The 55,945-nt window shown below is 68.3% G+C and carries 55 protein-coding genes (1 of these 55 cut by a window edge); 20 read left to right on the top strand and 35 right to left on the bottom strand.

Annotation, left to right across the window (positions count from 1 at the left end; genetic code table 11):
• The 3 genes from C5E06_RS04785 to C5E06_RS04775 form a co-directional block, all read right to left on the bottom strand.
• Nucleotides 1-115, bottom strand: the 5' end (the start) of a protein-coding gene (locus tag C5E06_RS04785) for an ABC transporter ATP-binding protein (protein ID WP_104240556.1). 710 nt of this gene lie to the left of the window's left edge; the window shows 115 of its 825 coding nt (coding positions 1-115); it begins with the start codon at nt 113-115; its stop codon lies off the left edge, out of view.
• On the bottom strand, nt 112-1,161 hold the full coding sequence (locus tag C5E06_RS04780; protein ID WP_104240555.1) for an ABC transporter substrate-binding protein: 1,050 nt from the start codon (nt 1,159-1,161) through the stop codon (nt 112-114). Before C5E06_RS04780 ends, C5E06_RS04785 begins: the two co-directional genes overlap by 4 nt.
• Before the next feature lie 62 nt (nt 1,162-1,223).
• Nucleotides 1,224-2,072, bottom strand: a complete 849-nt coding sequence (locus C5E06_RS04775) for an ABC transporter permease (protein ID WP_104240554.1) — start codon at nt 2,070-2,072, stop codon at nt 1,224-1,226.
• Nucleotides 2,073-2,310: 238 nt separating this feature from the next.
• On the opposite strand from C5E06_RS04775, the gene C5E06_RS04770 reads away from it, so the two are divergent.
• Nucleotides 2,311-3,612: an NAD(P)/FAD-dependent oxidoreductase gene (locus C5E06_RS04770; protein WP_104306165.1), complete on the top strand. Its 1,302-nt coding sequence runs from the start codon at nt 2,311-2,313 to the stop codon at nt 3,610-3,612.
• Between the two features lie 99 nt (nt 3,613-3,711).
• Here C5E06_RS04770 and C5E06_RS04765 read toward each other — a convergent pair whose 3' ends face one another.
• The 3 genes from C5E06_RS04765 to C5E06_RS04755 form a co-directional block, all read right to left on the bottom strand.
• Nucleotides 3,712-3,894, bottom strand: coding sequence for an antitoxin (locus C5E06_RS04765; RefSeq protein WP_104240552.1), 183 nt, complete (start codon nt 3,892-3,894; stop codon nt 3,712-3,714).
• 96 nt (nt 3,895-3,990) lie between these two features.
• The gene (locus tag C5E06_RS04760) at nt 3,991-4,761 is read right to left on the bottom strand and encodes an NADPH-dependent F420 reductase (protein ID WP_104306164.1); all 771 of its coding nucleotides are present in this window, start codon (nt 4,759-4,761) and stop codon (nt 3,991-3,993) included.
• On the bottom strand, nt 4,754-5,842 hold the full coding sequence (locus tag C5E06_RS04755) for an LLM class flavin-dependent oxidoreductase (protein ID WP_181062896.1): 1,089 nt from the start codon (nt 5,840-5,842) through the stop codon (nt 4,754-4,756). Before C5E06_RS04755 ends, C5E06_RS04760 begins: the two co-directional genes overlap by 8 nt.
• A gap of 98 nt (nt 5,843-5,940) precedes the next feature.
• On the opposite strand from C5E06_RS04755, the gene C5E06_RS04750 reads away from it, so the two are divergent.
• Genes C5E06_RS04750 through C5E06_RS04730 form a run of 5 tightly spaced genes read left to right on the top strand, consistent with a single transcriptional unit; the run spans nt 5,941 to nt 8,761 of the window.
• A complete protein-coding gene (locus tag C5E06_RS04750) occupies nt 5,941-6,432 on the top strand; it encodes a MarR family winged helix-turn-helix transcriptional regulator (RefSeq protein WP_104306163.1) in 492 nt (163 codons plus the stop codon).
• Nucleotides 6,425-7,567: an NAD(P)-binding domain-containing protein gene (locus C5E06_RS04745; RefSeq protein WP_104306162.1), complete on the top strand. Its 1,143-nt coding sequence runs from the start codon at nt 6,425-6,427 to the stop codon at nt 7,565-7,567. The genes C5E06_RS04750 and C5E06_RS04745 overlap by 8 nt, the downstream gene beginning before the upstream one ends.
• A 37-nt stretch (nt 7,568-7,604) precedes the next feature.
• Nucleotides 7,605-7,793, top strand: coding sequence for a hypothetical protein (locus C5E06_RS04740; protein ID WP_146081068.1), 189 nt, complete (start codon nt 7,605-7,607; stop codon nt 7,791-7,793).
• Nucleotides 7,794-7,833: 40 nt separating this feature from the next.
• A complete protein-coding gene (locus tag C5E06_RS04735; RefSeq protein WP_104306160.1) occupies nt 7,834-8,136 on the top strand; it encodes a cupin in 303 nt (100 codons plus the stop codon).
• 22 nt (nt 8,137-8,158) lie between these two features.
• Complete coding sequence (locus C5E06_RS04730) at nt 8,159-8,761, top strand: LppP/LprE family lipoprotein (RefSeq protein WP_104240545.1); 603 nt, start codon at nt 8,159-8,161, stop codon at nt 8,759-8,761.
• Here the strand turns inward: C5E06_RS04730 and C5E06_RS04725 are convergent.
• The 3 genes from C5E06_RS04725 to C5E06_RS04715 all read right to left on the bottom strand — a co-directional run bounded on the left by C5E06_RS04725 (nt 8,758) and on the right by C5E06_RS04715 (nt 10,875).
• Nucleotides 8,758-9,153, bottom strand: coding sequence for an SdpI family protein (locus tag C5E06_RS04725; protein ID WP_104306159.1), 396 nt, complete (start codon nt 9,151-9,153; stop codon nt 8,758-8,760). The genes C5E06_RS04730 and C5E06_RS04725 overlap by 4 nt on opposite strands.
• 346 nt (nt 9,154-9,499) lie before the next feature.
• Entirely contained in the window at nt 9,500-10,285 is a 786-nt protein-coding gene (locus C5E06_RS04720) for an SDR family oxidoreductase (protein ID WP_104306158.1), read from the bottom strand.
• Nucleotides 10,282-10,875 (bottom strand): TetR/AcrR family transcriptional regulator, encoded by a 594-nt coding sequence (locus C5E06_RS04715; RefSeq protein ID WP_104240542.1) that lies wholly within the window; start codon nt 10,873-10,875, stop codon nt 10,282-10,284. The genes C5E06_RS04720 and C5E06_RS04715 overlap by 4 nt, the downstream gene beginning before the upstream one ends.
• Before the next feature lie 149 nt (nt 10,876-11,024).
• Between C5E06_RS04715 and C5E06_RS04710 the strand changes: the two genes are divergently transcribed.
• Nucleotides 11,025-11,396, top strand: a complete 372-nt coding sequence (locus C5E06_RS04710) for a zinc ribbon domain-containing protein YjdM (protein ID WP_104306157.1) — start codon at nt 11,025-11,027, stop codon at nt 11,394-11,396.
• A 15-nt stretch (nt 11,397-11,411) separates the two neighbouring features.
• On the opposite strand, the gene C5E06_RS04705 is transcribed toward C5E06_RS04710, so the two are convergent.
• From C5E06_RS04705 to C5E06_RS04690, 4 genes are all read right to left on the bottom strand, one after another.
• On the bottom strand, nt 11,412-12,494 hold the full coding sequence (locus tag C5E06_RS04705) for a PLP-dependent cysteine synthase family protein (protein ID WP_104240540.1): 1,083 nt from the start codon (nt 12,492-12,494) through the stop codon (nt 11,412-11,414).
• Nucleotides 12,495-12,525: 31 nt separating this feature from the next.
• Nucleotides 12,526-13,296: an ABC transporter ATP-binding protein gene (locus C5E06_RS04700; protein WP_104240539.1), complete on the bottom strand. Its 771-nt coding sequence runs from the start codon at nt 13,294-13,296 to the stop codon at nt 12,526-12,528.
• Nucleotides 13,296-14,135 carry an ABC transporter permease gene (locus tag C5E06_RS04695; RefSeq protein ID WP_104306156.1) on the bottom strand — a complete coding sequence of 280 codons (840 nt, stop codon included), beginning with the start codon at nt 14,133-14,135 and terminating at the stop codon, nt 13,296-13,298. Before C5E06_RS04695 ends, C5E06_RS04700 begins: the two co-directional genes overlap by 1 nt.
• An 85-nt stretch (nt 14,136-14,220) precedes the next feature.
• Nucleotides 14,221-15,225: an ABC transporter substrate-binding protein gene (locus C5E06_RS04690; RefSeq protein WP_104306155.1), complete on the bottom strand. Its 1,005-nt coding sequence runs from the start codon at nt 15,223-15,225 to the stop codon at nt 14,221-14,223.
• 207 nt (nt 15,226-15,432) lie between these two features.
• Between C5E06_RS04690 and C5E06_RS04685 the strand changes: the two genes are divergently transcribed.
• On the top strand, nt 15,433-17,061 hold the full coding sequence (locus C5E06_RS04685) for an amidohydrolase (RefSeq protein ID WP_181062895.1): 1,629 nt from the start codon (nt 15,433-15,435) through the stop codon (nt 17,059-17,061).
• On the opposite strand, the gene C5E06_RS04680 is transcribed toward C5E06_RS04685, so the two are convergent.
• From C5E06_RS04680 to C5E06_RS04610, 16 genes are all read right to left on the bottom strand, one after another.
• Complete coding sequence (locus C5E06_RS04680) at nt 17,046-17,987, bottom strand: LysR family transcriptional regulator (RefSeq protein WP_104240535.1); 942 nt, start codon at nt 17,985-17,987, stop codon at nt 17,046-17,048. The two genes, C5E06_RS04685 and C5E06_RS04680, sit on opposite strands and share 16 nt — an antisense overlap.
• Before the next feature lie 56 nt (nt 17,988-18,043).
• A complete protein-coding gene (locus C5E06_RS04675; RefSeq protein WP_104306153.1) occupies nt 18,044-18,988 on the bottom strand; it encodes an ADP-ribosylglycohydrolase family protein in 945 nt (314 codons plus the stop codon).
• A gap of 79 nt (nt 18,989-19,067) precedes the next feature.
• The gene (deoC, locus tag C5E06_RS04670) at nt 19,068-19,751 is read right to left on the bottom strand and encodes a deoxyribose-phosphate aldolase (RefSeq protein ID WP_104306152.1); all 684 of its coding nucleotides are present in this window, start codon (nt 19,749-19,751) and stop codon (nt 19,068-19,070) included.
• Nucleotides 19,752-19,783: 32 nt separating this feature from the next.
• Nucleotides 19,784-20,797, bottom strand: coding sequence for an ABC transporter permease (locus C5E06_RS04665; protein WP_104240532.1), 1,014 nt, complete (start codon nt 20,795-20,797; stop codon nt 19,784-19,786).
• On the bottom strand, nt 20,794-22,305 hold the full coding sequence (locus tag C5E06_RS04660) for a sugar ABC transporter ATP-binding protein (protein WP_104306151.1): 1,512 nt from the start codon (nt 22,303-22,305) through the stop codon (nt 20,794-20,796). Before C5E06_RS04660 ends, C5E06_RS04665 begins: the two co-directional genes overlap by 4 nt.
• Nucleotides 22,302-23,249, bottom strand: coding sequence for a sugar-binding transcriptional regulator (locus tag C5E06_RS04655; protein ID WP_104306150.1), 948 nt, complete (start codon nt 23,247-23,249; stop codon nt 22,302-22,304). The genes C5E06_RS04660 and C5E06_RS04655 overlap by 4 nt, the downstream gene beginning before the upstream one ends.
• Complete coding sequence (locus tag C5E06_RS04650; protein WP_104306149.1) at nt 23,246-24,769, bottom strand: ribulokinase; 1,524 nt, start codon at nt 24,767-24,769, stop codon at nt 23,246-23,248. Before C5E06_RS04650 ends, C5E06_RS04655 begins: the two co-directional genes overlap by 4 nt.
• A gap of 41 nt (nt 24,770-24,810) precedes the next feature.
• Entirely contained in the window at nt 24,811-25,854 is a 1,044-nt protein-coding gene (locus C5E06_RS04645) for a galactitol-1-phosphate 5-dehydrogenase (RefSeq protein WP_219820182.1), read from the bottom strand.
• A gap of 55 nt (nt 25,855-25,909) precedes the next feature.
• Nucleotides 25,910-26,881 carry a substrate-binding domain-containing protein gene (locus tag C5E06_RS04640; RefSeq protein WP_219820181.1) on the bottom strand — a complete coding sequence of 324 codons (972 nt, stop codon included), beginning with the start codon at nt 26,879-26,881 and terminating at the stop codon, nt 25,910-25,912.
• A gap of 238 nt (nt 26,882-27,119) precedes the next feature.
• A complete protein-coding gene (locus tag C5E06_RS04635) occupies nt 27,120-28,211 on the bottom strand; it encodes a zinc-binding dehydrogenase (protein WP_104306148.1) in 1,092 nt (363 codons plus the stop codon).
• Nucleotides 28,212-28,235: 24 nt separating this feature from the next.
• Nucleotides 28,236-28,853 (bottom strand): TetR/AcrR family transcriptional regulator, encoded by a 618-nt coding sequence (locus C5E06_RS04630; protein WP_104306147.1) that lies wholly within the window; start codon nt 28,851-28,853, stop codon nt 28,236-28,238.
• A 116-nt stretch (nt 28,854-28,969) separates the two neighbouring features.
• On the bottom strand, nt 28,970-30,403 hold the full coding sequence (locus C5E06_RS04625) for an APC family permease (RefSeq protein WP_258067496.1): 1,434 nt from the start codon (nt 30,401-30,403) through the stop codon (nt 28,970-28,972).
• A 713-nt stretch (nt 30,404-31,116) separates the two neighbouring features.
• Entirely contained in the window at nt 31,117-31,929 is an 813-nt protein-coding gene (locus C5E06_RS18925) for a hypothetical protein (RefSeq protein WP_146081307.1), read from the bottom strand.
• A gap of 283 nt (nt 31,930-32,212) precedes the next feature.
• Entirely contained in the window at nt 32,213-35,572 is a 3,360-nt protein-coding gene (locus C5E06_RS04620; RefSeq protein ID WP_104306146.1) for a helicase-related protein, read from the bottom strand.
• On the bottom strand, nt 35,569-37,437 hold the full coding sequence (locus tag C5E06_RS04615; RefSeq protein ID WP_104306145.1) for a phospholipase D family protein: 1,869 nt from the start codon (nt 37,435-37,437) through the stop codon (nt 35,569-35,571). The genes C5E06_RS04620 and C5E06_RS04615 overlap by 4 nt, the downstream gene beginning before the upstream one ends.
• Nucleotides 37,430-38,644: a DUF6361 family protein gene (locus C5E06_RS04610; RefSeq protein WP_104306144.1), complete on the bottom strand. Its 1,215-nt coding sequence runs from the start codon at nt 38,642-38,644 to the stop codon at nt 37,430-37,432. Before C5E06_RS04610 ends, C5E06_RS04615 begins: the two co-directional genes overlap by 8 nt.
• Nucleotides 38,645-38,714: 70 nt before the next feature.
• Here C5E06_RS04610 and C5E06_RS04605 point away from each other — a divergent pair, with 70 nt between their 5' ends.
• On the top strand, nt 38,715-39,626 hold the full coding sequence (locus C5E06_RS04605) for a restriction endonuclease (protein ID WP_104306185.1): 912 nt from the start codon (nt 38,715-38,717) through the stop codon (nt 39,624-39,626).
• Nucleotides 39,627-40,510: 884 nt separating this feature from the next.
• Here the strand turns inward: C5E06_RS04605 and C5E06_RS18920 are convergent.
• Both C5E06_RS18920 and C5E06_RS04595 read right to left on the bottom strand, forming a co-directional pair.
• Nucleotides 40,511-41,179 carry a hypothetical protein gene (locus tag C5E06_RS18920; RefSeq protein ID WP_146081306.1) on the bottom strand — a complete coding sequence of 223 codons (669 nt, stop codon included), beginning with the start codon at nt 41,177-41,179 and terminating at the stop codon, nt 40,511-40,513.
• Nucleotides 41,180-41,368: 189 nt separating this feature from the next.
• Nucleotides 41,369-42,817 carry a hypothetical protein gene (locus C5E06_RS04595; protein ID WP_146081305.1) on the bottom strand — a complete coding sequence of 483 codons (1,449 nt, stop codon included), beginning with the start codon at nt 42,815-42,817 and terminating at the stop codon, nt 41,369-41,371.
• 585 nt (nt 42,818-43,402) lie between these two features.
• Between C5E06_RS04595 and phnD the strand changes: the two genes are divergently transcribed.
• The 8 genes from phnD to C5E06_RS04555 all read left to right on the top strand — a co-directional run bounded on the left by phnD (nt 43,403) and on the right by C5E06_RS04555 (nt 50,411).
• The gene (gene phnD, locus C5E06_RS04590; RefSeq protein ID WP_104306141.1) at nt 43,403-44,296 is read left to right on the top strand and encodes a phosphate/phosphite/phosphonate ABC transporter substrate-binding protein; all 894 of its coding nucleotides are present in this window, start codon (nt 43,403-43,405) and stop codon (nt 44,294-44,296) included.
• Complete coding sequence (gene phnC, locus C5E06_RS04585) at nt 44,293-45,141, top strand: phosphonate ABC transporter ATP-binding protein (RefSeq protein WP_104306140.1); 849 nt, start codon at nt 44,293-44,295, stop codon at nt 45,139-45,141. The genes phnD and phnC overlap by 4 nt, the downstream gene beginning before the upstream one ends.
• Nucleotides 45,122-45,964, top strand: coding sequence for a phosphonate ABC transporter, permease protein PhnE (phnE, locus tag C5E06_RS04580; RefSeq protein WP_104306139.1), 843 nt, complete (start codon nt 45,122-45,124; stop codon nt 45,962-45,964). The genes phnC and phnE overlap by 20 nt, the downstream gene beginning before the upstream one ends.
• Nucleotides 45,961-46,734 carry a tyrosine-protein phosphatase gene (locus C5E06_RS04575; RefSeq protein WP_104306138.1) on the top strand — a complete coding sequence of 258 codons (774 nt, stop codon included), beginning with the start codon at nt 45,961-45,963 and terminating at the stop codon, nt 46,732-46,734. Before phnE ends, C5E06_RS04575 begins: the two co-directional genes overlap by 4 nt.
• Complete coding sequence (locus C5E06_RS04570; RefSeq protein ID WP_258067494.1) at nt 46,731-47,465, top strand: TetR/AcrR family transcriptional regulator; 735 nt, start codon at nt 46,731-46,733, stop codon at nt 47,463-47,465. Before C5E06_RS04575 ends, C5E06_RS04570 begins: the two co-directional genes overlap by 4 nt.
• Nucleotides 47,466-48,057: 592 nt before the next feature.
• Nucleotides 48,058-48,222 carry a hypothetical protein gene (locus tag C5E06_RS19185; protein ID WP_181062894.1) on the top strand — a complete coding sequence of 55 codons (165 nt, stop codon included), beginning with the start codon at nt 48,058-48,060 and terminating at the stop codon, nt 48,220-48,222.
• A 171-nt stretch (nt 48,223-48,393) separates the two neighbouring features.
• Complete coding sequence (locus C5E06_RS04560) at nt 48,394-49,638, top strand: MFS transporter (protein WP_104306136.1); 1,245 nt, start codon at nt 48,394-48,396, stop codon at nt 49,636-49,638.
• On the top strand, nt 49,635-50,411 hold the full coding sequence (locus C5E06_RS04555; protein WP_181062893.1) for a MerR family transcriptional regulator: 777 nt from the start codon (nt 49,635-49,637) through the stop codon (nt 50,409-50,411). The genes C5E06_RS04560 and C5E06_RS04555 overlap by 4 nt, the downstream gene beginning before the upstream one ends.
• 4 nt (nt 50,412-50,415) lie before the next feature.
• Here the strand turns inward: C5E06_RS04555 and C5E06_RS04550 are convergent, their stop codons facing one another.
• Complete coding sequence (locus C5E06_RS04550; RefSeq protein ID WP_146081304.1) at nt 50,416-50,946, bottom strand: hypothetical protein; 531 nt, start codon at nt 50,944-50,946, stop codon at nt 50,416-50,418.
• 127 nt (nt 50,947-51,073) lie between these two features.
• The gene (locus tag C5E06_RS04545; RefSeq protein ID WP_258067505.1) at nt 51,074-51,709 is read right to left on the bottom strand and encodes an RNA polymerase sigma factor; all 636 of its coding nucleotides are present in this window, start codon (nt 51,707-51,709) and stop codon (nt 51,074-51,076) included.
• A gap of 247 nt (nt 51,710-51,956) precedes the next feature.
• On the opposite strand from C5E06_RS04545, the gene C5E06_RS19180 reads away from it, so the two are divergent.
• A complete protein-coding gene (locus C5E06_RS19180; protein WP_160074469.1) occupies nt 51,957-52,127 on the top strand; it encodes a hypothetical protein in 171 nt (56 codons plus the stop codon).
• A gap of 129 nt (nt 52,128-52,256) precedes the next feature.
• Here C5E06_RS19180 and C5E06_RS04540 read toward each other — a convergent pair whose 3' ends face one another.
• Together C5E06_RS04540 and C5E06_RS04535 are read right to left on the bottom strand one after the other, a co-directional pair.
• Nucleotides 52,257-52,955 carry a class F sortase gene (locus tag C5E06_RS04540; protein WP_258067493.1) on the bottom strand — a complete coding sequence of 233 codons (699 nt, stop codon included), beginning with the start codon at nt 52,953-52,955 and terminating at the stop codon, nt 52,257-52,259.
• Complete coding sequence (locus C5E06_RS04535; protein WP_104240657.1) at nt 52,952-53,674, bottom strand: CHRD domain-containing protein; 723 nt, start codon at nt 53,672-53,674, stop codon at nt 52,952-52,954. The genes C5E06_RS04540 and C5E06_RS04535 overlap by 4 nt, the downstream gene beginning before the upstream one ends.
• A gap of 211 nt (nt 53,675-53,885) precedes the next feature.
• On the opposite strand from C5E06_RS04535, the gene C5E06_RS04530 reads away from it, so the two are divergent.
• Both C5E06_RS04530 and C5E06_RS04525 read left to right on the top strand, forming a co-directional pair.
• On the top strand, nt 53,886-54,464 hold the full coding sequence (locus C5E06_RS04530) for an RNA polymerase sigma factor (RefSeq protein WP_258067492.1): 579 nt from the start codon (nt 53,886-53,888) through the stop codon (nt 54,462-54,464).
• Nucleotides 54,457-55,239: a hypothetical protein gene (locus C5E06_RS04525; RefSeq protein WP_104306130.1), complete on the top strand. Its 783-nt coding sequence runs from the start codon at nt 54,457-54,459 to the stop codon at nt 55,237-55,239. Before C5E06_RS04530 ends, C5E06_RS04525 begins: the two co-directional genes overlap by 8 nt.
• Nucleotides 55,240-55,945 lie beyond the last annotated feature (706 nt).

Here is a 55,945-nt window from a genome sequence, read left to right as displayed (position 1 = left end):
GCACGCTGCGTCGCTTCGTCTCGAAGCGGATGCCGACGTCGTCGATGCCGAGCAGGTAGTCCTGGTGGCCGCCCGCCGAGGAGGGCGCCGTGCGCTCGTTGACCGTCATGCTCATTCTGCCGCTCCGCTCGGCTCGAAGCTCGCGTCGAAGTAGTCCTCGACGGGCTTCGCCTCCTCGATGAGCCCGGCCGTGGAGAGCACCTCGATGGTCGCTTCCCAGTCTCCGGTCGTGTTCACGCCGGGGGCGTTGCCGTCGCTCTCGGGGGACGTGAGGAGCGGGATGGTGTTGTTCCACTGCTCGATGAGCACTTCGGCCGCGGGCATCTGCGGGTCCTTGCCGTCCATGGCGGCGACGGCATCCTCAGGCGCCTCGGTGGCTGCCGCGTACGCCTCGGAGGTCGCGGCGACCATGTTCTCGACGAGGTCCGGGTTGCTCTCGATGAGATCGGTGTTGGCGATGAGGCCGTTGCTGAAGAAGTTCAGTCCGACGTCGGAGTACTTCAGGTAGGTGACGTCCTTGCCGCTCTGCGCGGCGATCGTCGGGCCCTGGTCGTGGGCGAAGCCGATGAGCCCGTCGACCTGCTCGTTGATCATCGCGGCCATCTTGCCGGCGGCGTCGAGGTTCTGCTGCGTGACATCCCCCTCTTCCAGGCCGGCGGCTTCCAGGTAGAGCGGGAACGTCGTCGTCGGCGCGTCTCCCGCGGACGTCGCGATGGTCTTGCCCTTGAGGTCGGCGGGCGTCGAGATGCCGGAGTCGGTGAAGACCTGCACGGCGGACGGCGTGGTCTGCAGGAAGACCCCGACGCTGCGGATGCTCACGCCCTTGTCGATGTTGGCGAGCACGGCCGGGGTGTCTGCCCAGCCGAAGTCCACCTGCCCTTGGCCGACGGCCTGGGCGGTCTTCGTCGACCCCTGGCCCGCCTGGATCGTGAGGTTGATGCCGTGCTCTTCGAAGATGCCCTGTTCGACCCCGTAGTAGAAGGGGGCGTGCTCGCCGTACGGGTACCAGTTGAGCATGAGCGTCACGTCGGTGAGGCCGGCTTCGCCGTCAGCTCCGGCGGCTCCCGGTTCGGGGGATGCGTTCCCGGAGCACGCGGTGAGGAGGAGCGCGCTGGCGGCGACGGCGGTGACGAGCCCGTTGCGGATTGTCTTCTTTGACATGAGGGGCCTTTCCAGTTGTGGGTCGAGGCGGTGAGGGTCGAGGTGGTGGGAGATGGCTGCTGTCAGCTCTCGAGGTTGCGACGCGACGCGTGCCAGGGCACGAGGAAGCGCTCAGCGACGAGGATGACGGCGAAGAGGAGGATGCCGAGGAGGGACATGATGATGAGGGCGGCGAACAGCATGGCGGTGTCGACGTTGCCGTTGGCCTGCAGGATGACGTAGCCGAGGCCGGCGTTGGCGCCGACGAACTCGCCGACGACGGCTCCCGTGACGGCGAGCGTCGCGGCGACCTTCATGCCGGAGAGCAGCTCCGGCAGCGCGGCGGGGAAGCGCACCTTCACGAACGTCTTCCATCGTGAGGCGCCCATGGTGCTCGTGAGCTCCAGGATCTCGGGGTCGATCGTGCGGAGACCGCTGATGCCGGCGATGACGATGGGGAAGAAGGCCATGAGCACGGCGACGAGGATCTTCGGTTCGGGACCGAACCCCATCCACACGATGAAGAGCGGCGCGATGGCGATCTTCGGGATGACCTGCGCGAACAGGATCAGCGGGTAGAAGGTGCGCTCGAGGGTGCGGGAGTAGACCATGATCACGGCGACCGCGACGCCGAGGACCACGGAGAGGGCGAAGCCGATGACGGTCTCGACGGTGGTCACCCACGTGTTGTCCCACAGGTACTGCGGGTTGTCGGTGAACGCCGCGAGGGTGTCGGCGGGCGAGGGCAGGATGTAGGAGGCGACGGTTCCGGTCTCCGTCACCGCCCACCAGGCCGCGAACGCGACGATGAGGAAGATGGCCGGGTAGGTGTAGCCGGAGAGTCCCTTGGCGATGGAGCGTCGCTTCACGGGTGGGGGCGTTGCGTCAGTCGGCGAGCCGATGACTGGGGTGTTTGTGGTTGCGCTCGTCATGCGGAGCTCCTTACAGCGTTGTAAGAGGGGACTCGGTCGAACGCGGCACCCGGTTGAGCTCTCACAGTGGGTAACCGCTTTCCCGATTGCTCCAACATAACGTGGAATGATCCGCGAGACAACCGTCAGTGATGCAGGGAGCGCTTTCCAATTCGCCGCACGGGCGAGCCCGGGCCGAGGGCAACTCCCCGCCCCCGCTCCCAGGCGCCACCCGAGCTCGGTTCGTAGCCTCGAGCACATGAGCGCTTACGACTACTTGATCATCGGCGGAGGAATGGTCGCGGATGCGGCCGCCCGCGGCATCCGCGAACGAGACGACACGGGCACCATCGGCATCCTGAGCGCCGACGTCGACGAACCCTACGCTCGGCCCGCGCTCTCGAAGAAGCTCTGGGTCGACCCCGACTTCACGTGGGAGCAGACGCCGCTCGGCACGAGCGACGCGACGGGCGCCGAGATCACGCTCGGCACGCTCGTGACGGGCATCGACCGCGAGGCGAAGACCGTCACGACCGACACCGGCGAGACCGTCAGCTACGGCAAGCTGCTGCTCGCGACAGGCTCGAAGCCCGTCGAGATCGACGTGCCCGAGAGCACGCGCATCCTCTTCTTCCGCTCGGCGAGCGATTACCGACGCCTGCGCGAGCTCAGCGAGGGGAACACCCACGCGGTCGTCGTCGGCGGCGGGTACATCGGCACGGAGATCGCGGCGGCCCTCGCGCAGAACCACGTGGAGGTCGACCTGGTCTTCCCCGACGAGGTGCTCGGCGCATCCACGTTCCCGCCGTCGCTCGCCGAACGATTCCAGGCGCTGTTCGTGGAGCACGGCGTGGGGCTCGTGCCCGGGCGCCGCGTCGAGCGCGTGCGCGCCGAGGTGCGGGCACCCTACGACGAGGCGACCGCGGAGGCAGCCGAGACCGCCGAGACCGTGGAGACCGCGACTGGCGCCCCCTCCCCCGCGACCACCCCGGATGGTGTGACCGTCGTGTTCGACAACGGAGCGGAGACGGAGGCCGACTTCGTCGTGTTCGGCCTCGGAGCGAAGCCCGTCGTCGACCTGGCGGAGGACTCCGGCCTCGTGGTCGACGACGGAGGCGTGGTCGTCGACGAGCAGCTCCGCACCATCGACCCGGCCATCTGGGCGGCCGGCGACATCGCCGTCTACCCGGACCCGGTGCTCGGCCAGACGCGCGTCGAGCACGTCGACAACGCCACCGAGATGGGGGCGGCCGCGGGCCGTTCGATGGCGGGCGCCGCCGAGCCCTACTCGCACACCCCGTACTTCTACTCGATGGTGTTCGGCACGCGGTGGGAAGCGGTCGGCACCCTCGACCCGGAGCTCGACGTGCTGGACGTACCGCTCCCCGAGTCCGGTGAGTCCGACCAGAGCCGCGTCACCTACTTCCGCGACGAGTCGGGGGCACCCGTCGGCGTGCTGCTCTGGGACGTCGGCGAGAGCGAAGCGCTCCGCGACGCGGCCCGAGCCGTGATCGACGACGGCGTTACGTCGACCGAGGAGCTGCGCACCCGCATCCGCTGACGCCGTGCCACCAGCGCCAGCGACTGCCCGCCAGCAGACGACGAAGGCCCGCCACCTGGGCGGGCCTTCGTGGTCTGCGGCAGCGCCGCGATGACGGTGCTACTCGGTGCCGACTGCCGCGTCGGCGCCGTCGCGCATCTTCTGGATGTGCTCGTCGTGCTGATTGCCGATCGCGGTGTCCGCGTGGTCTCCGGCCGCGTCGAACGCGTGATCGGTGAACTGCTCGCCCTGCTCGCTGTTCGCCGCCTGCGCTGCCTTGTCGCCGATGTTCTCGAATACCATTCGGTCTCCTTCACTTCGTCGGTTCGACGCGATTGCGCCATGCGATGAGTCCAGCATCCGCACGTGGATGCGCGGTGTGCGGCAGCTTGGCGCAACTCAGGATCGCGGTTGCCCGGCTGGTACCGTGCTCATCCCTTCCGTGCGGAGAGCCTCGAGTTCGAGGCCCCGCTCGGTGCTCGGGAAGCGCGCGGCGGTCGAGCGCACCTCCGCTGCGGCGAAGTTCGCACCGAAGAGCTCGCTGCCCGGCTGCAGGGAGAAGCTGTCGTGCAGGGTGCCGACGAGCACGGGGTCGAAGCCGGCCGCATCCACGAGCAGCGAGGCGTCGGCGATGTCCGCGGGGTCGTCGCCCGCGATGCCGATCCCCCTCCTGCCGACGGCGCCAGCGGGCTTCGGCCCCTCGTCGAGGTCGTGGTAGCCCATGTGGTTGAAGGCCTTGACGACTCGCGACTCGGAGAGCAGCTCCTGGACGAACTCGCTTGTTGCCGTGAACGAGTCGTTGAGGTCATCGCGCACGCCGTCGATCTCCCACCAGTAGTTCATGGCGTCGATGACGAGCTTCCCGCGCAGCTCGTCGCGCGGAATCGCCTCGTGCCCATCGAGCGGCAGGGCCTTCCCGAGCGGCAGCGCGAGGATGACGACGTCGGCCTGCCGGGCCACCTCGGCGCTGGTGCCCGTGGTCGCGCCGGGCACGAGCACGTCGATGATGAGCTCGATCTTGCTCGGGGAGCCGGAACCCGCGATGAGCACCCGGTAGCCGCTCGCGATGAGGAGGCGAGCGAGTACCGTGCCGACCTTGCCGGCCCCCAGGATGCCGATCGTGGGCAGGCTCGCTGCCGTCCGGCCCGGGGTGGGCTGAGCGTCAGACATCGATGGACTCCTTCGCGAGCAGGGCGCGCACGCGGGGTGCGACCTCGGTGCCGAGCAGGGTGATGGTCTGCGAGCGTGCATCCGCCGGCAGGCCGATGACGTCGTACTTGAGGTCGAAGCGGCTGATGCGCAGCGCCTCGACCATGCGCACGATCTTCTTCGCGACCGTGTCCGGGGAGCCGACGAAGAGTGCGCCCGTCTCGAGCTCCTGGAGGTAGCGGTCCTTCGTGGGCGGGGAGAAGCCGCGCTCCCTGCCCATCATCTCGACCATGGGCTTCCACGACTCCCACCAGGTCTCGGCCGCTTCCTCGTCGGTCTCGGCGACGAGGCCGAGCGCGTGCTGGCCGACGCGATTCGCGGGCATCCCGAACTTCTCGAGCGCGCGATGGTAGAGGTCGACGTGGCCGGCGAATCGCTCGGGCTGGCCGCCGATGATGGCGAGCATGAGCGGCAGACCGTAGCGCGCCGCCCGCACGACCGAGTCGGGGCTGCCGCCGACGCCGACCCACGTGGGGATGCCGCCAGGGCGCATCGTCGGGTGCAGGGTCTGGTCGACGAGCGGCGCGCGGACCGTGCCAGACCAGGTCACCGAGGAGTTGCGCTGCAGCTGCATGAAGAGGTCGAGCTTCTCCTCGAAGAGCTGCTCGTAGTCGGCGATGTCGTAGCCGAAGAGCGGGAACGACTGTGTCTGGGATGCGCGCCCCACGACCATCTGCGCGCGCCCGTTCGAGAGCGCGTCCAGGGTCGAGAACTCGGTGTAGAGGCGCACGGGGTCGTTCGTGCTGAGGACGGTGACGGCAGAGCCGAGCCCGATGCGCTCCGTCGCCGCGGCGATGCCAGCGAGGATGACGGGGGTCGCGGAGTCGACGAAGCCCTCCCGGTAGTGCTCGCCGATGCTGAAGACGTCGAGGCCGACTCGCTCGGCGAGGCGCGCCTCGTCGACGAGCAGGCGCACCGTCTCGGCGTCGGACATGGGACGGCCGTCGACGTTCGGCACGTCGCCGAACGAGTTGAGGCCGATCTCGAATCCGAACTGGGCTGCATCCACTCCGCTCATCTGCGTGCCCTTCTGCGTGCTCATGGGTCCTCCAGGTAGTTGACGCGTCAATCATGCATCCGAGTAGTTGATATGTCAACTACGTGGCATGATGGGGGCGACACGAGCGACGGAGGACCCCCATGGGCACGCAGAAGCGAACGCAGATCAGCGCCGAGGAGCTGCGGGTCTGGCGCGGGTTCATCGAGACCACGAGCGTGCTGAACTCGCGCCTCGCGAGCCGCATGCAGAGCGAGTCAGCGCTCTCGACGGGCGACTACAGCGTCCTGCTCGCACTGCGCGAGGCGCCCAGCCGCTCACTGCGCTCGTCGGAGCTCGCGGCGACGATCGGCTGGGAGCGCAGTCGCCTCTCGCATCAGCTCGGCCGCATGGAGAAGCGCGGCCTCCTGCGCCGCGACCCCTGCGCCGACGACACTCGGGGTTCGGTGGTGAGCCTCACCGAGGAGGGCGCCGCCGCGTTCCGGCGCGGCTCGGTGCCCCACCTCAAGGCCATCCAGGAACTCTTCCTCGACGCCCTGTCGCCCGAGCAGCTGACCCAGGTGGCGTCGATCACGGAGGCCCTGCGCGAGCACCTGGGGCTCGACGAGGCGGAGGGCGGCGCCGACCGTGTCTGAGGCACCACGCTCCGCGACGGTCGTCGTCATCGGCGCCGGCCAGGCGGGCCTCTCGGCCGGCTTCCACCTGTCGCGGCGCGGCTTCGCGAGCGCCCTCGACGAGCCGGACGCCGAGCGCACCTTCGTGCTGCTGGATGCGAACCCCAAGCCCGGCGGCGCATGGCAGCACCGCTGGGAGTCCCTGACGATGGCGACCGTGAACGGCATCTTCGACCTGCCCACGTTCGCGCGCACCCCTGGCAGCGAGGACGAGCCGAGTCGCGACGCGGTCCCCCGGTACTTCGCCGAGTTCGAGCGCGCGAAGCCCCTGCCCATCCTGCGCCCCGTTCGGGTGCTCGAGGTGTCGCGCATCGATGACGACCCGCAGGGAGCGCTCCTCGTCGCGACCGACGGCGCCGGAGGGTGGCGCGCCGACGCGATCATCAACGCGACCGGAACGTGGAACAACCCGCTGCTGCCGAGCATCCCGGGCCAGGATTCGTTCCGCGGCACGCAGCTGCACACGCGCGACTACGTGTCGGCGTCGGCCTTCGAAGGCCAGCGGGTCGCGGTCGTCGGCGGCGGCATCTCGGCAGTGCAGCAGCTCGAGGAGATCTCGCGCGGGGCGCAGACGTTCTGGTACACGCGACGCGAGCCGGTCTTCCTCGAGAACGGCTTCAACCCGGAGGTGGAGGGGCGCAGCACCATCGCGAAGGTGACGGCCGACGTCGAGGCGGGCAAGCCGTCGAGCAGCGTCGTCTCGTACACGGGCCTCGGCTGGTCGACCTACGCGGTAGCGGCCCGGGATCGGGGCGCGCTCGAGCGGCGGCCCATGTTCACCGCCATCGAGCCGGACGGCGTGCGCGAGGCCGACGGGTCCTTCACGCCGGTCGACGCGATCCTGTGGGCCACGGGGTTCCGCGCCGACCTCGCGCACCTCGACGGGCTCGGGCTGCGCAACGCCCGAGGCGGCATCACGATGCGCGGCACGCAGGTCGCCGACGAGCCGCGCATCCACCTCATCGGCTTCGGCCCGTCGCAGTCGACGGTCGGCGCGAACCGGGCGGGACGCGACGCGGTGCGGGCGATCGAGAAGCTGGGGCTGCAGCGGAGCGAGCGCCCCGCGGACCCACGGGAGCCCGCAGTCCGGCGGTGATGTGCCGCCGCCCAGCCTCGGTGCGTACGGTCGCGGCATGACCACCTCACAGAACGCGTCCCCCGCATCCGACGACTCGACCGGCGGCGAGAACCTGCGCGACATCATCGAACAGGTCGAGAGCGAGCACGGACGCGAGGGTGCAGCCGCGATGGCCGACAAGCTGCGCGACCGCACCGAGGAGACGAAGCAGGAAGACGAGGACCCGGCAGAGGAGCAGAACTAGGCGCACGCGTGGCACGCACCGCAGCCGCTAGCGTCGAGACATGACCCGCCCCAGCGCCACCCCAACCATCCAGGTCGACGACGATCGCTTCCGCGTGACCGAGTGGCGGTTCGCGCCCGGAGCGGAGACCGGCTGGCACACCCACGAGCTGCCCTACGTGGTGGTGCCGCAGACCACCGGCACCCTGACGGTCGAGACGACGTCGGCGGCCCCGTTCGCAATGGAGTGCACGGCGGGTGTCAGCTACAGCCGAGAGCCCGGAGCCCACCACAACCTCGTCAACGACCGCGACGTACCGTTCACGTTCGTGGAAATCGAAGCAAAAGCCGGGCCATCCGCCTGAGTCCCGGTGCTAGGTTGCGGGCATGGCTCCCCGCTTCCTGACACCATCTGTCGTCGCGTGTGCGGCATTGACGCTGGTCGCACTGACCGGATGCTCGCCGTCGGCGGCCCCCGAATCCGCCGCCCCGACCGTCACGGTCACGCAGACCGTTCCGGCGTCGGCACCGCCGGCCAGTCCGGCGGAGACGGCAACCGCCACGCCGGAGGTGCCTGCGTGCTCCGGACTCACGCAGGAGGAAGCCGTCTCGGCGTCGATCGGCTCCATCGCCCCGTTCCCGGGCCTCGAGTCGAACGAGTGGGTCGCCGCCACGCCAGACGCGGCAACGTACGACGAGTGCGCGGAACTCTCCTACGTCGTGGTGACGCTGTCTGGCGGCACCGTTTCCACGCCGTGCCACATCATGCTCTTCAACCAGGGCCGCTACCTGGGCACCGCGACCGCGGACGCGTACGGCTTCCTGCCCAGCGTCGCCCGCCTGGACGACGCGAGCATCGAGGTGACCTACACGTACACGCTGCCCGGTGAGGCGAACGCCGAATCCAGCGGGCGGGTCCAGGCGACCTTCACGTGGGATGAGGACACGCAGTCGGTGGTCATGGACGGCGACGTGCCACCCACGGACTAGGCGCCAGCCTCGTCTGCAGGCTTGGCGCCGGGAGCTTTCAGCACGGCTTTCGCAGCCTGGACGCCCACGCGACCCCCGTAGAGCACGAATCCGAGCAGCGCCCCGCATCCGCCGAGCATGACCACCGCGATCCCCCACTCCGGCATCGGGATGAGGACAACAAGGCCGGTCGCCAGCGCGAGGTATCCGGCGATCATCGTTGGGCGCTTCGCCCGCACGTGCGCCGCGACCCACGCCACATCGCTCGCCATCGTGCTCGGCGTGCGGATGCCCGCGAGCGAGTTCCGCTGCAGCTGACCGGAGGCTGCCGCGCTCGCCATCCAGACCACGAGGAGTCCGGATCCGATCATCACGAGCGAAAGTACGCTTCTGAGCACCAGGGAGTCGTCCATCCACCCCAGCCTAGCCGGACCGGTCCGCTCGCCCCGCGGCTCTCCCCGCCGCCGCCGCCGCCTCCGCCTCCGCCGATGGGGCACTTTGACCCCACCTGCGCGCTCCACACGGTGCGAAAGTGACCCACACGCGAGGGGGTGGGATGTACCCGCCAACAATGGGGCACTTTCACCCCACCCGAGCGCTGAACACGGCGCGAAAGTGACCTACAGGCGAGACTGTGGGATGTACCCGCCAACAATGGGGCACTTTCACCCCACCCGAGCGCTCCACACGGTGCGAAAGTGACCTATCGGCGACGGTTGCCGACGCCCGCTGACGCCTGCCGACGCGAGCGGCCGCCAGTCAGACGAGCTCGGGTCGGCGGATGCTCTCAGCTCCGCCGTCGATGAAGATGATCTGGCCGGTGACGTAGCCGTTGTCCTCGCTCGTGAGCCAGGCGAGGAGGTTGGACACCTGGCGGGGGTCGGCGGCCGGGCCTCCGTAGGGTGCCGGGGCGCCAGCATCCAGTGCCGCTCGGCCCTCTTCGGTCTCGAGGGCCGCGGCGGTCATCGGCGTGAGGATGACGCCTGGGGCGACGGCGTTGAGCGCGATGCCGGCCTTCGCCCACTCGGCGCTCGGCGCGTTCTTGCGCACCCAGCGCGCGATGGAGAGCTTCGAGGTCGTGTAGAGCACCGACGAGCCGGTCGCGTTGGCGGTCGCACCGAGCGAGTCGGCGTAGGCGAGGGCGGCGGCCTCGTCGCCGGACTCGATGAGATCGAGCAGCTGCCCGTCGACCTCCTCGAGGGCGGCGAGGGACGCGACGACCGCGGCGCGTGGCGCGTCGGACTTCGCGAGCAGCGGCCGCAGCCCCTCCAGGGTCGCGACGGCCCCGAAGTGGTTCACGGCGACGGTGACGGGGGCCGGGATGACGAGGCCCGCGATGGCCAGCACACCGTCGACGACTCCACCGCTGAGCTCGCTCGCGCGGGTGACGAGCGCCTCCCGGCCCTCGGCGGTCGTGAGGTCGGCGTTGATGTCGGCGCCCTTGAGGTCGACGCCGATGACGGTGTGCCCGTCGGCGCGGAGCTTCTCGGCGGTGGCCTTGCCGATTCCGGAGGCGGAGCCGGTGACGACGTAGGTACGGGTCATGAGGTTGGGTCCTTGTCTTCGTTGATGAGCCAGGTCGGGAGGAGCGCGAGCAGCTGCTGCTGCACGCGCTCGGTGGGTTCGGGGGCGTCGCTGAGCAGCCAGGCGGTGAGCACGGCCAGCGTGCCGCCGGCGACGTAGTCGGCCGCGACCTTCGGGTCGAGGCCCTCCGGCACGGTGAGCTGCATGGTGCCGAGGGCCTGGTCGGCGAACGCGGCGCGCACCGTCCGGTGGGCCTCCGTCGTCGTTCGGCTGCCGAGCACCCCTGCGTAGAGGGTGCGCCGCTTCGCGAACTCGGCGACGAGCTGCGACGTGGTCGCCCTCGCCGTCTCGATGGGGGTCGCGGCTGCGCGGAGTCGCAAATCCAGCGCCTCGATCTCGGCGAACACCTCGGTGAGGATGCGCACGGCAAGCGCGTCGAGGTCGCGGAACTGCGTGTAGAACGTCGAGCGACTCACGCCGGCTTCGGCGACGATCGCCGGCACGGTGACCTCCTCGCCGAGAGCCGAGAGGCGCTCGACCGCGTCGATGATCGCGGCCTGGGTGCGGGCTGGACGAGGGTCGGGCGAGCGGGGTGTGGCGGTCGTTGGCACACCACGAGCCTAGCAAGTTTAGGACAGTTGTCCAGAAAATGGACTCGCACGGTTGCGCACGCAACACGGGATCGGCGAGATCGGGCCGCCCGGTGCCCTAACGTGGTCGATGTTCCCTGATCGGCGAGTTCTCCTGGAGGCCACCTTCGATGCCTGAGCAGCTGCCCCCGTGCCCGGAATGCGCAAGCGACCTCGCCTACGAGATGGGTGCGCTGCTGGTCTGCCCGATGTGCGGGCACGAGTGGGCGCCGGGCGACGCTGACGCTGACCGCGACCGCGACAGCGACGCGGCACCGGCGATCAAGGATGCGGTCGGGAACGTGCTCGCCGACGGCGACTCCGTCACGATCGCGAAAGACCTGAAGGTCAAGGGCGCGGGAGGCGGAACCGTGAAGGTCGGCACGAAGGTCAACGGCATCCGCCTCATCTCCGACGGAGTCGGCGACCACGACATCGACGCGAAGGTGCCCGGCTTCGGGCAGATGCAGCTGAAATCGAGCGTCGTCAAGAAGGTCGTCTGACCGGCCGCAGCCAAGTCAGTCGACCCAGGTGCCCGTGTCGAGGAAGCGGTGCATCCGCTCGAGGTGCGGCTCGAGGTCCCACCCCTGGGCCGCAACCCAGGCATCGTCGTAGTACGTGTTCGCGTAGCGCGCTCCCCCGTCGCAGATGAGTGTCACGACGCTGCCCTGCTCCCCCGCGGCGAGCATGCGGGCGATGATCTGGAACGCGCCGACGAGGTTCGTTCCCGTCGATCCGCCCGCCCAGTGCTGCGTCTTCTCACGGAGGACGCGGATCGCCGCGACCGAGGCCGCATCCGGCACCTGGATCATGTCGTCGATGACCGTCTCGATGAACGACGGCTCCACGCGCGGGCGTCCGATGCCCTCGATCTTGGACCCCCGGCCGGTCGCGTGGGTGCGGTCGCCCGTCTTCCAGGCCTCGTAGAACGCCGACCCCTCCGGGTCGACGACCGCGAGGCGGGTGTCGTGCCCGCAGTACCTGGCGTAGCGACCGAAGGTGGCGGAGGTGCCGCCGGTTCCGGCGCTGACGACGATCCAGCTCGGAATGGGGAAACGCTCGAGCGACATCTGCGAGTAGACGCTCTCGGCGATGTTGTTGTTCCCTCGCCAGTCGGTGGCGCGCTCGGCGTTCGTGAACTGGTCGAGGTAGTGCCCGTCGACGTCGGCGGCGAGGCGCTCCGCCTCCGAGTAGACCTGCAGCGGCTCGTCGACCAGGTGGCAGCGGCCGCCGTAGAACTCGATGAGCTCGATCTTCTCCGGACTCGTGGTTCGCGGCACGACGGTCACGAACGGCAGCCCGAGCATCCGGGCGAAGTACGACTCCGACACGGCCGTGGAACCGCTCGACGCCTCGACGAGTGTCGTGCGCGGCCCCACCTGCCCGTTCACGATGGCATACAGGATGAGGGAGCGGGCGAGGCGGTGCTTGAGCGAGCCCGTCGGGTGCACCGACTCGTCCTTCAGGTACAGGTCGATGCCCCACTCGCGCGGCAGCGGGAAGACGTGCAGGTGCGTGTCAGCGCTGCGGTTGGCGTCGGCTTCGAGCATCCGGATCGCGTTCTGCATCCATCGGCGGTCGGCTTCAGCTTCGTGTGACATCTCTTCAGTATGCCGGGCCGCGGCACCGTCATCAGCCGCGGTGGATGAGGTCGAGGATCTCCGTGTAGTAGCCGTGGAACTCGGGGCTGCCGAGCACGTCGACCTCGCGGGGGCGGGGGAGGTCGATCGCGTACTCGGCCGCGACCTTGCCGGGGCGCGGGGTCATCGCGATGACGCGGTCGGAGAGGAAGACGGCCTCCTCGATGTCGTGGGTGATGAGCATGACCGTCATGCGGTGGCGCTCCCAGACCTCGGTGAGCAGCTCCTGCATGGTGCGTCGGGTGAGCGCGTCGAGGGCACCGAAGGGCTCATCCATGAGGAGCACGTCCGGGCCGTAGGCGAGCGAGCGGGCGAGGGCCACGCGCTGCTGCATGCCGCCGGAGAGCTGCGCCGGGTACTTCGACTCGAAGCCGGTCAGGCCGACCTGGTCGAGCACGTCCCGAGCCCGGTCGATGCGCTGCTTCTTCGTCAGGCCCGGCTCGCCGTCGAGGGCGAAGACGACGTTGTCGATGGCGCTGAGCCACGGCAGCAGCGTCGCCTGCTGGAACACGACGCCGCGGTCGCGGCCCGGCCCGAGGATCTCGTGGCCGCTGAGCGACGCGGTGCCGGAGGTGGGCGCCTCGAGGCCGGCGATGACGGAGAGCAGGGTGCTCTTGCCGCATCCGGATGCGCCGACGACGGAGACGAACTCGCGGTCGCCGAGCACGAGGTCGACATCGGCGAGCGCGGTCACCTCGCCGAAGCGCTTCGTGACGTCGGAGACGACGACCTTGGGGTCGCGGAGGGCGGTTTCGACGGTCATCAGACACGTCCCTTCAGGTAGCGGAAGAAGCGCCGGCCGAGCCCGCGCATGACCTGGTCGAAGAGGAGGCCGAGGAGCCCGAGCACGATCACGTAGCCGATGATGAGGTCGGTCTCGAGGAAGCGCTGCGCCTGCGTGATGCGGTAGCCCATGCCCTCGGTCGCGGCGACGAGCTCGGCGACCACGAGCCAGGTCCAGGCCCAGCCGAGGCTGATGCGGAGCGCATCCCAGATCCGCGGGAGCGCGGAGGGGAAGACGATGCGGATGAGGATCTTGGTGCGGCTGAGGCCGAGCGTCGCGCCGAGGTTCTGGTACGACATGGGCACGCGCCGCACGGCGTCGGCGACCATGAGCACCTGCTGGAAGAAGGTGCCGAGGAAGATGATGAGCACCTTCTGCGAGTCGTCGGTGCCGACCCAGAGGATGGTCAGCGGAACGAACGCGACGACCGGCATGTAGCGGATGAAGTCCATGATCGGCTCGATCGCGGCCTCGACCCGCGGGATGGAGCCGCAGAGCACGCCGATCGGCACGGCGATGACGCTGGCCAGGAGGTAGCCGACCATGACGCGGTAGGTGCTGACGGCGATGTCCGACCAGAGCTGGCCGTTGACGCCCTGGTCGATGAGCTTCTCGGTGACCGCGATCGGCGACGGCAGGAAGAGGGGGCGGACGAGGCCGCTGGTCGAGATCGCCGTCCATGCCGCGAGCAGCAGGATGAAGGTGATGACGGACGTGACGAGGTATTGGCGCCTGGTGAGCGGTGCTCTGACCGGCTTCCGGCGCGCCCCGGTCGCGGGCTGCGTGCTCGCGACCGGGGCCGTGCTCTGAACTGCCATGGGGCTCTGGTCTCCTGTGGTTGCTGTGCGCCGGTGGCTACTGGTGCCGGGGTGCTGGGTGCCTGTGCTGCCGCGGTGCCGGTGTCTACTCGGCGCCGCCGACGAAGGTGAGGTCGACGACGGAGGGGAGGTCGGTGCCGCCCGTGAGGATGCCGATGTCGGTGGCGACGCTGTCGACGCTGGGGAGGACGGTCTCGAGGTAGTGGCCGCCGAGCTCGGTGGCGTTCTCCTCGAGGGTGAAGAACTGCACGCCGTCGAAGGCGCTGTCGAGCGACTCGACGTCGCTGCCGATGTTCTCGGCGATGATCGCGCGCGCCGCGTCGGTGTCCGACTCGTAGAAGTCGATGGATGGGCCCCACGCGTCGACGATGCCCTGCACGGTCTCGCCGTTCTCGGCCAGGTAGGTGTTGTCGACGACGAGGACGTCGCTGATGAGGCCGGCGTTCTCGGCCGCCGTGTAGATCTCGGTGATGTCGGGGCTGGAGGACCGGGCCTCGGAGATGTAGGGCTCGTAGGTGACGGCGACGGGGACGCTGCCGCCGATGAGCGCGGTTGCCGCTTCGGAGGGGTCCATGGGGACGGGCTCGATGTCGTCGAGCGAGAGGCTGTTCTCCTGCAGCGCGTAGCCGAGGAGGAGGTTGCTGACGGAGCCTTCCTCGAAGGCGACCTGCTGGCCGGCCAGGTCGGCGACGTCGGTGACGCTGCCGTCGGAGAGGATGGCGTCGGCCGTGAGGGACGCGTCGAGCAGCAGCACGATGCTGACGTCGAGGCCCTGCTCGATGAACTGGAGCGCGCTGTGGCTTGCGACGTTCGCGACCTGGATGCGGTCGGCGGCGAAGGCCGCGGTCATGTCGGCGTCGTTCATGAAGTTCGTGATCTCGACCTCGACGCCGGCGTCGGTGAAGTAGCCGTTCTCCTGCGCGATGTACCAGGGGCCGTAGCCGAGCCAGGGCTGGATGCCCATCCCGACGGCTTCCGCGTCGCCTTCGCTCGAGGCTGCCGAGTCCGCCGTGCAGGCGGTGGTGGCGAGCAGCGCGGCGCTCAACGCGAGGGCGCCCACGGTGCGGAGTGCGTTCTTGGTGGTGGTCATGAGGGTCCTTCCGGGACGGATTCGCCGGGAGCGGCTTGGGTCAAGAATCGGCAGGTCCCGGGCGACAAGCAAATAGCGAGACTCGAAGCTCGAGATCCAAAAGAGAGATGCAATTGACCAGCAATATCGGCGAAATGCATACGAAACATGGGGTGCTCAGTGTGGCGAGGAGCGTCGGTCACCGCGGCCGCGCGAGACGGGAGCCCCATGGACGCCACCCTCTTCACGAACGGCACGCTGTACCTCGGCGCGGGCGCCTTCGAGCGGGCGTCGCTGCTGGTCATCGGCGACCGGATCGTCGACGTGATCCCCGACGGCGGCGAGCTCCAGACCGCCGCGCACCTGGTCGACCTGGCGGGCGGGACGCTGCTCCCGGGGTTCCAGGACGCGCACGTGCATCCGCTGCTCGCGGGGCTGCAATCGCTCGGCATCGACCTCAAGCCCGTGCACGACCGCGGCGAGTACCTGCGGCTCATCGCCGACTACGCGGCCGCGAACCCGACGGCGCCGGTGCTGACGGGCGGCGGCTGGTTCGGCGACGTCTTCGAGGGCGGGTTCCCGACGGCGGCCGAGCTGGAGGGCATCGACGAGCGGCCCATCATGCTGCACAGCCACGACGCGCACGGCATGTGGGTGAACACTGCGGCATTGCGGGCCGCCGGGATCGACAGGGCGACTCCGGATCCGCAGGGCGGCCGCCTCATCCGCGACGGACTGGGCCAGCCGACGGGCATGCTGCTGGAGTCGGCGGTCGCGCTGGTCGAGCACCTCATGCCGGCACCCGACGAGGCGCTTGTCGAGGCGGCCCTCGAGGCCGCGCAGCACGAGCTCCACTCGGTGGGGGTCACGGCGTGGCAGGACGCGGCCGTCGGCGACAGCGACCTCGGCCCGAACCCGCTCCCCGCGTACCTGCGCCTCGCAGCCGACGGCCGCCTGACCGCGCGGGTCGTGCTCGCGCAGTGGTGGGACCGTGCGCGTGGCGTGGAGCAGATCGCCGACTTCGAGCGCGTCCGGGCGGAGGCCGCGGAGGTGGGGGTGGATGCGGGCACCGTGAAGGTCATGATCGACGGCATGGTGGAGAACCACACGGCGTCGATGCTCGAGCCGTTCGAGGGGCACCCGGGAGACGTGGGCATCGCCTTCCTCTCCCCCGAGGCGCTTGTCGAGCTGACGACGGCGCTCGACGCGGCCGACTTCCAGGTGCACTTCCACGCCGTCGGCGACGCGGCGACCCGGCACGCGCTCGACGCGGTGGAGGCGGCGATCCGTCGCAATGGGCGCCGCGGGAATCGCCACCACGTGGCGCACCTTGACCTGATCGACCCGTCCGACATCGCGCGGTTCGCGGAGCTCGACGTGGCGGCGAACGTCACGGCGGTGTGGGCGCGGCGGGACGAGGAGATCGTGCACCGCAAGCTGCCGCTGCTCGGCCCCGAGCGGGAGCTGACGCATTTCCCGTTCGGTGATCTGCATCGTGCGGGGGCGCGCATCGTGGGCGGCAGCGACTGGCCGGTGACCACGCCGAATCCGCTCTGGTCGATTCGCACGGCCGTGACGCGCACTGGGCTGGTCGAGGATCCGCACGCGATCGGCGATGGCGTGCTCACGCATCCGCTGCTCGGCGAGCAGGCCCTGCCGCTCGGGGTCGCCCTGGACGCGTACCTCGCGGAGGCGGCCTGGGTGAACCGGCTCGAGGGTGACACGGGTCGGCTCGAGGCCGGCCGCCTCGCCGACCTGGTGTGGGTGGACGCCGACCTCAGCGACCTCGACGCCTACGGTTCGGCGAGCGTGCGCCGCACGTACCTCGGCGGGGTGGTCGTCTACCAGGCGCCGTGAGGCGCCGTCGCGTCCTGCTCGGCGACTGACTTCCTGCACTGGGCGGCGAAGAGCTCGGCCTTCTTGGTGAGCTGCTTCGAGCCTCCGGAGCGGGCGAGCACGAGCTCGAGGGGCGGCAGGTCATCGGTGATGTGCAGGTGCCGCAGTTCGCCGCCGGAGTAGGTGGAGGCGACACGCGGCTGCTGGTTGAGGAGCGTGAATCCGTGCCCGCTTCCTACCATGGCGCGCACGGCCTCGAAGCTCGCGAACCGGTAGCGCACGTGGGGGCGGAGGCCGGCGCGCGTGAACCACTGGAGGAAGTAGTCGCGGCTGACGGGCATGTCGAGCAGCACCATGGGCAGCTCGGCGAGTTCGGCGAGGCTCACGCTGTCGCGGTCGGCGAGTGGATGGTGCACGCTGACGGCCGCGTAGAGGGGAACTTCGGCGAGCACCTCGCGCTCGACGGCGGCGTCCAAGCCCAGGTCGTAGGTGAGGGCGATCTCGATGGCCTGGCTGGCGAGCGCATCCGGGACCTGCTCGGCGGTCATCTCGGTGACGTCGACGAGGAGTTCGGGATGCTCGTCGGCGAGTCCGCTGATGACGGATGGCAGGTAGAAGGGTGCGAGGGTGCGGAAGCAGCCGACGGTGAGGCGGCCGGCCGTGTTCTCGGGGCGGAGGGCGCCGAGGGCGTCGTCGACGGAGGCGAGGATGCCGCGCGCGCGGACGAGGAAGTCGGCGCCGGTCGCGGTGAGCTGCAGCCCCTTGGCTCGGCGGCGGATGAGGAGTTGCGCGCCGACGGCGGTCTCGAGGTTGGCGATGGCCGTTGAGACGGCGGACTGGGCGACGAACAGCTCGTCGGCTGCCCAGGTCATGCTGCCGTGCTCGGCGGCCGCGACGAAGTAGCGGAGCTGTGTGAGCGAGACGTCGCTGCGGCCTGGTGAGCGCATGGCTCCTCGTTTCGAATATGTTACGGAGATATTGCCAACAGTTTTACATCTCTATTTTAGATGACAACGGCGGAGTCGACGAGCGCTTCGAGGTCGCCGCTGCGGAGGCCAGGCCAGCCGTGCACCGTCTCGACGAGTGCTGCGGGGAGTGCCCGCGAGCCGTGGACCGCGCCGGCGAGGGAACCGGCGATGGCCGCGACGGTGTCGGTGTCGCCTCCTCCCCGCACCGCCCGTTCGAGTGCATCCGTGAGGGAGCTGGCGCCGGCGATGGCCGCGAGGGCGCCCTGGTAGGCGCGGACGACCCAGCCGTTCTGCTGCGAGAAGTCGCGTGGGTGCGCACCGGGTGCGAGGGCCTCCTCGGTGAAGGCGCGCCAGCGGTCTCGACGCTCGGCGGGGATCGCGTCGAGCTGGCCGAGGAGATCGAGTTCGCCGGTGAGGATGGCGTGGCGGATGCCGAGGCACCAGAGCACGCACGCGTCGGCGTTGTCGCTCTCCCAGTGGGTGAGCTCGGCGATGCGGGTCGCGGCTTCGACGAGGGCGCGTTCCTGCCCGTCGGCGAGGTGGCCGAGGGCGACGGGGCCGGTGCGCATGAGGGCGCCGTTGCCGCCGCTGCGGCCGGCTCGCGTGTGCACGTCGTGGGCGGCGGCGCGAGCCCGGTCTTCCGTGACGTCCCCTTCGAGGGCGGAGAGCACGGTCCGCGTCTGGGCGCCGACGTCCTTCGCGTCGCGGGCCCACTCGCGCCAGGCCACGACGACGCTGGCGAGGGCTGCCGGGTCGTTCAGGGATGCTCCGCCCGCGAGCGCCTGGAGGATCGGCATGGCCATGGAGGTGTCGTCGGTCCACTCCCCCGCGCCGTGCCCGAAGACGCCGACCCCGTAGACGACGGGTGTGTCGTCCGAGAGCGGCGGCCCGAACTCGTACTGGGAGCCGAGGGCGTCGCCGACGGCGGAGGCGAGCACGGCGCCGTGGGCACGGTCGAGTTGGGCTGGCGTGAGTGTCATGGCTCCAGTGTCCAACGAACCGCCGACAAAGCGGTGGCCAGCGTCGACTGGCCACCGCTGTCGGGACGGGTCGGGGACGCTAGTACCCGGCAGGCGCCGAGGACTCCGCGTCGTCGTTCAGCAGCGCTCGGCTGCCCGAGACGCCGAGACGGGTCGCTCCGGCCGCGATGAAGGCATCCGCTTCAGCCCGCGTCCTGACACCTCCGGAGGCCTTGACCTCGAGCCGGTCGCCGACCGTGCTCTTCATGAGCTCGACCGCGTGCACGCTGGCGCCGCCGGCGGGGTGGAACCCGGTGGAGGTCTTCACGAAGTCGGCACCGGCGCGCTCGGCCGCGCGGCAGACGGCGACGATGGCGTCGTCCGAGAGCGCCGCCGATTCGATGATCACCTTGAGCACGATCGGAGCAGGCGCTGCGCCACGAACCGCACGGATGTCCTCCTCGACGGAGTCGTAGTCGCCGTCGATCGCCGCCCCGATGTCGATCACCATGTCGATCTCGTCGGCTCCCTGCTCGACGGCGGTCTTCGCTTCGAGCGCCTTGACGTTGCTCTGGTGGCGACCGCTCGGGAACCCGCAGACGACCGTGAGCTTGAGGTCGGAGCCGTTCGGGAGGGTGACGGGCAGCACGGAGGGCGAGAGGCAGACGCTGTAGGCGCCGAGCTCCGCTGCCTCGGCGATGGTGGCCTCGACGTCGGCGCGGGTGGCCTCGGGCTTGAGGAGCGTGTGGTCGAGGTACGTGGCGAGGGGGCGTGCACTGGTCATGGGTTCTGCTGTCCTTTGCTGGTTGGTGGTCGTCACGCCGCGGAAGCCTGCGCGCGGCTGTCGAGGAACTTGTTGAGGATGAGGGCGAGCACGAGGATGATGCCGGTCGCGATCATCTGCACGAAGGACCCGATTCCCATGAGGTTGAAGAGGTTCTTCAGGACGGAGAGGAGCAGGACGGCGATGAACGTGCCGCCCACGCCACCTCGACCGCCGAAGAGGCTCGTGCCGCCGAGGACGACGGCCGCGATCGCATCCAGCTCGGCTCCCTGGAAGGCCGTGGGCTGGCCGATCGTGAGGCGACTCGTGAGGAGCACCCCGGCGAGCGCTGCCGTGAACCCGGAGAAGCCGAAGACCGCGGCCTTGACCCAGTTGACCGGGATGCCCGAGAGGCGTGCTGCCTCCTCGTTGCTGCCGACGGCGTAGATGTACTCGCCGAAGGTCGTGTAGCGGAGGATGACGGCGGTGAGGAGGGTGACGCCGATGAAGATGAGGCCGGTGAGCGGGAGCAGCCCGAGGTAGCCGCCGCCGATGATCGTGAACTCGGCCGGCAGGTTGGTGCCAGCCGGGCGCCCGTCGGTGAGCGTGTAGGCCCAGCCCCGCACGGCGGTGAGTCCGGCGAGCGTCACGATGAAGGCGGGGAGTCGCACCCAGGACGACACCGCGCCCATGAGGAGCCCGATGCCGATGCCGGCGGCCAGGGAGATGAGGATCGCGAGCACCACGGGCATGCGCCCGTCGAGCAGGATCGCCACGGTCATGCCGCTGAAGGCGGCGATCGAGCCGACGGCGAGGTCGATGCCGCTCGTGAGGATCACGAGGGTCATGCCGATGGCGATGATGCCCGTGAGGCTCGACTGCTGCAGCAGGTTGGAGACGTTCCGGACGGTGAGGAACTCGGGGCTGAGGATGGCCGCCAGCGCGCAGATGATGACGAACACGATGAGCAGGTTGCCCTTGATGAGCCAGCTCGAGCTGCGCTGCTTCCAGGTCTTCGCGCTCGCGCGCTCCTCGGTTGGAGCCGGCGTTGTGGTGGTCGCGTTCATGATGCCTTCCCGCTGATGATTGCGTGACTGATGCGTGCTTCGCTCGAGATGAGCGGGTCGAAGTCCGCGACGTTGCGTCCCTCGTGCATGACGACGATGCGGTCGGCATTCGCCATGAGTTCGCCGAGCTCGCTTGATGCGACGAGCACGGCGGCGCCCTGGTCCGCGAGGATGCGGACCTGGCGGTAGAGGTCGGCCTTGGCGCCGATGTCCAGGCCTCGAGTGGGCTCGTCCAGCAGCAGCACTCTCGTGTCGCGAGCGAGCCACTTGGCGAGGACGACCTTCTGCTGGTTGCCGCCCGAGAGCAGACGGATCTCCTGGCCGGGCTTGCCGAACTTGACGGAGAGGCGTTCCAGGATTGGGGCAGACGTCGCCCAGGACCGTTCGCGCGGCAGCACCTGGGAGGAGCCGCGGAGCGAGGCGATGCCGGCGTTTCGGGCCACGGAGAGCCCCAGGAAGAGCCCCTCCGTCTTTCGGCTCTCGGGAACGAGGCCGAAGTGGTGGTTGACCGCGGCTCGCACGGAGGTGAGGGTCGCCTGCTTGCCCAAGACCTGGACGTCCCGCTTGGCCTTGCGTGCTCCGAAGAGCGCGGAGAGGAGCGTGGTGCGCCCCGCCCCGCCGAGGCCGGCGAGCCCGACGATCTCGCCCTTGCGCACGACGATGTCCCGCACATCGATGAGCCCATCGATCGACACGCTCCTGATGTTGAGGGCCTCGACGTCGCTGAATTCCCGCGCATCCCGGTGCTCGGTCAGCTCGGCTTTCTTGTCGCCGATCATGTCGCCGATCCAGCGATCCGCGTCGGTGTCCGCGACGGCGTACTTGGCGGCGTTGTACCCGTCACGGAGCACGGTGATGCGCGTTCCGATGTCTCGGATCTCGTCCATCCGGTGCGAGATGTAGATCACGGCGCGGCCCTCGTCGGTGAGGCGGCGGATGACGTTGAAGACGTTCTCGACGTCGGCCTCGCCGAGCGTTGCGGTCGGCTCGTCCATGACGATGATGCGGGCATCCGTCGTGAGGGCGCGCGCGATGGCGGTGAGCTGCTGGTCGGCGAGCGGCAGGGTGCCGACGACGGCGTCCGGCGAGAACTTCGCCCCGACGCGCTTGAGGTAGTCGGCGGCGAGGCGCCGCCTCGTCGAGCGCTTGACGAGGCCGCCGATGCTCGGCGTGTGGCCGAGGAACAGGTTCTGGGCCACGGTGAGGTCGGCGAAGAGATCGAGCTCCTGGTAGATGACGCTGATGCCGGCGCGGATGCCGTCGAGCGGACCGGAGAACTTCACCTCCGCACCGCCGATGGAGATCACTCCGGCGTCCGGCGTGTAGGAACCGGCGAGGATCTTCATGAGCGTCGACTTGCCTGCCCCGTTCTCGCCGAGGAGGCAGTGCACCTCGCCCGGGTAGACGTCGAGGTCGACCGACTTGAGGGCGAGCGTGCCCGGGAAGCCCTTGCGGATGCCGCGCATCGTGAGGACCGGAGGCGTTCCTTCTCCAATGACAGCAGTCATCGTTTCCTCGCTTCTCTGAGGTAGTTGGCGCACTCGTCGTCCGTGACGAGCACTGAGCAGAATTTGTTGTCGACGACCGCGTGGCAGACGGGCCACTTCTCGCGGCCCGAGATGACCGCGACGGCAGTGCGGGCGCTGCTGAGGGTCTCGAGTTCGAGGCCGAGCGTTCGGGCGTCGAGGCCCGGGTCGACGATGTGTCCGTCGGCGTCGATGTACCGGCCGAGGACGTCGCCGACGGCGCCCTTGCGTTCGAGCGTTCGCACGTCGTCCGCAGTCAGGTAGCCGCTCGAGACGAGCACTGACTTCGTGTCGACGGGGCCCGCGCTGAAGACGACCGTCGACGCCTCCCGCGCCTTGTCGAGGATCGTCGACACGAACCGGTCGCTCTCGATCGCCTCGCGGGTGGCCGCCTGCTCGAGGATCGCGGGGCTCGGGAGCAGCGTGACGGTCCCCCTGCCCTTCGAGGCGATCGTGGTGGCCGTCATCGATGCCATGCCCACGCGGCGGTTGACGGTGACGCCTCCGTTGACCTGCACGACGTCGACCCCGTCTGCCCACCCGTCTGGCAGCGCGTCGGCGACCTGCTGGAGGGTGCGCCCCCAGGAGACGCCGAGCGTTCGCACGCGGGGTCGGAGCGTCGCGAGGTAGTCGGCTGCTGCTTCGGCGACTCGAATGCGCGTCTCGGCGTCGTTGTTCGAGCTCGGGACGACGATCGCGTCGGCGAGCCCGTAGAGCTCCTGCAGTTCGCGCTCGAGTGGCAGCCGCCTGGCTTTGGGGTGCACGATCTCGATGCGCACGAAGCCGCGTTCCTTCGCCTGCGCGAGGAGGCGACCGACCTTCCAGCGCGTCACGCCGAGGCGGGCGGCGATCTCCGACTGGTTCTTGTCGTCCTGGAAGTACAGCTCGGCGGCGCGGATCGCGAGGAGCTCGTCCTCGCCGTTCATGCTGCGCCGACTCTCGCGGTCGTCTGCGTCGATCTCACGAGCTCGTGGCTCATGCCGGTGAGCAGCTGCGTCGACCGCTCGTACCGCTCGTAGGCGTCCGCGAGCGGCTGGGTCGCGGCTGGGTTCGGTTCCACGATGACGTGGTCCGGGGCGAAGCGTCTGGCGACCTCGGCGCGGTCCTCGCCGGTGTCTGCGGCGACCCCCAGGATTCCGAGCGCGAGGGTCGTGAGGTTCTCCCCCGAGACGAGGTTGACGGGGCGGCCGAGTGCATCCGCTGTCGTCTGCAGCCAGAGCGGGTTGTGCCGGATGCCGCCGGTCAAGAAGACGTCGTCGGAGTCGACCCCGACGGCCTCGAAGGATTCGAGCACCTGTCGGGTGCCGAAGGAGACGGCTTCGACCGTGGCCCGGTAGAGCTGGGCCGGGGTCGCGCCGAGCGAGAGGCCGAGCACCGCGCCGCGGAGGCTCGGGTCACGGTGGGGTGTGCGGTTGCCCATGAAGTGGTCGAGCACGAGGATGCCGTGCTCGGCCGCCGGCACCTCGCTCGCGCCGGCGACGAGCTGACCGAGCCTGTCGCGGGGCACCCCGAGGATGCGCTCCGAGAGCCACGAGAGCGCTGACCCGGCAGACACCTGGCCGCCCTCGATGAGCCAGCGGTCGTGCGTGAGCGCGCCGGGGTACGGCCCCCAGATGGTGGGCGAGAAGACGGGCTCGTCGAGTTCCGCGATGAAGGCGTTCGACGTTCCGGCGACGATCGCGACCGGGTTCCTGCTGACGCCGCTGAGGGCGACGAGCGCGAGGTGGGCGTCGATGCCGCCGGCGAAGACGATGGCGCCCGGCTCCACTCCCAGCTCGGCGGCGGCCGCACGGCTGAGCTCGCCGACGATGTCGCCGACCGCCGCGATGTCCTGCGGCAGCTTCTCCGCGAGGTCCGGGATACCGAGCTGCGCGTAGAGGTCGGACGGGAGCGCATCCTCTCGATGGTCGTAGTTCCACTTGCAGGTCGCGTTGAGTCGCGAGCCCACCCAGCGCCCCGTGAGGCGGAGGGTCATGTAGTCGACGGATTCGCCGATGTGCGTCGCTGCCGCGTAGTTCTCCGGCTCGTTGCGGGCGAGCCACATGGCCTTGGGGACCAGCCATTCGGAGCTGTCGGAGCCGCCCGCGAACCGCAGCGACGGGTGGTCGATCTCGGCGGTGCGCTCGGATTCCGCGCCCGCTCTGCTGTCCATCCACAGCAGGGCGGGGCGGATGGGGGCACCGGTGTCGTCGAGGACAACGACGGAGGAGGAGGTCGTGGCGACGCCCACGGCGCGGACGGACCGCACCGAGGCCGCCTCCAGGGCTTCCCTGGCGGCGCGCACGGTGGCGCTCCACCAGTCGCGCGGGTTCTGCTCGGCCCAGCCTGGGTGCGGGTACGCGGTCTGATACGGGGCCGACGCGGTGGAGACTCGTGTCCCCGCCTCGTCGAACACTCCGGCGCGCGCGCCTTCCGTACCGATGTCGATTGCCAAGTAGAACGCCACTGTTCTGTCCTTCGTGTTGTGTTGGGGTGCGCGGGCGGGGGTCAGTCTCGGTTGGGGAGGAAGAGCACCTTCGAGCTGAAGATGGAGCGCTCACCGAGATGCTTCATGGTGAGCGGAAGCTCGTCGAGGCTGAGCTCGTGGGTGATCATGAACTCCCACTTGAGGCTGCCGTCCGCGAAGGCTCGCGCCGACTCGACCCATTCTCGACCCGGGAAGGGCGCCGAGAAGGAGTTCCAGCTGCCGTGGAGCGACACCTCCTTGCGGAGGAAGTGGCTGAAGACCGCCTTCTCGAGCTCCACCGTCTTGTGGGGGATGCCGATGAAGGCCGCCTCGCCGTGGCGTGCCGTGAGCTTCGTCGCGAGGGCGATCGTCGCTGGCACACCCGCGGACTCGATGATGACGTCGAAGCCCTTGCCCGCGTGGGCGATGGCTTCCTCGTCGTTGACGGCCGTGAGGGTGGCCCCGGCTTCGAGCGCCATGTCGGCCTTCTGCTGGTTCACGTCGACCGCGAGCACTTCGCTGGCCCCCATGAGCTTCGCCCACTGGATGGCGAACAGCCCGATGGGGCCGGCCCCGATGACGGCGACTCGGGAGCCCTCGCCGAGCTTCGTCTTGTAGATGGCGTGGAGCGCGATGGCGGACGGATCCATCATGGCCGCCGCCCGCGGGTCGACGCCCTCCGGCATGAGGAAGAGGTTGCCCGCGTTGACGACCACGTACTGCGCGTAGGCCCCGTCCTGGCGGCTGCCGAAGTAGCCGTAGTTCTCGCAGAGGCTGAAGTGCCCGTCGAGGCAGCTCTCGCATTCGTTGCACGGGATGAGCGGTGGCACGGTCGCGAGCTGGCCGATCTCGAGGCCTTCGACGTCAGCGCCGATCTCGACGATGTGGCCCGAGAACTCGTGCCCGCAGATGATGGGCAGCAGATAGGCGCCGGCGAAGTTCATGCGCGGGATGTCGGAGCCGCACACGCCGCACGCGGCGACCTTGAGCAGCACGTCGCCGGTGCCCGGCTTTGGCACGTCCACGCTTTCCACGCGGATGTCGCCTGGCGCGTGCATCACTGCCGCGGTCATCGTCTCGGTCATTGTCGCTTCCTCCAGGAATCGATGGTGGTTGGTGGTGTCGCTCGGGGCGAGAGGGTCACTTGCCGCCCTGCGCGAAGAGGGTGTCTCCGACCAGGTCGCCCGCGTTGTCCTTGGTCACGAGTTCGGTGCCCGCGTCGATCTCGGCTTCCACGTCCTCGCCGGCCGCGGCGCTGAGCGCGGTCTCGGCCGCGACGGTGCCGAGGGCGATCGGGTCGTTGAGCGAGGTCGCGACGTACTGCTCGCCTTCGGCGATCGCGTCGACGGCTTCCATGAGTCCGTCGACTCCGGCGACGAGGACGTCGGTGCGTCCGTTCTCCTGGAGCACCTGGAGGGCGCCGAGCGCCATGTCGTCGTTGTGGGCGTACACGACCTTCACGTCGGAGTTCGACTGGAGGAGGTCCTGCATGGCGGTGACGGCGTTCGAGCGGATGTACTCCGCGTACGGGCCAGCGACGATGTTCACCGACGAGTCGCCCTCGAAGACGCTGTGGAAGCCTTCCGAGCGGTCCATGGCGACGGTTCCGCCGGCGTCGCCCTGGATCTCGATGATCTTGCCGCCTTCGGCGCCGAGCGCCTCCTTGACCTGCTCGCCGACGAGCTTGCCCATCTCGACGTTGTCGCGGCCCACGTGGGCGATGGCGCCTTCCGCGGAGCGGTCGACGGTGACGACGGGGATGCCCGCGGCCTCGGCGGAGGCGATGCTCTGCGCGATGCCCTGGGGGTCGACCGGGTTGATGAGGAGGACGTCCACGCCCTTGGTGATGAGGTCTTCGATGTCGTTGTTCTGCTTGGTGACGTCGCCGTTGGCGTCGACGTACTCGAGTTCAGCGCCTGCCGCGTCTGCGGCTTCCTGCACGCCGACGCCGAGCTCGACGTAGAACGGCGACTGCTGCGTGGCCTGGCTGAAGCCGATGGAGATGGTGCCGTCGTCGGCTCCGCCTGCGCTGGCGCCTTCCCCTCCTGGGGTGGTGGTGACAGAGCAGCCGGTCAGCAGCAACGATGCTGCGGCGACGGTGGTGAGAAACAAGCCCGATTTCTTCATTGAAATGACCTCCTTGGTCCGGATGACTGAGGACAAGGTAGGTCGGCTGAGAGGGTCGCGGCAACAGCTGAGCAGTGCTTTGCTCATGTGAGCACTGGCACTCGCGAAACGTGCTCACATGCGCGCTCAGAAGAGCACTTCAGGGGCCGAGCGAAGTGCTCGGCCCCTGAAGTAAAAGAGGGTGTTGTCGGCTGCTGGCGGTCGCTATCAGCCCGCCGGGCGGTCAGCTGAGGTCGGTGACGACGACGCGCGCGATCTCTGGGTTCTTGAGCGACGCGTAGCCGTCCTGCACGTCGGCGAGTGAGATCTCGCTGGAGACCAGGGCGTCGAGTTCGAACCGTCCCTGCAGGTAGAGGTTCGCGTAGAGAGGGATGTCGCGCTTCGCGCTGGTGCCACCCATGTAGACGCCTTCGACTCGACGTTTCATCGAGAGCAGCTCGACCGGTGAGACGGTGAGCGTGGCGGTGGGGTCGAGCACGCCGATGAGGTAGAGCCCTCCGCCCGGGGCCACCATCTGCAGCGCCTGCTGGGTGACGGGGCCGAGACCGACGAAGTCGAAGACCGAGTCGGCGCCGACCCCCGTGATGCGCAGGACCGCGGCGACGGGGTCTTCCTTGGCTGAGTTGATGACGTGGGTCGCACCGAATTTCTTGGCCCGTTCGAGCTTCTCGTCGGCGATGTCGATGGCGATGATGGTCGCGGCGCCGGCGGTGATGGCTCCGTTGAGGGCGTTGAGTCCGACGCCGCCCGTTCCGATGATGACGACGGCGTCGCTGGGCTGCACGTTGGCGGTGTTGAGGACTGCGCCGGCTCCGGTGACGACGCCGCAGCCAAGGAGGGCCGCCTGCGGCCAGGGGATCTCGTTCGGGACGACGGCGACCTGGTTCTCGTGCACGAGGATCTGCTGCGCGAACCCGCCGAGCGCCATGCCCTGCGCGACCGGCTGCCCGTTCTCCGAGAGGCGGGGCGGCTGGTCGGCGCTGCGTTCCGTGTAGCTCGGGTTGGAGCAGAGGGTGACCTTGCCGGCGAGGCAGCGCTTGCAGGTGCCGCAGTACTGCACGAGGCAACCGACGACGTGGTCGCCGATCTTCACCTCGGAGACGTCGGGGCCAACCCCGATGACGACGCCGGCGACTTCGTGGCCGAGCACCATGGGCGGCTCGTAGCCGAGTGGATGCGTGGCCGCGAGCTCGTCGGAGTGGCAGAGCCCCGAGGCGCGGACGTCGACGAGCACCTCGCGCCCGATCGGGGTGGCGATGTCGATGTCGGCGATCTCGAAGGGTTGTCCGTAGCCGCGGACGATGGATGCTCTCATGAGGGTGCCTTTCTTTGGAGGCCGTCAGCGTTGACGGTGGTTCGTGGGCCCATGCATCCATGGCGGCATGAGCGCGTAGAGATGGTTGGCCATCGTTTCCTCGTCGGCCTCGATCTCGTCGAGGATCCAGGCCGCGAGCAGGTGGGCGGCGGCGCTGGCGATGTAGCGCGAGGCGATGTCCGCGCGGACGCCGCGCGGGGCGCCCACCTCGCTGATGTGGGCGGCGATCGGGGGCTCCATCGCCTCTTGGATGCGATGGGTTGCCGAGACCCCAGGAAGGCGGAGTGCGGCTCTGTAGAGCGCGCGGTGCTGCGCGAAGTGTCCGACGAGGCGGCGCTGGGAGTCGAGCATCGCGGCGTGGGGGTCGGTGGTGCGCGCGATGTTCGCCGTCGCTGCGATGTCCGCGAAGAGCGGCTCCTGCATTCGAAGCGCGAGGTCGCTGACGTCGGCGAAGTGCGTGTAGAAGACGGAGCGGCTGACTCCGAGCTCGCGCGTGATCGCCGAGACGGAGACCTCGCGGTTGGCGGCGCAGAGACGCGCGGCGGCGTCGAAGAGCCCCTGGCGGGTGCGCTCGGCGCGCGGATCGCCGGAGGTCTTGAGGTTCTCGCGGACGACCGCGATGTCGGTGGCTTCGCTGCTCACGATCCGAGGCTAGAGGTTTTCTAGACATGTGTCTAGAAGATGGATGCTCAGAAGAATCCGAACAGGATCAGGCCAGGCCAGGACCGTGCCCCGCGTCGACGCCGCCAACACCGAAATCAGGCGTTCTGCTCGACCCGTTCCTTCGCCGCGACCCGAGCCGGCAGCAACATCCCGATAGCGAAGAACCCGGCGAGTATGACACCCCAGATGATCGCGGCGACGATGCCGCCGACGAGGAACGGGAAGTTCCAGATGGCGATGATCAGCACGAGGACAAGCCCGATGCCGCCGGCCAGCGATGCGACGGTGACCCACGACGAGGCTGTGCCCTCGGCGGCATCCCGCTTGAGGCGCGCGCGGAAGGCGACGACGGCGAAGCTCGCGAGGGTCATCATGACGATGACGCCCACCGCGCCTGCGCCGGAGTACCAGGTGTAGATCTGCAGCACGGGGTCGAGCTGCGCGAGCGCCGAGACGACGACCACGACGGCGGTGATGATCGTCACCCACAGGGATGCGCGCGACGGGGCCGAGTGCTTCGGGTGCACGGCGGCGAGGGTGCGCGGCAGCACGTCGCGCTCCCCCAGCGTGAACAGGTAGCGGGTGACGATGTTGTGGAACGCGAGCATGCACGCGAACATGCTCGTCACGACGAGGACCTGCACGATGTCGGCCATGATCGGCGCGACCACCTCGCCCGCGAGGCCGACGACGACGCCGGCCGGGTCCTCGTTCGAGAGGGCGACCGCGCTGTCGGCGCCGAGGCCCGCGATGACGAGCCAGGACGAGACGAAGTAGAGCGCGCCGACGGCGATCACGGCGATGTAGGTGGCGCGGGGAACGGTGCGCTCGGGGTCGCGGGCCTCGTTGCGGAACACGGCCGTCGCCTCGAACCCGAAGAAGCCGAGGAACGCGAACAGCAGGCCGAGGCCCGGGGTGCCGGAGACGGCTTCGCTGATGCTGAACGGCAGCGTCGTGAGCTCCCGCCCGGACGCGAGCACGCCCACGTCGATGACGACGACGGCGACGACCTCGAGCACGAGGACGACGCCGAGCACCTTCGCGGAGAGGTCGATGTTGCGGTAGCCGAGGAACCCGACGATCGCGATCATGAGGCCCGAGATGAGCCACCAGGGCACCTGCATCCCGGTCCACAGCTCGAAGAGGTTGCCGGCCTGCACGCCGAGGTAGCAGGTCATCGAAACGGTCAACAGCACGTACGAGAGGAGGGCGATAGATGCGGTACCCAGCCCCAGACGTCGCCCGAGTCCGCGGTCGACGTACGAGTAGAAGGCGCCAGCGTCGGGCACGTGCGGGGTCATCCACGCGTAGCCGACGGAGAAGAGCAGCAGGATCGCGGTCGCGACGAGCACCATGAGCGGCGCGCCGACGGAGCCGGAGACACCGAAGATGATCGGGAAGTTCGCGGCGACCACGGTGATGGGCGCGGCGGCCGCGATCACCATGAACACGATTCCGGGCACGCCGAGCTTGCGGGTGAGCGTGGTCTGGGATGCGGGCCGCTGTGTGCGCGGGGGCGTCTGCGTCAAGAGAGATCCTCTGCTCGGGCGAGCCGAAGAAGGGGTGTGGGGCTCGCGCGGGTACCTGAGAACTGTAGTGGGGTTGGGACCCTAGGTGAGCAAGGGCCTGCGGGACTCAATCAGTTGCGGGAGAGACGAGAGATCGCTCACTCCGCCTCTTGCGTCTCGGGAGATTCCGTGCGAGCGCGCAATCGCGGTAAAGCGCGCGCGGAGGTTCGCGTTGCGCCGCTCGATTCCGAACGAACTGTGCTTTCTGTAGCGCGAAGGCTACCCGCGTTTGCGTTTGCGTCCCACTGTGTTTCCTTGCGGAAAGGCCGCCCTCGTTGCTGGAACCCAGAGCGACATAAGGTATCGAGGTTCACGGACGTCGAGATTCGACGCAGCCCATGCTCTCACTCACGAGCCAGGGCGTTACGGGCCACAATCTCGCCCGGCACTTCGAGCTACATTACAAAATCGTGCTCGGTTACGGCACCAAGAGACCGAGGCAGAAGTCACGGTAGTGGCCGGCGCATAGGGCGCTGATCCCTCGCCGTGTTGCGCGATGCAGATATCGGGCCAAAATGCAGACGGAACCTCAGCTGTGATCCGCCGAAGCCAAGCTAGATAACGGACACCTCACGGGCCGTGTGGGCGCTGGTTAATTCGACAGGAGCCGACTTCGGACCAACTCGGCCCGAAGTGAGGACCGTCGCATCACATGAAACGCGCAAGATCCGGATCTAATTGAAAACGAGCGGAACGCCACACGAGCAAGTGCTCTTGATCGCGGCTAGTTCACGCAACTCACTGACTAGCGCCGTCGCTAGTGCGTCACCACTTGCGTTGTGAGCCTCCAGTCGCCTCTTGAATGCGCCGCTCTTGGACGAGTTGAGTTCGCAACCCTTACGCCCTACATGAGTCACAATGGCTGGCAGATTCCCTTTGCCGTTACCCGCAAACCAGATCAGATTCTCACCGTCGGGCAGCGTTATCTCCGTCGCTTGCCCCGGCCCAGTGACGCGAAGCTCTTTGAACAGATCCCGATACTGTGGTGCCACTTGCGAAGAATCACCGCGCGCCACGGGCTTTCCTGACAGGTGGCTCGCAAACTTGAGAACCCGAGACTGCACTGTCGAATCCTTCTGATGATTTTGAGTTCGCTGGGCCTTTTCGTCGAAAACATGCTGTGCAGTACTAGTTTCCGCGGGTAGTGCTTCATTGATGACCCCGAGTTCTTCCCGGATAATCAATTCAACTTCTTCCGGAAGTTCAAATTCCTTGGAGAAAGCATCAAAGCGATAGCTCGAACGCGCATGAAGTGCAGTTAGAAAGCGCCTGGCTTGCTCATCATCAGCACTCCTATTGAGGGCCTCAAGCACCACCGGATCAGTGAGCGCCGCATGGATATTGAACGCCTCTTGGAGCTCTTCGTACTCCTGCCGCTTCTGCAGCTTCTCACGCTCCCCCTGCCTCATCAACCATATGGCAAACGGTATGACAATAGCCGTAACGAGGCCAAGAACGAACGAACCAATATCGAGAGAAATATCCACGAACTGAGTGTAGTCGAATCGAGCTCAGCTCGGCGACACTTGCAACAACACCCGGGCAATAGGCGGATTCCCCGACTATTACCCAGACAACCTGGCAACATCGGCCTTGAGTGCAACAATCCCGCCGCAAAACTCTGCCAATAGCTGGCATCGAATACACCTTTAAAGCACACGAATCCTCATTGGCGTCCTAAAGCGGGAGCTGCGAGCCCCGGCGTGGCCTGCCCATGAAACGCACATCCATCAGCGATCACGAACAAGGCTATTCAGATAGTCACCAGCACTAGAGTCCTGCCAACCCCGGCGGCCGCAAATCTATCGTCGGCATCGCACCCGCATCCGCCCCGCGCTTCGCGAGCAGCTCGAGCATGTCTTCCTGCCGCGGCTGCCCGAGCGTGAGCCGGTACATCGTCAGCGCTTTCCGCAACCGCTCGTACTTCACCGCGTCGCGGCTGAGCGGGTACTGAGCGATCACACGGTGGATGCGCGCGTCTCCCGGGTACATCCACCACGGCGAGAACTCACCCAGGCCGTTATCGACCCCTTCGGCCGCCTCGAACGCGGCCCGCCAGGCGCGCGCATCCGTCGATGCGAGGGCATCAACCCAGTGCGCGGCGGCGACGTTCTTGCGCACGGCGTGGCCGGCGAATCGGTTCACGCGCCCTTCACGCTGCTCGAAGTCGACGGGGTTCGACGGCAGGTTCCAGTGGATGACGGAATGGCTCCACCAGTGGAAGTCGATGCCCTCCTGCCCGACGCTCGTCGAGGCGAGGACGAACGGCGCGAAGGGGCTGTTGAAGGCACCTCGCACTTCACCCTGGCGGGCACCGCTTGTCGCGTCCGCGTCGGTGTTCTGCTTGCCGCCGTAGCGCAGCGCAAAGCGCGCCGTGAGGGGAATGTCGCCTCGTTCGAGGGTGGTGTCGTGGGCTACGTACCGAGCTGGGCGCAGCGTCATCGCCTCAACCGCGCGCCTGGCCAGAGCGAGCAGCTCATCGTCGCCAACCTCTGCCCCACCGTTCTCGCTGTGCAATTGGAAGAGGTACTCGTCGAGTACGGCGCGCAGGTTGCCGTCGGCGCAGTAGTCGAGCACGCGGCGCCACCGCGTTTCGTCTGGGTCGCGGGCACCCTCCCCGTTCCTGCCGTACAGGGTCTCGAGCAACGCGATGCTCTCTGGCCGGTTGAAGAGCGAGCGGATTCCCTCCGCCAGCGCGAATGCCGCCAACCATGCGCCGCCCTCAGTGACGAGGGGACCGGCGACCGAGCGGATCGCGCCGAGTGCAGCATTGCCTGGCCCGAAGGCGGCAAGGCGGGCAAGGTCAGTTCCGCCAGCGCTTGGGTCCACCACTGCCCTGCGCGTGCGACCAGTCACCTCGTCGCTCGTCGCGCGCGCGCAGGTCGCAGGGCCAGCCGTTCGAGCGAGGTCAAGCGCCTCCGCGACGTGCAGCGTGAGCCCCTTGGAGCCACGCTCGATCCCGCGGAGTTCGCCATGGCCTTCGCCATCGTCGCCTGGGTCGTGCAGCTCGCGGATGAGACTCGACGCCGACGCTGAGGCGAGGTCGCTGGGCACGGCGCCGGGGTAGGCGAAGTACGCGTTTGCCCCGGTCTCGGAGCTCAGCCCGCGCAATGCGCGTCCGACACGCTCGAGCAGCTCGTCTGCGCCGAGCAGCGTCCCAGCGGAGCCAGCAGCCACGGATCCTGAGGCGCGTGCGCCGGCGAGCGGGTCGCCGATGCTTGCGAGGGCGGGATGCGGCCAGAACAGCGCGAGCGTGGACATCGCTGCGGGGCGCTCGCCTTCGCTGAGGCTGTACGCGAGTCGTCGCGCGGCGACTGCCTTGCGCCCGTCGGCCGAGTTCTCGCGGAACAGCGAGCGTTCGCCGGCCATGCGTCGCTCGGCTTCGTAGCTGAGGAGTCCAGCGACGGCGCCCGGCACGGCGGACCAGGCCGAGAAGATGACCTGCTTCGTCACCGAGCCGTCGGCGAAGGGCGCGTAGACCACCCCGGGGGTCACGTAGGGCATCGTCGGGGGCACCCACAGCAGCTGCCACCAGCCGCGACCGACGGTGTCGTCGGCGAGGGCCCTCAGGTGGCTGTTGCCGAGGTCGACTGGGGCGAAGCGGCGCATCGCGTCCGGGTCGAGAGAGCGGGTCGCGGCCAGGGCAGCTGCGATGGCGGTGGGGTCGATGCTCTTCGCGCTACGAGTGGATGCGCCGCTCCCGAACTCGGCAGCCCTGCCGGGCCCCGGGTGCTGGATCACCTGCGCGTCCTGTGCAACCGGGGCCTCGTTCCGAGCCGCATCCCGCGCCGCCGTAAGCCGGGCTGCTGGCTTGTAGCCGTCCATGAAGTTCGAGAAGTACGGGATCGACTTCCAGTACTCGAGGTCGATGGGCGCTTGGAGCGCACCGCCGAGCCTCTGCAGGGTCACCCAATCGAGAACGTCGGCGGCGGTCGGGTCCTGCGAGTCGAGGTGTCGGACTTGCACGAGGTCCTCGCGCTCGCCGAGCGCGGGCCGTTCCGAGCGGGTCATTACGGGGCGCAGCGCATGTCCGACGGCGGTGGCAGCCACGGGGGCGTCTCCCCCGCTCGTGAGCGCGTGACGGTAAGACGCGAGGGCGTCCGCGATTGGCGCATCCGCACCCACCTGACCTCCCATGAGGAAGCGGATCGTCGCGAGGAAGTCGGCGCTGTGGTCCTCGTCGTCGTCGGCGTTGGTGAAGGGCTTGTACGGGGTGGCCGAGAGCAGCAGCACCTTCGCGGCCGGGTGCTGGAAGAGGGCGTCGGCGAGTTCGCCCGCTTCGCCGCTCTCGGGGTCCAGCAGGTGCTTGAAGCGCTGGAACTCGTCGAGGATGATGAGGTCGGGTTGCAGGGTGTCAACGCCGGCTTTGCCGAGCGCGTGGCGCAACTTCGCGATGGAGTTCTGCACTCGGTTCCAGATCTCCGACGGTATGCGCCTGAGGCCGCTCATCTCGTCTCGGAGCTGCTCGAAGCGGGCCAGCTCGCCTGACTGCTCGATGTCGGCGTGGAACGCAGTCGTGATGACCGCGTCTGGCGCATTGCCCAGCTCGCGTCCGAGCCAGTCGACGCGTCGCGCGAAGGCATCCGTGCTCTTGACTGTCCCGGTGAGCATCACTCGCGTCGCCCTGCGTTGCGCTGCGTCCGCCCCCGTCAGGTGGTCGAGCATCACGGCAAGCATGGCGCGCTCGTCGGCGTTGCCCTGCCGCCAGCCGCCGCCGCTGAAAGAAGTTCCGGGGGTGAAGGAGACGAGGTTGACCTTGGAGTTGCCGGCGTCGCCGCCGTCGAGTTTCTTGCTCTGCTTCGCGAGCAGCGTGAGCCGCGTGGTCATCTCGATCTGCGTCTCGCCCGTGACGTTGAGGCGCTTTAAGTTCTGTCTGGCGAGGTCCTGGTTGCTGCACACGTAGACGATGTCGATGCGTGGGATGCGCCTGCGCTCGAGTTCTTCGATGCTGCGTGCGACCACGCCCCGGGCGATGATGCTCTTCCCGAGGCCGGTCTCGTCCGCGACAAGGAAGCGCCCGGAGGCGGCGGCGCTGTCTGGACCGTAGAAGCGATCGATGACGTGGGCGACGGCGTCTCGCTGAAACCCCTTGAGTCCGTCCATCACGGCGTTGGCGTCGACGGCGCTCATGCCGCGGCTCCCGTGAGTTCGAGGTGCGCGGCCCACACCTGTTCCCAGAGGCTGTCGAAGCCTGGCGGCATCATGGCTTGGTCTTCGCCGTGGCTGGCGAGGTAATCGATGATGCGCTTCGCATCGGCGAGCCCGTCGTGTCCGGCGGCGACGGCGCGGAGGAGCGCTTCGAAGAGTCCGGCCCCCTCGACCACATCGCTTCCGGCCGCGGTGCCGAAGAAGCCCGTCGCCCCGGCCCCCGCGACGGTGGGCGTCGCGACGCCCGAGAGTTCGAGCAGGAGGGTGAGGAGCCGCACGAACGACGCCCGGTCGGTGAGCTGGCTGGCGATGATCGCGTCGCGCCGCTCGGCGATGTCTCCCGCGAGCTCTGCGACCACGATGGTGCTGCGTTCTCGTCCGTCGGCGTCGCGTGCGGTGAGCACCACGAAGGGGCTGATGTCGGTGAGCGCCACCTCGTCGAGCGTCTCGCCCTGCGGTTTGGTAAGGGTGGATGCGGCCCGCCGCAGGTCGGGCCGCGGCAGGAGGTGCCAGTGCAGCGTGGCTCCAGTTTTCGCGATGCGGCGTTCGAATGATGCCCGGTCGCCGTCGCCGACCTGGACGCGCATCGAGTACGGTCCGTCGCCGCCGATCTCGATGTGGATGCGGAGGCCGGCGAGTCCGCGGAGCAGGTGCTCGAGTCGAGCTTCGGCCGCTTCGTCTTCGGGCTCTGCTGCGCCGCCGTCGCTCTGGTAGGGCTCGGTGAGGTTGCCGAGGGCCGAGAGTGTGGCGTCGACACCGAGTACGGAGGTCTTGCCGATGAGCTCGACCATGACTTCCACGTTTGTCCCCCAGCCGGGGCTTGTGGCATTGGCGGAGCCGAGGAAGACGCGTGAAGTGTGGTCGCGGTCGACGATGACGATCTTCGCGTGGAGCCCAACGAGGCGGTCGGCCGCGCGCACGGGCGTGGCGGCGACGACCGCGGCGGCGGCCCCTGCGGTGGCGTCGGTGGTGTCGTCGTGGCCGGTCTCGATCTCGGCCGTGTCGTTGGCGGCTCCGTCGAGCACGCGCGTCTGCAGCTTCGAGCTGCTCAGCGTCGCGGGGTCGAGTCGGTCGATGGTCTCGGCGCGCGAGATGAGGTGCGTCTCACCCCAGAGCTTGCCGCGGAGTGCGGCGAGACCGTCGTCGGTGACGAACGGTGAAACCACGAGAGCTCTGCGCCCTGGCAGCTCTGGGCGGGTGGATGCGCCGACTCCGAACGCGTGGAACGCCAGGTCTCGAACGCCGGTCGGCAGTTCCCACTGGACGGTGCCCCAGCGGTCGGCGAGCGCGTCGATGCGTGCGATCCGGTCGGCGGCGACGGGGTGCACGGCGAGCTTCGGAAGCGTCTTGAGGAGAGTGACGAGCGGTTTGTTCTTGCGTCGCGCATCCAGCTTCTGGCCCGCCGGGGCAGCGACGCCGTCGAGGCGCACGAGAGTGTCCCAGCTGCGGTCGGCGGTGAGGTTGCGGCTGGCGCAGAGGAACCGGTAGCTGCGGTGCTCGCCTGCCGCGTATTCGAGGTACCAGACCTTGGGGTGGAAGATCCCGCGGCGGGCAGTGACGGGGTGGAGCATCGGCTCGAGGAAGGCGACGAGCTTGCTGGTGGTGCCCATGGAGATCTCGCCGGCTTGCGCGAACACGTCGACGCGGTCTGCGGCACGGCGGATGGCGTTGAGGATACCGAGCTGGTCGTCGGCGGCGCTCACCCGGTGCGATGCGAAGCAGAGGGGCACGGTGAGTGCGGTGGCGAGGTCGAGGGTGAACGTGGTGCCGACGGCGTGCACGAGTTCGTATCCGGGTGGTGGGGCGAGCTGCTCGGTCAGTGCGGCCCTGGTTTGGGGTTCAAGCATCGTTCGCTCCGGTCTGGGTGTTGAGGCCCGCGTGCAGATCGACGAGCATCCGTCGCACGCTGTTCCACCGGTAGGCGAGGGCTCCCGCGCCGGACCCGCCGCTCCAGTTCACCAGGCGCTTGGAGTCGCCGATACGGGCTTGCGCACCCTTGCTCTCGCGTTCAGACCTGGTGACGAGTGCCCTCGCTTCGCCGTTGTCGGCGAGGTCGTTGAGTGTGCTGTGTCGGAGAAGTGCGGTCCAGGCGGTGACGAAGCGGCGCGTGCGAGCGGGCACCATCTGCCCGCGCTGAAGTTCGACTCGGTGGATGAGCCCATCGACGTTCCAGGTTTTGAGGTCGACGTGCTCGGGGAGCCTGGTGGCCCAGGCGGTGAGGCGCTGCCGGTAGTGGTCGACTGGGTTGGTGACGGCGTCGTAGCCGGCGGCTTCGTAGGCTTCGGCGAGTATGAGGTTGTAGAGCAGTTGCGCGCCGTGAACGACGGCCGAGAACGCGCGCGCGTCCTCGAGAACAGCGCCCGCGTCTCCTGGAGCTCGGAGCACGGCGGGGTCCTCCCAAGGTGCGCGGCTGTCTTCGCCTGGGCCGTCTTGAGTGAGGTGCGCGAGGAGTGTCCCTGGCGTCGTGGTGAGGATGCGTTCGCGAAGCCATTCGGCTTCGCCGCGTCGGAGGGCGAACCCGCCAGGCAGCTCTTTCGGGAAGCCTGGCGGTGGTTTGGGGATGCTGGTGTGCCAGGCGCTGTGCTGCGTTCCGGCTTCGTCGAGATCTCCCCCGCCGTTAGCGGCAAGGTGCTCGGCGAGGGTGTCTGCTCGGGAGGCGCTGGGGTCGGTACGGATCTGGAGGCGGCCGAGGAGGCCCCAGTACATCGACGACGGGAGGGTGCGCACCGCCGCGCCGGCGGTCATGCCGATGAGACCGCTGTTGTCATCGGTCTTCCTGATCGCGCCGATGAGTGTGCGCTCGAGGTTGTCCGCCTCGGCGGCAGGGTTTCCATGAGTGGATGCGCGTGCGTAGACCCACGGCACGAGCAGCAGATAGCGGGCCCGCGTGTGGAGTACGGAAGTGCCGGGGAAAAGCATGTCGCCAAGCGGGTCGCGGATCGCACTGAGCCCGAGCTCGTCGCGACTTTCGCGGTCGGTGAACAGGCCGATGATGTCGCGCATGCGACGCTGCTCTTCGGAGGAAGCGTCGAGCCAGGCTACGAGGGAGGGCACCCGTTCATTGTGCCGTTGACTAGCCTGTCTTGAGTGGCTTTCCTCCGCGCCACTTGTCGAAAGGATGCTCATGAGCGACGTTCCGATGTGGCATGAGTTCATGGCGCCGACGCTTCGCGTTCTGAGCGATGGCAGGCTCCGCTCCGCGCGAGAGACCCGAGACGAGGCGGCGCGAGTTCTTGGCGTGACCGAGGAAGCGAAGCTCGAGGTCATCCCGTCCGGTCAGTTGCGTTGGGAGAATCGGGCTCTCTGGGCATTGTCGTACCTTGCTCGCGCCGGCGCGCTTGATCGACCAACGCGTGGCCAGTACCGCATCACCGGAGAAGGACAGCAGTTGCTTGCCGAGCACCCCACGGGTATCGCGCAGAGCGCTTTGAAGGCCTGGAGCGACCGGCGCGGCGTGTCAGTAGGGAGCACGCCCGCGGCCCACGCCACCTCCGCGGAGATGACCTCTGTCCTCGCGACATTGTCGCCGCTTGAGCAGGTCGAGGATGGCATCTCGAGCCTGCATTCGGCCGTTGCCTCTGAGCTCCTGTCTAGGCTCCACTCGCAGAAGCCGGAGTTCTTTGAGCGTGCTGTGCTCGATCTCTTGATGGCGATGGGCTACGGCGGCACTCAGGGGCGTGCGACACCGACGCAGCTGTCTCGTGACGGGGGCATTGACGGTGTGATCGATCAGGATGCGCTTGGCCTCAGCCGTGTGTACGTTCAAGCGAAGCTGTACGACCCCGGGGCTGCTGTCGGGCGTCCCGCAATCCAGGGCTTTGTCGGCGCGCTGCATGGCCAGCAGGCGAACCAGGGGGTGTTCATCACCACGGCTCGCTACTCGCGTGAGGCAATCGACTACGCGGCGAATGTCTCCACTCGGGTGGTGTTGATCGATGGCGAGCGTCTCGCGTCGCTGATGATCAAGTACCGCGTGGGCGTGCAGGTGCGCCAGCGATACGAGCTCGTCGAGCTCGACGAGGATTTCTTCGAGTAGCCAAGCTTTGTGAACCCATGCCACTCGCATTATTCTTGCGTCTTCCGCATGGGGATCGCCGCTCAGGAGAGAGCCCACTCGGCGAACGATCGCGCGGCACACTCGACCGCCTCGCAGCTGGTGTCGCATCATCAGATTCCCCCAAAGACTACTGCTATACCAGGGGCGACAGGAGAACTCAATCGGTGGCCAGCAATGCAGGCAGAGGATGCAGGTGCGGCCAGCCGTAGAATCGCTACCAGCAGAAGAGTCCTCGGACAGGCCTTTTCGACCTATCTGATGGCGGCGGTAATTACCTGTGTTCGAAGAAATCAAGAGAGAAGTTCAAGGGCGTTGAGACCCGCCGCACAAGGAAGCCACCACGCTCGGGGTAGGCGAGAACCAACGAGCGGAGAGCAACAGTTGAGCATGGGTCAGCTGCTCGCAAGCGACGAACTGCGTTCGCAGGCCAACGCGAATACCCGCGTCGACTTCGAGTTCTTACCGAGCATTAACGTCGAACTGAAAGACGCGACCTACGCGTCCGGCACCCAGCAGAATCGGGCATCTCGGCACCTATCTTGCATTCACGGGACTGGGATCGCGTCAAGAAAATGCTGCTCGCGATGAATATGAACGAGAAACGCAGCGAGCGAGCCTCCGATCCGCGCTGAGCCGGCGCGCCTGACGGCATCAGACGGCTTGCAAAAGCGAGCCAACAATCCATACGTGTTGCCGGAGCCACGAGCCATGGAGTCCTCAGCACCGCCGTGGGAGCGTCCTGCTTGAGCCATTGGGACTGTCTGCAGTTTTTGACGGCTGACCCCTGTTGGCTGTGGCCGCGAAACCAGGACCACACCTCCGAGTCCTGACAACAGAGTTACATGGCTTGCCGCTCCAGCTCACTACTGCCCGGCACTTTCGAAATCGACATTGACCTCCGCCAGGCCCGCCCCCGAACTCCACTGCCATCTGGCCCCAAGACCATCTGAGTACCGAATTTCTTCGACTGAGCGGTCTCCTGCAACCGTGAACGGCTCCAGAGCGTCGTCCTCCTGGACCGGGTGTGGAATTCTCTCCAGCTGTATCTTGCCGTTGATCTTGCTCTGCTGCACGAAGAACCTGCCCGGCGGCAGAACTTTCATGCGGAGCGACTGCTCTTGATCCTTGAAACACTTGGCGCGGACTTCCACGTCGAAGAACACCGCGTTGGTCGTGCTCTGGTTAGACACGACGATCCCGTATCGCGGCTCCAGCTCGCTGTAAGAAGCCGCCCACCAGGCAGCAACGCTTCCAGCAAGTTCTCGACGTTCGCGATCTCGATCGCGTGCATCGCGAGCCTGCTCCCGAGCATAGTTCCGCACATCCCGTTCCTGATCTCGGGCGTCTCGATCTCGCTCCATCGCGTGAGACTTGTCAGAGGCGTCCTTTGTCTCTTGCCGCGCCATCTCAGCGGTCCGGTTAGCGGCCAATGCGAACTTGATCGCGAAGATACTGAGCACAGTTCCCGCTAGTGCGGCAATTGCAGCCGCCCATTCAGCCCAAGATCCGAGTTCTAGCCCCACGAAAGTCATGACTGAAGATATCGCGAAGTGGAACCTGACCTAAATTAGGTACGCCATGGCACGAAAAACTTCTCCCGGGTGAAAATGCGCTAAATCGACGACCGCCCCGAGCCGTGGCAGGACACCCAGACCGGGACTCGCCGAGACCCTGGACCGAGAGGAGAAAGTGACTGCCGGGCATGCCCCGCAGTGGGAGATCTAGGAAGAACTTTCGTCTTCCGCGGTGTCACTTTGCACCTCGCGCCGCCCTGCGCGCCCGAAAAATGTCTTGAATGCTCCCGAGACACCGGATGCGGCGCCCTTCAGCGCATCTCCGGCCTGCTCCGCCGCGACTGCTGCCCGAGGTCGGTCCGCGACGCCGTCGCCGTCAATGTCCACTGCACGAAACGGCTGTGTGACCTGGTCAAGACCCTGCACGCCAGCCCGCCCAGCCGCGCGCACTCCAGCTACCCCGCTGGTGACCGCTCTGTCCCCCGTCTCAGCGACGGCTGTCCGCCATCTGCGCGCATCTGAAGACTCGTGATCGGCATCGAGGCCCACCCCGTCAAGGAACTGGACCACCGCGCCAGAGACCACGTTGCTAGACCGGACAGCGGCTGGCGCATCGAACGGGTTCAGCAAGACCTGGGAATTCGCCCGATCGACCGTCGCGCCCATCTGCGCGAGAAGCCGCATAGTCGTCCGCCCGACGAGTTCGATTCGGTTCGCGCGCGCCGCCGCGAGCCCAGCGCGATGAGCTTCCATGTCCGCCCCATTGCCATCCAGCACACGGTCAAGCTCCAGCACCCAGACCGCGTCCTGCAGCTGCATCGTGCGCGCAAGCACTGCCAGCCATTCCCGCACCCGAGGCTCCGCCTCCCGAGTCGCCTTTGCGGCCTCGCCGAGGTCAGCCTTCTCGGCAAGTTTCTCTGCGATGGTGCTGAGCTGGCGGATCGCATAGGCCTGCGTGCGAGCGATCGTGAACGCCGCCCCCTGCACCTTCGACCACGTCACCTCCGACACTCGGCCTGTGTGCTCGCGAACCGTCATCGCTTCTTCGACAATCACGTCAACGCCGACCATGTCCGCGAGTACCGCGTCAGTCTGAGCACGGAGGATGTCGTCGACCTTGTCGCTGATCTCCTCGAGATACTCGGTGATCTCGTCCATTTGTTGCTGCATGGCACGCTGCTGCATCATCGTGCCCAATGCGCTCAACGCGAACGGCCCGGCCAACAGCGTCGACGGGGTCTGGGCAATCTGTACCCAGTTCTTGATGTCGCCCGGCCTGCCGATCATGGCGTGGCTGACACCCGGGATCTTGGTCGGCGTCAGACCATACTTCTTGACCTTCGCCGCCGATTCGGCCGTGAGCTTCACCCAGCGACCTGAGTTCTCCAAAATGCTCGCACCAACTTGAGCGGCTGCACCAGCCGTGGTGGACGCCGACCAGACCGCTTGCAGCGAGACCTGGCGTGTCCGCTCACCTTGAAGGCTCGAGGAGACCAAGAAGCGGTCGATATCCGCATCGCGGCCGATGATGGTCAGACCGTCATTGTCACCGATGATCTCGAGCTCTTCGCCCATGGCCGACTCCTCAGAAGTGATCATGGCGTCCAGGCACGCCATTGCAGTACCGTACCGCGCCAATTCCAGCGGTGAAGTCATCCCATCGTTGGTAGGGGCGAGCTCGTGAAGTCAGCGCTGCCAGACACGCGACACCGCGCATAGCGACGTAAGAAGTCAGCAGCCGCCGGGGCTCTTCCAAGACACAGAGCCCACCAGGGCTATCGCCTTGTCTGCGAAGTTGCGTACACGAGCCATGAGGGGATCACCCGCGATGCGTGAACGAAAATGTCCCCGCCGGCAAGAGCGCGATCAGTCCAGGTCATCCCGAACACCCCCACTCCGCTGCAGAGGGAGCGCGGACTCCGTGAGGCATGCACTCCGCGAGCGGCAAACCGTGGCCGCGCAAACCTTGTTCCCGCCGCACACGAAGCTCATCGTTGGCCACCGAACTATTAGTGCTAACGACATGGCTATTCCTAGTTTCGCCGATCCTAGATGCGGCTGCCGACACCCTCGAGGCTAGCGCCGACCACGGTCCGAACGTACCTCACACCCGCCCCGCCCCAACTGTTCACCTCCGCGCCAATTTCCAGTCCACCGGTCTCGTAATTGCCGGTCACCTTCGCGAGTTTGCATACCGGTGTTCTCGAAATCCCGGGAGCATCCCTCGGAAGGACCCCGAACATGCGCCGTTCACCGCTCCTCACCTTCGGCATCATGGGCGTCAGCGCCCTCGCCCTCACCGGCTGCCAGACGGCCGAAGCCACCGCAGATGACACGACGATCACCATCGCCACCATCCCCCTCGGCGAAGACCCCACCCAGGCGAACCCCATCGACGCCCTCGTCGAGCTCCTCGAAGCCGAGACGGGTTACACGGTCGAGGTCACCGACGTGCCCGACTACCTCAGCGTCGTCGAAGCCATCCGCGCCGACCACGTCGACATGGGCATCATGAGCGGCTTCCCCTCCGCGCTCGCCGTGAACACCGGCGAAGTGGATGCGCTGCTCGCCTGGGAGGGCAGCGAAGCCCCCGTCTCCACCTGCGTCGTCCTGAACGACTCCCCCGTGCAGGAGCTCACCGACCTGGAAGGCAAGACCGTCGCCTTCGCCGACCAGGCATCCAGCTCCGGCTACTTCATGCCCGTCCACATGCTCCACGAGGCGGGCCTTGAGCAGGGCACCGACTACGAGGCGATCTTCGCGGGCGGCCACGAGGGCTCGTTCGCAGCCCTCGAACAGGGCCAGGTCGACGCCGCCTGCACCTCCATCATGCTCACCGAGCTCGGCGAACCCATGTTCCCCTTCGCCGACGGCGAGTGGCGCGGCGTCGGCGAGAGCGCGCCCATGCCCGTCATGGGCAGCGTCCTCGGCAGCCCCGAACTCAGCGACGAGAAGCGCACCGTCATCCAGGACGCCATCCAGGCGGTCTTCGTCGAAGAGAACGCCGAAGCCCTCGGCGCCCTCGGCTCCGGCTTCATCGGCCTCCCCGTCTCTGTCGACCCCGAGCCCTCCGTCTTCGATGGCTTCGTGGACATCGCTGGCGTCGCTGGCGTGAAGCTCGAGGACCTCGAATGACGCACCTCGCCCCGGCACCCAGCGCCAACACTGCGCCCGCAGCAGCACCCACCAGCCGCGACATGGATGCGCTCACCCGCCTCCCCCTCGTCACCGTGCGCGGCCTCCGGGTCGCCTACGACGAGACGACCGTGCTCGACGGTGTCGACCTCGACCTGCACCCCGGAGAGATGGTCGCCCTCCTCGGCGCGTCCGGCTCCGGCAAGTCGACGCTCATGCGCAGCCTCACCGGCTTCGCCCCCATCACGGACGGCACAGCCCGCGTCGCCGGGCACGACGTCACGAACCTCCGCCGGGGCGAGCTGCGGCAGCTGCGCGCAGGCGTCGGGCAGGTGTTCCAGCAGTTCAACCTCATCCCCCGCCTCAACGTGCTCACGAACGTGCTCACCGGCGCCCTCCACAGCGCAGGCCCCATCAACCTCGTCGGTGGCTTCAGCAGCGAGCACCGCAGACGCGCGATGGAACTCCTCGACCGGGTCGGCATCGCCCACAAGGCGAAAGACCCCGCCCGTTCGCTGAGCGGCGGCCAGCAGCAGCGCGTCGCCATCGCCCGCGCCCTCATGCAGCAGCCGCGCGTGATCCTCGCCGACGAACCCGTCGCATCCCTCGACCCGAAGCTCGCCGACTCCGTGCTCGAACTGCTGCGCGACATCGCCACCCGCGACGGCATCCCTGTACTCGTCAGCCTCCACGTGCTGCCCCTCGCGCTCCGCCACACCGACCGCATCATCGGCCTCCGCCACGGCGAGATGCTCGTCTCAGCCCCCACCGGCGCGCTCGATGCAGAGAAGCTCTCCGTGCTCTACGACGACGAGGAGGCCCACGATGACAACCACCGCGCCTAAACCGCCCCGCGCATCCACGGCACCCACGCTTACTCCGAGCGAACGCGACCGTCTCGAACGCGCCTTCTCGATCCCGCGAGCACGCTTCCTGCTCGGCATCCCCGTCGCCGCCGTCGTGCTCCTCTGGTCGTTCGCGGGCGCAGAGTTCAACTTCTCGAAGCTCGGCGACGGCGCCATCAACATGGGCGAGTTCCTCTCGCGCCTCTTCCCGCCCGACTTCTCGAAGTTCGGCTCCATCTTCTCGCTCCTCATCGAGACCCTGCAGATGGCGATCGTCGGCACCGTCCTCGGGGCCGTGCTATCGCTGTTCATGGCGTTCGCCGCGTCGTCGAACATCGCCCCGAAGTGGATGTACTACCCGGCCCGCTGGGTCATGAACATCATCCGCTCGGTGCCAGACCTCGTCTTCGCCCTCATGTTCGTCTCCGCGGTCGGGCTCGGCCCGTTCGCGGGCATCCTCGCCATGACGCTCGGCTCGATCGGCTCCATCGGCAAGGTCTACGCCGAGGCCATGGAATCCGTCGACCGCGGGCCCATGTCCGCCATGCAGGCGGTGGGCGCATCCCGGCGCCAGCTCATCCAGTACGGGGTGCTCCCGCAGGCCGCACCGCTGCTCGTCTCGTACACGCTGCTGCTCTTCGAGGGCAACGTGCGCGGCGCCACCATCCTCGGCCTCGTCGGGGCCGGCGGCATCGGCCTCGAACTCACCACGGCGATGAAGATGTACGACTACGGACACCTCAGCGCCATCATCATCTGCATCATCGTGCTCGTCACGCTGATCGACCAGGGCAGCGCCCTCATCCGAAAGCGACTCACATGACCACCACGCTCGACATCACCCTCTCCGCACCCGTCAACCTGCGCGACCTCGGCGGCACCCCCATCGCCAGCGGCGCCCTCCGCGAGGGGCTCGCGATCCGCGCCGACGACCTGTCCGTCATCACCGAAGCGGATGCGCGCGAGCTGACCGCGGGCGGGCTCGCCTCGGTCATCGACCTCCGCACCGCCGACGAGGTCGCCCTCACGGGTCGGGGCCCCCTCGCAGCGCACCCCGTCGCGTACCACCACCTGCCCCTCATGGGCAGCGTCGGCGGCGGGCTGCCCACCGCCGACGAGCACGGGAGCGCGCACGCCGGCATGGGCGAGATGTACGCGCTCATGGTCGAGTCGGCCGCGCCGCAGCTCGCCGCGGCGCTCGGTATCATCGCCGTCTCCCCCGGCGCCACGGCCTTCCACTGCGCGGCCGGCCGTGACCGCACGGGAGTGCTCGCCGCGATGCTCCTCCTCGCGCTCGGCGCAGCAGACGACGACATCGTGCGCGACTACGCGAAGACCGACGCCAACATGGGCGCCATTCTTGCCCGCATCGGCCCCACCATGAGCGTGCTCCTCGCGAAGTTCGGCATGGACCTCGAGGAGGTGTCGAAGCTCAACGGCTCCCTCATGGGCGACGCCGAACCCATGGATGTGTCGATGCGCATCCTCCTCGCCCGCCTCCGCGAGCGCCACGGCGACCCACTCGCTCCGCTGCGAGCGGCGGGGCTCACCGACGCGACAATCGCGCAGATCCGCGAGCGGGCCGCCGCGTGACGACCACTGCACGCGCTTCGGCGCTCGCATCCATCGAAACGGATGCGGGCGCCTCGGCGCGCTCAGCGGGGTCGGCATCGGCGACGTCAGCCGCGTCAGCAGCGTCAGCACCGTCAGCGTCGGCGGATCTCGACACACGCCGGAACCCGGGGCGGCCTCGCACGGAGGAGCTCGACGGGCAGATCCTCGCGGCCACGCTCGCCATCATCGACGCCGACGAGGCTGTCACCGTGTCGAGGGTCGTGGAGCGGAGCGGCGTGAGCCGGGCCGCCCTCTACCGACGGTGGCCGTCGATGACGCTCCTGATCGCGGCTGCGCTCGACGTCGGGCGCACGATCCCCCCGACGCTGGGCAAGCCCGGCGACCTGCGTGCCGGCATCGTCGACTTCCTCATGGGCGCATCCGTCGACCTCGACGAGACCAGCTACCCCGACCAGCGGTTCCGGCAGCGCATCCGGCTCGTGATGAGCGACCGGGAGCTGCAGCAGGCGTACTGGGAGTCGCACGTCTCCGTGCGCCGCCGACCCATCGAAAATGCCCTCCGCGCCGGCATCGCCGAGGGGTCGCTGCGCGCAGACCTCGACGTCGAGGCGTGCTTCGACCTCATCGCCGGCACGTTCTACTATCAGCTCGTCGTCCGTGGCTGCCGCTTCGACGACCCCGCCGCGCGAGCGCGCTGCCGGGCCGGCCTCGAGGTGGCGTGGCGCGGAATGGAATGCGAGCGGATTTGACGAATCTGGAAGCCCTTTACGGGGTATACACACCGATGTGCACCCTGAACTTGTAAACCGTGATTCGCGGTAGCAATCTGAGGACATGCATTGCCCGAGCGCACCGAAGCGCGGCCATCAACCAGGTTCCCAACGAGAACAGAATTGTGCGGATTGCAAAGGAGGCACTCTCTACTACGGGAGCGCCGCCACCTCAGCCCCAACTCAGGCACCAACGACCACGCCGCCCAACCCAACGGGCTCTGGGGTGCAGATTCCGGGAAGGTGTGCACCATCGCGAAGAGTCACTGGTCAGTCAGGAGCAGGGCCATCGGCCGCGCTCCTAGCGCTGGTCAACATCGGATTCTCTTGGACTACGGCCGAGGACGTCGAGCGCGCTCTTCTCAGTGAGGCGAGTGAACTTGAGAGGGGCGCACGCGAGCACGACATGACGGGCCACGCGCTCTGCATATTGCTCTGCGAACTCGCCGATGCGTTGGAATTGCAACCCCTCGAGAACATCGTCGCCAGTTCGTGCGAGGACGCCCTGCGGGCGGGCGGAGCTCCCGCTTGGCTCGCGCCCCTCCTTGCTCGGCTCATAGGACGCGCCAGCATGCATCTTGTCGACCTTCTCCTGCCGGGGTCCGACATCCCGCTCCTCCTTCGCGTGCTCGCCATGCTGATCTGCCCCGATCCGGACCAGTGCCCGAAAGCGGACGCCTACTCCTCGGCCGTACTCCACGAGGCACTCGCCGCGGAAAACGGGAACGAAGCCTGACCGAGGAGACGGGCCTCTCGTCGCGATCTTTGACTGACGTTGACGCGAACACTGGCCCTGCCGCCGCTCGTCTACCGCCTCAGCCGAGCGGCGGCACGGGTCGGTTCGACGCTGGGCGCTTCCACCGCAGAACTTGACCCCGCCCCAACGTCATAGTTTCTGCTTGACCGCATGAACCTTCTGCCGGTCACGTACCTCGCGTCGCATGTCCTGTCCCTGCTCGGCAACTCGATCGCCGGCATCGCCCTGCCGCTCATCGTGCTCTCGACGACGGGCAGCGCCCTCGGGGCCGGCACGGTCGCGGCGGCCACCGCCATCCCGGCGGTGCTCGCGGGCCTCTTCATGGGCGTCGTCATCGACCGCATCAACCGGCGCACCTCATCCGTCGTCACCGACCTCATCTCGGCCGCGTCGATCGCCGCGCTCCCGATCATCGACCTCGTCTCGGGGCTCAACCTCGGCTGGTTCGTGCTCTTCGGCATCGTCGGGTCCCTCGGCGACGTGCCAGGCATGACCGCCCGCGAAGCGCTCCTCCCCGCCATCGTCCGCCACGGCGGCATCAGCGCCGAACGCCTCATGGGTGTGCGCGAGAGCCTCAGCGCCGTCGCCATCTTCGTCGGCCCCGCCGCAGCCGGCACCCTCATGGTGCTCTTCGACGGCTCCACCGTGCTGTGGATCACCGCCGCAACCTCCCTCCTCGCCGCCCTCATCACCCTGCTCATCCCGCGGGCGATCGGCGTGATCGTCGCCGACGACGGATCGCGCGCATCCGCCCCGACGGGCACCGGATGGACGCAGCTGCGCGACGGCTGGCGAGCCCTGTTCCGCAGCCCGTTCCTCGTCGCCACCACGGCGCTGAGCCTCGTGTCGGTGTTCGTGCTCGCCGGCTTGCAGGGACTCGTGCTGCCCGTCTACTTCACCCTGGTCGAGCAGCCGGGACTGCTCGGGTTCGTGCTCAGCGCGCTCGCCCTCGGCATGCTCCTCGGCGGCGGCACGTATGCGGTCGCCGGCACGCGCGGCCCCCGCCGCGCCTGGTTCGTGGTCGGCATGATCGGCATAACCATCGGCATCGGCCTCATCAGCCTCCTCACCTCGGTCTGGGTCGTGTTCGCGGGCGCCTTCGTCATGGGCGCCGCGAGCGGCCTCTTCGGCAGCCTCATGGGCGTGCTCATGATCGAGCGCATCCCCGAGCAGCTGCGCGGCCGCATCATGGGCACCCAGAACGCCCTCACCACGGCTGCCCCGTCGCTCGGCATCATGCTCGCGGCCGTGCTCACCGAGTACACCAGCGTCAACGTGGCCGCGCTGGCGCTGCTCGGGGCGTGGGGATGCGCGTTCCTCTACGGCCTCGTCGCCCGCCCGCTTCGTACACTGGAATCCCAGGCAACGAGCGCGAACGCGGGTGGTGTGCGGTGAACAGCAGCGAGCTCGCCCGTCGCGCCGGGGTCACGGTGCGCGCCCTGCGGCACTACCACCAGGTCGGGGTCCTGGATGAGCCGCCTCGCTCCTCGAACGGGTACCGGCAGTACGGGGTGCACCACCTGATCAGGGTGCTGCGCATCCGCCGCCTCTCCGCGCTCGGGATTGCGCTCGAGGAGATGCCGCGCCTCCTCGACGAGCACGGCGCCGAGGCGCCAGCGGTGCTCGACCGGCTCGACGCCGAGCTCGCGGCGCAGATCGACCACCTCACCGCACAGCGCGAGCTCATCGCGCAGCTGCGACCCCTCCCGACCACGCCGGACCTGCCGCCGGAGCTCGCCGCGTACATGGGCACGCTCGCCGGCCACCTCTCCCCCGAGCTCGAGCAGATGGACCGCGACCAGACGGTGCTGCTCGCCCACCTCGTCGGCGAGGAGGGCATGCCGCACCTGGTCGGGTACTACGAGCAGCTCAGCGACCCCGCGCTGGTGCCGCAGATCGTGGCCATCACGGCTGAATTCCACGGGCTCGGTGAAGAGACGAGCGAGGCGGCATTCGACGAGTTCGTCGAGCGATTCGTGGCGACCTTCGCGCAGGTCGTCGACTCGCTACGGGCGGATGCGCCAGACCTCGACCTGTCGGACGCGGCCGGCCTCTTCGACGAGTACTCCGAGTCGGTGCTCAACGCGACGCAGCAGCGCGCGCTCGCGCTCGTCGGGGAGCGGCTGGACGGGTCAGCTGACGATGCCGAAGCGCGAGAGCCTGCCTAGCGCCTTACAACTTCCCGTACGCCTCCATCGCGTCGGTCAGCCCCCGCGCGAGGATGTCCTTGCCGAGGGCGTCGGAGTTCTCGTCGAACTCGCCCTCCAGCTCGAGGTCGGCGTTGAGCGTCAGCGTGAGGTCATCGAACCTGGCGACGTAGCGGCCCGAGGCGCCGGCCTGGAAGAACACCTCGACCTCGACGCCGCTCACCTCGATGAGTTCCGAGAGCTCGTCGGCCTCGGTCGGCCCATCCACCCACAGCAGCAGCGTCGGCGCCGACTTCATGCCGTCGCGCCACTCGCAGTCAGGGTCGGGCGAGAGCGTCTGCCCTGACGACGGCGACACGAACCCCGCCGCCTCCAACGTCTCGTCGGAAATCGCCGTGCACGGGTCGATGTCCGCGTAGCCCGACTCGACGAGCGCCTCATCCGGGGTCACCTCGACGCCGTTGCGCGTATAGGTCACGTCGCTCACGCATCCCACGAACCCGCCGAGCGACACGGCGGATGCACTCAGCACGGCCAGCAGACGCGTCGCTCTCATGAACCCGAGCCTAGAGAACAGCCCTGCTGGCCACAATCATTCGATGCGCCCTGCAAGCAGCGTCACCCAGGTGCGCAGGCAAGGATGCCCCGGCAGCCGCGACGACCGGATGTGCCCCGAACGGGGGTCACCGCCAGTCGGCCATGGCGATCGCGAGGGCCTTGCGGGCCCGGGCGATCAAACCGCGGACGGTGCTCACGGGCAGCTCGAGCTCCTCGCCGATGTCCTGGTAGCTCATCGACTCCAGCTCGCGCATCACCCAGCACCGCCGCTGCTGCTCGGGAAGCCGCGACAGCGCGATGTGCAGGGCGGCGGAGAGCAGCGCAAGCTGAGCGTTGGTCGTCGGCGACTGCGTGTCCGACGCGGCATAGTCGCCGTCTTCGACGCTGTCGTGCTCGCGTCGGCGCCTGAGCACGTCGACACTTCGGGATGCGACGATGCGCAGCATCCAGGACCGCACTGCGGCCAGATCCTTGAGCGTCGAGATCTTGGTCCACGCGTCAGCGAGCGACTCCTGCACCACGTCGTCGGCCTCTGCGTCGGAGCCGAGGCGACGCCGCGCGCAGACGTACATGAGGGTCCGGTACCGCTGCACGAGCAGGTCGAAGGCGCGCGCGTCGCCGAGCGAGGCGAGGCCAGCGAGGAACTCATCGCTGTCATCGGCGTCCGCCACACTCCGGAACTGTGCGAGGGCCTGCGAGCGACCGCGGGTCTTCGTTCGGGATGCGGCGGATGTCTGCCATGGAGCGTCAAGGGCAAGCATGGACACGGACCTCACCTCCGGCTGCCCGACGTGAGGTCAGGCGCGCCACTCTTGGAGGGCTCCCCACCCCTTCGAGTGGCCCGCGGAACCCGGGCGCATCGCCGCGCCTGCCATCCATTCGGAGCGGACGAGGGATGGGATTGCGAGCCTTCGAGTGCTGATGCGTGACCGTGACCTCCGGTTGCGCTGGCCCAACTCAGGTCGTCGTTTGGCTTGCTCCTCGGGATTAGTTAGTTAGACTAGCTATATGTCCGATACAAGCGTCGACCACGAAGTCGAGAACCGACAGGCAACCCCCGCCGACGGCTTCTGGGACGCCTACCAGCGCAGCACGATGCCACGAGAGGCCATCGCCATCTGCGGCGTGGTGGTCATCATCAGCACCGGAATCGCCACGGCGATCTCCACCTTCTTCTAGGCGCGACGGGACTCGCGGGAGCGACTTGCCAGAGGCGGAGCCTGAGCAAACGGCCGCCCCTCAGCGACGAGCCAGAGACGGATCTTGAGCAACCGGCCGAGCGGCGAGAGCCGAACGTCGAGCCGGGGGCTAGACCGCCGTCGCAAACACGACGACGTTCTTGTCGTAGTGCCCCACGTCGCGGTCGAAGTAGCCGCCGCATGTGATGAGGCGCAGCTCGTCGCCCGGCACCGCGCCGAAGACGCGCGCCGTTGGGAACTCGGCCTTCTCGACCGTGACGACCTCGGTGACCTGATAGCTGGTGACGCCGCCTTCGACGTCGCTCACGCTCACCACATCGCCAGCGGCGAGCTCGTCGAGCCGGAAGAACGCGGCGGGGCCGGCGAGACCGTCGACGTGGGCCGCGATGACCGTCGGCCCCCGACCGCCGGGCTTGCCGCCACCCGTGAACCAGCCGATCTCGTCGAAGTCCACGGGCACCTCCATCTTGCCGTCGGCGGCGATGCCGAGGTCGATGAGCGTGTCCTCGACACCGATCGCCGGGATCGACACCGCCGTGGGGGCGACGCCTTCCTGGAGCACCTCGACGCCACCCGCTGGGGGCGCCGCCGGAGACTCGACCTGCGCCGGCGCGGTCGCCTCCGGAGCGGATTCGGGAGCGGACTCCGGAGCGGACTCGACCGCAGTCGTCGAAGGCTGGACGCCCTCGGGAGGCGAGGCGTCCCCGCTCGGGGCGGCCGCGCATCCGCTCACGAGGAGCGCGGCCGCAACGACGAGCACCGGGACGCGCAACGCGCGCCCCGGCGCCCGAGAAGAGTTCCTGGTCACTGACCCGCTGCGCGAGCCTTGCGCGCAACCGCGAGCCCGGCGACGCCGGCAACGGCGAGGCCACCGAGACCGAGGAAGCTGAGCGTCATCGCGTCGAGGCCACCAGCGGCTGCGGCTCCGCCGGCACCCGTGTCGACGCCGCCGACCGGAACCTGCACGAGCTGGCCGCGGACGACGCCGGCCTTGAAGTCAGCCGTGTGCGAGTCGCCCGTGAAGCCGGCCGGGTTCGCCTCGATCTGCTTGAGTGTGAAGCCCTCACCCGTGTCCGTGCCGGCGTCCGAGTTGAGGCCTGTCGTGAACGGACCCTCGAGGCATCCGCTGCTCGTGCGCGTGCCGTCACCGTTGTCGGTGGGGTTCGGGAAGGCGATGCGCGGCGGGCCTGCCTGACCCTCGGCGGCCTCGTGGATGTGCGTGGCGGTCTTTGCGGGGCTCTCGTACTCGCCCGTCACTCCCGTGAGGGTGATGTCGTAGCAGATGATGTTCAGGTCCGAGTTGATGCGGAAGTCGAACTGCCCCATCGCCCCCGGCTCACCCGGCGTCACGACGCCGTCGTTGTTGATGACCGCATCCGGAGTCGCCATGACCGTGTAGGCACTCGTGAACGAGTCCGGCTCGGCGACCTCCGTCTCAGCGGTGGCGGGAGCGGCGGCGACAAGGGCGATGGCGGCGGCAGCTGTGGCGCCGAGGGCGAGCGACTTCGCGAACGTGTGCTTGGGCATGAGGGGTGCCTTCCTGCTTCGCAGCTCCCCGATGGAGCCGTCGTACAGGGGCATACGGCGGCGACCCGTCCCGCGTTCATCGGACTTCGAACTTTTTTCTGACGAAGATTTCGGGAAGCCCCTGAACGCTGGACCCGATCCGGCGGTACTCCCCTATACCAACCCGAGTTGGGGTATACCAACCCGAGTTGAGTCACCGGAGGGAGCAGCCGTGAGCACTGCCGTTATCGTTGACCGCGCACGGTGGTCGACGACGAGAGGACACGCCCGTATGGCGGATGCGCCCCACTCGTTCGACCTGCACTCGGCGTTCCGCGACCACGGCAGCGTGCTCCTCGGCTTCACCGTCAACGCCCTCCGCGACCGGCCGCTCGCCGAGGACTGCGTGCAGGAGACCTTCCTCCGAGCCTGGCGCGCCCGAGACAGCTTCGACCCCACCAAGGGCGGCGAGCGAACCTGGCTCTTCGCGATCGCCCGCAACGTCATCTCCGACGCGCTGCGAGCCCGCGACCGGCTCCCCCGCATCGCAGCCTCCGAAGCATCCACCGCTTCCGCGGACCTCCCCGCCGAGATCCCGGACCCGCTGACCGGGCTCGGCCTCACGGAAGCGCTCGCCCGCCTGCCGGACGAGCAGCGGGAGGCGATCGTCGCCATCCACCTGACCGGGTACAGCTACGCTGAGTTCTCCGCCCGCTGCGGGGTGCCCGTCGCCACTCTCCGCACCCGCGTCTTCTACGGCCTCCGCGCCGTCCGCGGCCACCTCGACGAACCTGGAGGAGCTCGTGACTGACCACAACGCAGACCGCCGCGGCGAGCTCATCGCCGCCGCCCTCGTCGGCGAACTCAGCGCAGTCGAAGCCGCCGAGTTCGAGCGGATGCGCGCTTCCGACCCCACCATCGACGCCGAGCTGGCCGAGCTGCGCGCCCTGACGGGACAGCTCTCCGACCATCCCGAGTGGCTGGATGCGACGCCCAGCGATGAGCTTCGTGACGCCGTGCTGGCCTTCGGGACTGTCGACGGCGGTGCCGATGGTCCTCAATCGGGTGACCGTGACCGTGACCGTGACCGTGGCAGTGGCAGTGACCGTGACGCAGAAGCGCAGGCCGCGCCGGTCACGCCACTGCGTCGCCGGCGCTTCGGCGGCGCCCTGCTCGCCGGAGTCGCCGCCGTCGGCCTCCTGGTCGGCATCGTCGGCGGCTTCTTCCTCCCCCGCCCCGAGACGCCGCCGCCCGTCGGCGACCCAGGAACGCTCGGCGCCGTCGAACCCGTCGACTTCCAAGGCGAACCCGCCGGCGTCGAGATCGACGGCAGCGTCGTCGCGCACACCTGGGGCACCGAGACCCTCCTCACCGTCACCGGCCTGCCGAGCGGCGAGTTCTACTCGGTGGTCGTCGTGGATGCGACCGGAGACGACGTCGGATCAGGGACCTTCCTCGGCTCCGAGGTCGAGATCAACTGCGCCGTCAACGCTGCAGCGCTGCGCGAAGAGGTCACGAGCGTCGAGATCCGCGGGGAAAGCGGCGACGTCGTCGCCGCTGCCGCGCTCCCGCGAGTCGAGGGGTAGCTTCCGGGGCTGGCAATGCCGGGGCGAGCGCTTTCGGGGGCGAGCACTGCCGGAGCAGGTGCCTTCGGAGCTGGCACTTTCGGGGGTGGGCACTGCCGGGGCAGGCACCTTCGGGGCAGGCGCTGCCGGGGCAGGCACCTTCGGGGCAGGCGCTGCCGGGGCAGGCACCTTCGGGGCAGGCGCTGCCAGGGCAGACACCTTCGGGGCAGACACTTTCGGGGACGGGCACTGCCAGGGCAGACACCTTCGAGGGCAGGCGCTTTCGGGACGGGCATGTCCGGGACCGGAGGGGTCCGGCGCGAGTCGGGAGGAATCCAGGCCGGCTGTCTATCGCCAGACGTGCCTGGGATAAAGCTCGGGCCCACTGTCGGTGGCACGTGGTCTGCTGAGCCGAGAGGCGGGCCCGCGTGGCAGCCCGGGCGCTCCCTCCGGCGACGTGAGATGGAGCGCGTGCCGGTGACACCGGGGCGTACCTGGTTAGAACCTCCACTTGTGCATTCGAAACTAAGGACTAATTTCTTGGGAAAAGTCCTGTTCAAATGTTGATTGAACCGGGCCAGTTTGCTACACTCGAATCAATCTTGGGGGAGGTTATCGTGGCATCGCAGGCTGAGCAGGAATCGGGTCGACAGTCGTCGGCGCAGCCAGGACAGTCATCGGCGCGGTCGTCAATGGAGACGGCTGTCGTGGACGCGCTCCTCGAGGC

The sequence above is a fragment of the Pseudoclavibacter sp. RFBI5 genome (assembly GCF_002931395.1).
In the GTDB taxonomy this organism is placed as follows: Bacteria; Actinomycetota; Actinomycetes; order Actinomycetales; family Microbacteriaceae; genus Pseudoclavibacter.
The sequence above is the reverse complement of the archived record's forward strand: the minus strand, read 5'-3'. Positions and strand labels throughout refer to the sequence as shown.

Bases quoted from the DNA above. Each gene is read 5' to 3' on its own strand.
- C5E06_RS04780 (WP_104240555.1), bottom strand. From the start codon at position 1,161: ATGTCAAAGAAGACAATCCGCAACGGGCTCGTCACCGCCGTCGCCGCC.
- C5E06_RS04775 (WP_104240554.1), bottom strand. From the start codon at position 2,072: ATGACGAGCGCAACCACAAACACCCCAGTCATCGGCTCGCCGACTGAC.
- C5E06_RS04770 (WP_104306165.1), top strand. From the start codon at position 2,311: ATGAGCGCTTACGACTACTTGATCATCGGCGGAGGAATGGTCGCGGAT.
- C5E06_RS04765 (WP_104240552.1), bottom strand. From the start codon at position 3,894: ATGGTATTCGAGAACATCGGCGACAAGGCAGCGCAGGCGGCGAACAGC.
- C5E06_RS04760 (WP_104306164.1), bottom strand. From the start codon at position 4,761: ATGTCTGACGCTCAGCCCACCCCGGGCCGGACGGCAGCGAGCCTGCCC.
- C5E06_RS04755 (WP_181062896.1), bottom strand. From the start codon at position 5,842: ATGAGCACGCAGAAGGGCACGCAGATGAGCGGAGTGGATGCAGCCCAG.
- C5E06_RS04750 (WP_104306163.1), top strand. From the start codon at position 5,941: ATGGGCACGCAGAAGCGAACGCAGATCAGCGCCGAGGAGCTGCGGGTC.
- C5E06_RS04740 (WP_146081068.1), top strand. From the start codon at position 7,605: ATGACCACCTCACAGAACGCGTCCCCCGCATCCGACGACTCGACCGGC.
- C5E06_RS04735 (WP_104306160.1), top strand. From the start codon at position 7,834: ATGACCCGCCCCAGCGCCACCCCAACCATCCAGGTCGACGACGATCGC.
- C5E06_RS04730 (WP_104240545.1), top strand. From the start codon at position 8,159: ATGGCTCCCCGCTTCCTGACACCATCTGTCGTCGCGTGTGCGGCATTG.
- C5E06_RS04725 (WP_104306159.1), bottom strand. From the start codon at position 9,153: ATGGACGACTCCCTGGTGCTCAGAAGCGTACTTTCGCTCGTGATGATC.
- C5E06_RS04720 (WP_104306158.1), bottom strand. From the start codon at position 10,285: ATGACCCGTACCTACGTCGTCACCGGCTCCGCCTCCGGAATCGGCAAG.
- C5E06_RS04710 (WP_104306157.1), top strand. From the start codon at position 11,025: ATGCCTGAGCAGCTGCCCCCGTGCCCGGAATGCGCAAGCGACCTCGCC.
- C5E06_RS04705 (WP_104240540.1), bottom strand. From the start codon at position 12,494: ATGTCACACGAAGCTGAAGCCGACCGCCGATGGATGCAGAACGCGATC.
- C5E06_RS04700 (WP_104240539.1), bottom strand. From the start codon at position 13,296: ATGACCGTCGAAACCGCCCTCCGCGACCCCAAGGTCGTCGTCTCCGAC.
- C5E06_RS04695 (WP_104306156.1), bottom strand. From the start codon at position 14,135: ATGGCAGTTCAGAGCACGGCCCCGGTCGCGAGCACGCAGCCCGCGACC.
- C5E06_RS04690 (WP_104306155.1), bottom strand. From the start codon at position 15,225: ATGACCACCACCAAGAACGCACTCCGCACCGTGGGCGCCCTCGCGTTG.
- C5E06_RS04685 (WP_181062895.1), top strand. From the start codon at position 15,433: ATGGACGCCACCCTCTTCACGAACGGCACGCTGTACCTCGGCGCGGGC.
- C5E06_RS04680 (WP_104240535.1), bottom strand. From the start codon at position 17,987: ATGCGCTCACCAGGCCGCAGCGACGTCTCGCTCACACAGCTCCGCTAC.
- C5E06_RS04675 (WP_104306153.1), bottom strand. From the start codon at position 18,988: ATGACACTCACGCCAGCCCAACTCGACCGTGCCCACGGCGCCGTGCTC.
- deoC (WP_104306152.1), bottom strand. From the start codon at position 19,751: ATGACCAGTGCACGCCCCCTCGCCACGTACCTCGACCACACGCTCCTC.
- C5E06_RS04665 (WP_104240532.1), bottom strand. From the start codon at position 20,797: ATGAACGCGACCACCACAACGCCGGCTCCAACCGAGGAGCGCGCGAGC.
- C5E06_RS04660 (WP_104306151.1), bottom strand. From the start codon at position 22,305: ATGACTGCTGTCATTGGAGAAGGAACGCCTCCGGTCCTCACGATGCGC.
- C5E06_RS04655 (WP_104306150.1), bottom strand. From the start codon at position 23,249: ATGAACGGCGAGGACGAGCTCCTCGCGATCCGCGCCGCCGAGCTGTAC.
- C5E06_RS04645 (WP_219820182.1), bottom strand. From the start codon at position 25,854: ATGACCGAGACGATGACCGCGGCAGTGATGCACGCGCCAGGCGACATC.
- C5E06_RS04635 (WP_104306148.1), bottom strand. From the start codon at position 28,211: ATGAGAGCATCCATCGTCCGCGGCTACGGACAACCCTTCGAGATCGCC.
- C5E06_RS04620 (WP_104306146.1), bottom strand. From the start codon at position 35,572: ATGAGCGCCGTCGACGCCAACGCCGTGATGGACGGACTCAAGGGGTTT.
- C5E06_RS04615 (WP_104306145.1), bottom strand. From the start codon at position 37,437: ATGCTTGAACCCCAAACCAGGGCCGCACTGACCGAGCAGCTCGCCCCA.
- C5E06_RS04605 (WP_104306185.1), top strand. From the start codon at position 38,715: ATGAGCGACGTTCCGATGTGGCATGAGTTCATGGCGCCGACGCTTCGC.
- C5E06_RS18920 (WP_146081306.1), bottom strand. From the start codon at position 41,179: ATGACTTTCGTGGGGCTAGAACTCGGATCTTGGGCTGAATGGGCGGCT.
- C5E06_RS04595 (WP_146081305.1), bottom strand. From the start codon at position 42,817: ATGACTTCACCGCTGGAATTGGCGCGGTACGGTACTGCAATGGCGTGC.
- phnD (WP_104306141.1), top strand. From the start codon at position 43,403: ATGCGCCGTTCACCGCTCCTCACCTTCGGCATCATGGGCGTCAGCGCC.
- phnC (WP_104306140.1), top strand. From the start codon at position 44,293: ATGACGCACCTCGCCCCGGCACCCAGCGCCAACACTGCGCCCGCAGCA.
- phnE (WP_104306139.1), top strand. From the start codon at position 45,122: ATGACAACCACCGCGCCTAAACCGCCCCGCGCATCCACGGCACCCACG.
- C5E06_RS04575 (WP_104306138.1), top strand. From the start codon at position 45,961: ATGACCACCACGCTCGACATCACCCTCTCCGCACCCGTCAACCTGCGC.
- C5E06_RS19185 (WP_181062894.1), top strand. From the start codon at position 48,058: ATGCATCTTGTCGACCTTCTCCTGCCGGGGTCCGACATCCCGCTCCTC.
- C5E06_RS04560 (WP_104306136.1), top strand. From the start codon at position 48,394: ATGAACCTTCTGCCGGTCACGTACCTCGCGTCGCATGTCCTGTCCCTG.
- C5E06_RS04550 (WP_146081304.1), bottom strand. From the start codon at position 50,946: ATGAGAGCGACGCGTCTGCTGGCCGTGCTGAGTGCATCCGCCGTGTCG.
- C5E06_RS04545 (WP_258067505.1), bottom strand. From the start codon at position 51,709: ATGCTTGCCCTTGACGCTCCATGGCAGACATCCGCCGCATCCCGAACG.
- C5E06_RS19180 (WP_160074469.1), top strand. From the start codon at position 51,957: ATGTCCGATACAAGCGTCGACCACGAAGTCGAGAACCGACAGGCAACC.
- C5E06_RS04535 (WP_104240657.1), bottom strand. From the start codon at position 53,674: ATGCCCAAGCACACGTTCGCGAAGTCGCTCGCCCTCGGCGCCACAGCT.